This is a genomic window from Stenotrophomonas sp. NPDC077421, assembly GCF_049545505.1.
Lineage (GTDB): Bacteria > Pseudomonadota > Gammaproteobacteria > Xanthomonadales > Xanthomonadaceae > Stenotrophomonas > Stenotrophomonas nematodicola.
Genome location: NZ_JBMWDP010000023.1, coordinates 1 through 56,864, shown reverse-complemented (window position 1 = coordinate 56,864; position 56,864 = coordinate 1). Strand labels below are relative to the sequence as shown.

At 67.9% G+C, this 56,864-nt stretch carries 53 protein-coding genes (1 of these 53 running past the window's edge); 11 read left to right on the top strand and 42 right to left on the bottom strand.

Annotated elements, in window-relative coordinates; genetic code table 11:
- A protein-coding gene (locus tag ACPEH1_RS13305; protein WP_017356402.1) for an ATP-binding protein crosses the window boundary here: on the top strand, positions 1-1,275 show its 3' portion. The gene continues 897 nt to the left of window position 1, outside the view; only the last 1,275 of its 2,172 coding nucleotides appear in the window; its start codon lies beyond the left edge, outside the window; its stop codon occupies positions 1,273-1,275.
- 4 nt (positions 1,276-1,279) lie between these two features.
- On the opposite strand, the gene ACPEH1_RS13300 is transcribed toward ACPEH1_RS13305, so the two are convergent.
- The 3 genes from ACPEH1_RS13300 to ACPEH1_RS13290 all read right to left on the bottom strand — a co-directional run bounded on the left by ACPEH1_RS13300 (position 1,280) and on the right by ACPEH1_RS13290 (position 4,649).
- Positions 1,280-1,792, bottom strand: a complete 513-nt coding sequence (locus ACPEH1_RS13300) for a hypothetical protein (protein ID WP_136004025.1) — start codon at positions 1,790-1,792, stop codon at positions 1,280-1,282.
- Between the two features lie 149 nt (positions 1,793-1,941).
- The gene (locus ACPEH1_RS13295; RefSeq protein WP_017356400.1) at positions 1,942-2,811 is read right to left on the bottom strand and encodes a crotonase/enoyl-CoA hydratase family protein; all 870 of its coding nucleotides are present in this window, start codon (positions 2,809-2,811) and stop codon (positions 1,942-1,944) included.
- 161 nt (positions 2,812-2,972) lie between these two features.
- A complete protein-coding gene (locus tag ACPEH1_RS13290) occupies positions 2,973-4,649 on the bottom strand; it encodes a long-chain fatty acid--CoA ligase (protein WP_423715911.1) in 1,677 nt (558 codons plus the stop codon).
- 227 nt (positions 4,650-4,876) lie between these two features.
- Between ACPEH1_RS13290 and ACPEH1_RS13285 the strand changes: the two genes are divergently transcribed.
- Positions 4,877-5,356, top strand: coding sequence for a hypothetical protein (locus tag ACPEH1_RS13285; RefSeq protein WP_051008626.1), 480 nt, complete (start codon positions 4,877-4,879; stop codon positions 5,354-5,356).
- Positions 5,357-5,442: 86 nt separating this feature from the next.
- On the opposite strand, the gene acnA is transcribed toward ACPEH1_RS13285, so the two are convergent.
- A complete protein-coding gene (acnA, locus tag ACPEH1_RS13280; protein ID WP_423715910.1) occupies positions 5,443-8,196 on the bottom strand; it encodes an aconitate hydratase AcnA in 2,754 nt (917 codons plus the stop codon).
- A gap of 287 nt (positions 8,197-8,483) precedes the next feature.
- On the opposite strand from acnA, the gene ACPEH1_RS13275 reads away from it, so the two are divergent.
- Genes ACPEH1_RS13275 through acnB form a run of 3 tightly spaced genes read left to right on the top strand, consistent with a single transcriptional unit; the run spans position 8,484 to position 11,760 of the window.
- Entirely contained in the window at positions 8,484-8,708 is a 225-nt protein-coding gene (locus ACPEH1_RS13275) for an AbrB/MazE/SpoVT family DNA-binding domain-containing protein (protein ID WP_017356396.1), read from the top strand.
- A 7-nt stretch (positions 8,709-8,715) separates the two neighbouring features.
- Entirely contained in the window at positions 8,716-9,114 is a 399-nt protein-coding gene (locus tag ACPEH1_RS13270; RefSeq protein ID WP_136004029.1) for a type II toxin-antitoxin system VapC family toxin, read from the top strand.
- A 60-nt stretch (positions 9,115-9,174) separates the two neighbouring features.
- Positions 9,175-11,760 carry a bifunctional aconitate hydratase 2/2-methylisocitrate dehydratase gene (acnB, locus tag ACPEH1_RS13265; protein ID WP_017356394.1) on the top strand — a complete coding sequence of 862 codons (2,586 nt, stop codon included), beginning with the start codon at positions 9,175-9,177 and terminating at the stop codon, positions 11,758-11,760.
- A 95-nt stretch (positions 11,761-11,855) separates the two neighbouring features.
- On the opposite strand, the gene ACPEH1_RS13260 is transcribed toward acnB, so the two are convergent.
- From ACPEH1_RS13260 to flhB, 25 genes are all read right to left on the bottom strand, one after another.
- Positions 11,856-13,124 carry a hypothetical protein gene (locus ACPEH1_RS13260; protein ID WP_423715909.1) on the bottom strand — a complete coding sequence of 423 codons (1,269 nt, stop codon included), beginning with the start codon at positions 13,122-13,124 and terminating at the stop codon, positions 11,856-11,858.
- A 45-nt stretch (positions 13,125-13,169) separates the two neighbouring features.
- Entirely contained in the window at positions 13,170-14,237 is a 1,068-nt protein-coding gene (locus ACPEH1_RS13255) for a protein-glutamate methylesterase/protein-glutamine glutaminase (RefSeq protein ID WP_017356392.1), read from the bottom strand.
- Entirely contained in the window at positions 14,234-14,830 is a 597-nt protein-coding gene (gene cheD, locus ACPEH1_RS13250) for a chemoreceptor glutamine deamidase CheD (RefSeq protein WP_136004035.1), read from the bottom strand. The genes ACPEH1_RS13255 and cheD overlap by 4 nt, the downstream gene beginning before the upstream one ends.
- Positions 14,827-15,669, bottom strand: a complete 843-nt coding sequence (locus ACPEH1_RS13245; RefSeq protein WP_017356390.1) for a CheR family methyltransferase — start codon at positions 15,667-15,669, stop codon at positions 14,827-14,829. The genes cheD and ACPEH1_RS13245 overlap by 4 nt, the downstream gene beginning before the upstream one ends.
- Positions 15,670-15,693: 24 nt before the next feature.
- Positions 15,694-17,970 (bottom strand): methyl-accepting chemotaxis protein, encoded by a 2,277-nt coding sequence (locus tag ACPEH1_RS13240; RefSeq protein WP_136004037.1) that lies wholly within the window; start codon positions 17,968-17,970, stop codon positions 15,694-15,696.
- A 191-nt stretch (positions 17,971-18,161) separates the two neighbouring features.
- Entirely contained in the window at positions 18,162-20,531 is a 2,370-nt protein-coding gene (locus ACPEH1_RS13235; RefSeq protein WP_136004039.1) for a methyl-accepting chemotaxis protein, read from the bottom strand.
- A gap of 96 nt (positions 20,532-20,627) precedes the next feature.
- Positions 20,628-21,011: a hypothetical protein gene (locus tag ACPEH1_RS13230; RefSeq protein ID WP_017354387.1), complete on the bottom strand. Its 384-nt coding sequence runs from the start codon at positions 21,009-21,011 to the stop codon at positions 20,628-20,630.
- A 151-nt stretch (positions 21,012-21,162) separates the two neighbouring features.
- Entirely contained in the window at positions 21,163-21,654 is a 492-nt protein-coding gene (locus ACPEH1_RS13225) for a chemotaxis protein CheW (protein WP_017354388.1), read from the bottom strand.
- Between the two features lie 96 nt (positions 21,655-21,750).
- Entirely contained in the window at positions 21,751-22,533 is a 783-nt protein-coding gene (locus tag ACPEH1_RS13220; protein ID WP_423715908.1) for a flagellar brake protein, read from the bottom strand.
- A gap of 172 nt (positions 22,534-22,705) precedes the next feature.
- A complete protein-coding gene (locus ACPEH1_RS13215; protein ID WP_423715907.1) occupies positions 22,706-24,955 on the bottom strand; it encodes a methyl-accepting chemotaxis protein in 2,250 nt (749 codons plus the stop codon).
- A gap of 532 nt (positions 24,956-25,487) precedes the next feature.
- Positions 25,488-27,479 (bottom strand): chemotaxis protein CheA, encoded by a 1,992-nt coding sequence (locus ACPEH1_RS13210; protein WP_136004042.1) that lies wholly within the window; start codon positions 27,477-27,479, stop codon positions 25,488-25,490.
- A 56-nt stretch (positions 27,480-27,535) separates the two neighbouring features.
- Positions 27,536-27,901, bottom strand: a complete 366-nt coding sequence (locus tag ACPEH1_RS13205) for a response regulator (protein ID WP_136004044.1) — start codon at positions 27,899-27,901, stop codon at positions 27,536-27,538.
- On the bottom strand, positions 27,898-28,206 hold the full coding sequence (locus ACPEH1_RS13200; protein ID WP_136004046.1) for an STAS domain-containing protein: 309 nt from the start codon (positions 28,204-28,206) through the stop codon (positions 27,898-27,900). The genes ACPEH1_RS13205 and ACPEH1_RS13200 overlap by 4 nt, the downstream gene beginning before the upstream one ends.
- An 80-nt stretch (positions 28,207-28,286) precedes the next feature.
- The gene (locus ACPEH1_RS13195) at positions 28,287-29,588 is read right to left on the bottom strand and encodes a chemotaxis protein CheW (protein WP_423715906.1); all 1,302 of its coding nucleotides are present in this window, start codon (positions 29,586-29,588) and stop codon (positions 28,287-28,289) included.
- The gene (locus ACPEH1_RS13190; protein ID WP_136004050.1) at positions 29,585-30,367 is read right to left on the bottom strand and encodes a ParA family protein; all 783 of its coding nucleotides are present in this window, start codon (positions 30,365-30,367) and stop codon (positions 29,585-29,587) included. Before ACPEH1_RS13190 ends, ACPEH1_RS13195 begins: the two co-directional genes overlap by 4 nt.
- 5 nt (positions 30,368-30,372) lie before the next feature.
- Entirely contained in the window at positions 30,373-31,377 is a 1,005-nt protein-coding gene (gene motD, locus ACPEH1_RS13185) for a flagellar motor protein MotD (RefSeq protein WP_017357457.1), read from the bottom strand.
- Between the two features lies 1 nt (position 31,378).
- Complete coding sequence (locus tag ACPEH1_RS13180) at positions 31,379-32,119, bottom strand: flagellar motor protein (protein ID WP_017357458.1); 741 nt, start codon at positions 32,117-32,119, stop codon at positions 31,379-31,381.
- Positions 32,120-32,234: 115 nt separating this feature from the next.
- A complete protein-coding gene (locus ACPEH1_RS13175; RefSeq protein WP_017357459.1) occupies positions 32,235-34,046 on the bottom strand; it encodes a chemotaxis protein CheA in 1,812 nt (603 codons plus the stop codon).
- 4 nt (positions 34,047-34,050) lie between these two features.
- Positions 34,051-34,665, bottom strand: coding sequence for a protein phosphatase CheZ (locus ACPEH1_RS13170; protein WP_017357460.1), 615 nt, complete (start codon positions 34,663-34,665; stop codon positions 34,051-34,053).
- A complete protein-coding gene (gene cheY, locus ACPEH1_RS13165; protein ID WP_017357461.1) occupies positions 34,665-35,057 on the bottom strand; it encodes a chemotaxis response regulator CheY in 393 nt (130 codons plus the stop codon). Before cheY ends, ACPEH1_RS13170 begins: the two co-directional genes overlap by 1 nt.
- 16 nt (positions 35,058-35,073) lie before the next feature.
- Positions 35,074-35,820 (bottom strand): RNA polymerase sigma factor FliA, encoded by a 747-nt coding sequence (locus ACPEH1_RS13160; RefSeq protein ID WP_017357462.1) that lies wholly within the window; start codon positions 35,818-35,820, stop codon positions 35,074-35,076.
- Positions 35,817-36,704 (bottom strand): MinD/ParA family ATP-binding protein, encoded by an 888-nt coding sequence (locus tag ACPEH1_RS13155; protein ID WP_017357463.1) that lies wholly within the window; start codon positions 36,702-36,704, stop codon positions 35,817-35,819. Before ACPEH1_RS13155 ends, ACPEH1_RS13160 begins: the two co-directional genes overlap by 4 nt.
- A complete protein-coding gene (locus tag ACPEH1_RS13150) occupies positions 36,691-38,397 on the bottom strand; it encodes an AAA family ATPase (RefSeq protein ID WP_166472949.1) in 1,707 nt (568 codons plus the stop codon). The genes ACPEH1_RS13155 and ACPEH1_RS13150 overlap by 14 nt, the downstream gene beginning before the upstream one ends.
- A gap of 152 nt (positions 38,398-38,549) precedes the next feature.
- Entirely contained in the window at positions 38,550-40,631 is a 2,082-nt protein-coding gene (flhA, locus tag ACPEH1_RS13145) for a flagellar biosynthesis protein FlhA (protein ID WP_166473660.1), read from the bottom strand.
- A gap of 17 nt (positions 40,632-40,648) precedes the next feature.
- The gene (gene flhB / locus ACPEH1_RS13140; protein WP_017356089.1) at positions 40,649-41,779 is read right to left on the bottom strand and encodes a flagellar biosynthesis protein FlhB; all 1,131 of its coding nucleotides are present in this window, start codon (positions 41,777-41,779) and stop codon (positions 40,649-40,651) included.
- A gap of 252 nt (positions 41,780-42,031) precedes the next feature.
- Between flhB and ACPEH1_RS13135 the strand changes: the two genes are divergently transcribed.
- From ACPEH1_RS13135 to ACPEH1_RS13110, 6 genes are all read left to right on the top strand, one after another.
- Entirely contained in the window at positions 42,032-42,439 is a 408-nt protein-coding gene (locus tag ACPEH1_RS13135; protein WP_423715905.1) for a PAAR domain-containing protein, read from the top strand.
- On the top strand, positions 42,436-43,284 hold the full coding sequence (locus tag ACPEH1_RS13130) for a DUF4123 domain-containing protein (RefSeq protein ID WP_423715904.1): 849 nt from the start codon (positions 42,436-42,438) through the stop codon (positions 43,282-43,284). The genes ACPEH1_RS13135 and ACPEH1_RS13130 overlap by 4 nt, the downstream gene beginning before the upstream one ends.
- Positions 43,284-44,000: a Tox-REase-5 domain-containing protein gene (locus ACPEH1_RS13125; RefSeq protein WP_423715903.1), complete on the top strand. Its 717-nt coding sequence runs from the start codon at positions 43,284-43,286 to the stop codon at positions 43,998-44,000. The genes ACPEH1_RS13130 and ACPEH1_RS13125 overlap by 1 nt, the downstream gene beginning before the upstream one ends.
- Positions 43,997-44,755: a hypothetical protein gene (locus ACPEH1_RS13120; protein ID WP_423715902.1), complete on the top strand. Its 759-nt coding sequence runs from the start codon at positions 43,997-43,999 to the stop codon at positions 44,753-44,755. The genes ACPEH1_RS13125 and ACPEH1_RS13120 overlap by 4 nt, the downstream gene beginning before the upstream one ends.
- A gap of 83 nt (positions 44,756-44,838) precedes the next feature.
- Positions 44,839-45,219 (top strand): Tox-REase-5 domain-containing protein, encoded by a 381-nt coding sequence (locus ACPEH1_RS13115; RefSeq protein WP_423715901.1) that lies wholly within the window; start codon positions 44,839-44,841, stop codon positions 45,217-45,219.
- Positions 45,216-45,983 (top strand): hypothetical protein, encoded by a 768-nt coding sequence (locus ACPEH1_RS13110; protein ID WP_423715900.1) that lies wholly within the window; start codon positions 45,216-45,218, stop codon positions 45,981-45,983. The genes ACPEH1_RS13115 and ACPEH1_RS13110 overlap by 4 nt, the downstream gene beginning before the upstream one ends.
- A gap of 15 nt (positions 45,984-45,998) precedes the next feature.
- On the opposite strand, the gene ACPEH1_RS13105 is transcribed toward ACPEH1_RS13110, so the two are convergent.
- The 13 genes from ACPEH1_RS13105 to fliG form a co-directional block, all read right to left on the bottom strand.
- Positions 45,999-48,152, bottom strand: coding sequence for a putative bifunctional diguanylate cyclase/phosphodiesterase (locus ACPEH1_RS13105; RefSeq protein ID WP_423715899.1), 2,154 nt, complete (start codon positions 48,150-48,152; stop codon positions 45,999-46,001).
- Positions 48,153-48,355: 203 nt separating this feature from the next.
- Positions 48,356-49,147, bottom strand: a complete 792-nt coding sequence (gene fliR / locus ACPEH1_RS13100) for a flagellar biosynthetic protein FliR (protein WP_423715898.1) — start codon at positions 49,145-49,147, stop codon at positions 48,356-48,358.
- A gap of 13 nt (positions 49,148-49,160) precedes the next feature.
- Complete coding sequence (locus ACPEH1_RS13095; RefSeq protein WP_017356083.1) at positions 49,161-49,430, bottom strand: flagellar biosynthetic protein FliQ; 270 nt, start codon at positions 49,428-49,430, stop codon at positions 49,161-49,163.
- A 7-nt stretch (positions 49,431-49,437) separates the two neighbouring features.
- Positions 49,438-50,220: a flagellar type III secretion system pore protein FliP gene (gene fliP, locus ACPEH1_RS13090; protein WP_287255042.1), complete on the bottom strand. Its 783-nt coding sequence runs from the start codon at positions 50,218-50,220 to the stop codon at positions 49,438-49,440.
- A 1-nt stretch (position 50,221) separates the two neighbouring features.
- A complete protein-coding gene (fliO, locus tag ACPEH1_RS13085; RefSeq protein ID WP_026070776.1) occupies positions 50,222-50,608 on the bottom strand; it encodes a flagellar biosynthetic protein FliO in 387 nt (128 codons plus the stop codon).
- 11 nt (positions 50,609-50,619) lie between these two features.
- A complete protein-coding gene (gene fliN / locus ACPEH1_RS13080) occupies positions 50,620-50,958 on the bottom strand; it encodes a flagellar motor switch protein FliN (RefSeq protein ID WP_136004066.1) in 339 nt (112 codons plus the stop codon).
- Entirely contained in the window at positions 50,955-51,962 is a 1,008-nt protein-coding gene (gene fliM, locus ACPEH1_RS13075) for a flagellar motor switch protein FliM (RefSeq protein WP_017356079.1), read from the bottom strand. Before fliM ends, fliN begins: the two co-directional genes overlap by 4 nt.
- Positions 51,963-51,971: 9 nt before the next feature.
- A complete protein-coding gene (locus ACPEH1_RS13070; RefSeq protein ID WP_017356078.1) occupies positions 51,972-52,502 on the bottom strand; it encodes a flagellar basal body-associated FliL family protein in 531 nt (176 codons plus the stop codon).
- A gap of 108 nt (positions 52,503-52,610) precedes the next feature.
- Positions 52,611-53,738: a flagellar hook-length control protein FliK gene (locus ACPEH1_RS13065; RefSeq protein WP_287255035.1), complete on the bottom strand. Its 1,128-nt coding sequence runs from the start codon at positions 53,736-53,738 to the stop codon at positions 52,611-52,613.
- Positions 53,735-54,193: a flagellar export protein FliJ gene (gene fliJ / locus ACPEH1_RS13060; protein WP_136004070.1), complete on the bottom strand. Its 459-nt coding sequence runs from the start codon at positions 54,191-54,193 to the stop codon at positions 53,735-53,737. The genes ACPEH1_RS13065 and fliJ overlap by 4 nt, the downstream gene beginning before the upstream one ends.
- A gap of 3 nt (positions 54,194-54,196) precedes the next feature.
- Positions 54,197-55,579, bottom strand: a complete 1,383-nt coding sequence (locus ACPEH1_RS13055; protein WP_423715897.1) for a FliI/YscN family ATPase — start codon at positions 55,577-55,579, stop codon at positions 54,197-54,199.
- Complete coding sequence (locus ACPEH1_RS13050; protein WP_017354519.1) at positions 55,576-56,211, bottom strand: FliH/SctL family protein; 636 nt, start codon at positions 56,209-56,211, stop codon at positions 55,576-55,578. Before ACPEH1_RS13050 ends, ACPEH1_RS13055 begins: the two co-directional genes overlap by 4 nt.
- The coding region (fliG, locus tag ACPEH1_RS13045) for a flagellar motor switch protein FliG (RefSeq protein ID WP_423715896.1) at positions 56,208-56,864 on the bottom strand (657 nt) is incomplete at its 5' end. The genes fliG and ACPEH1_RS13050, both read right to left, overlap by 4 nt.

The following is a 56,864-nucleotide window of genomic DNA, read 5'->3' as shown; positions in this document are numbered from 1 at the left end:
CTGCGCGGCGACGTCGGCCACCTGCGCCAGATCCTGCTCAATCTGGCCGGCAACGCGGTCAAGTTCACCGACCACGGCAAGGTGGAGATCCGCGTGGCCGTGCTCAGCGCCGACGCCCACGGCGGCGTCCGCCTGCGCTTCGACATCCTGGATACCGGCATCGGCGTGGCGCCGGCGATGCGGCCGCGCCTGTTCGAAGCCTTCGAGCAGGCCGACGTCAGCATGGCGCGTCGCCACGAGGGCACCGGGCTTGGCACCACCATCGCCAAGGGTCTGGCCGAAGCGATGGGCGGGGATATCGGGTACGACGACAATCCGCCGCAGGGCAGCCGCTTCTGGGTCGAGCTGCCGTTCGCGCCGCCGCGGGTGCCGCTGGGGACCGTCACCCCGGCACTGGTGGGGGACGGCGAGCAGGACGGCAACGGCAATGTGATCGCCTTCGCCGACCCGTTCCTGCGCCACCGCGCCCGCGTGCGCAGCATGCAGATTCTGGTGGCCGACGACCACGAAGCCAACCGCATGGTCCTGCAGCGTCTGCTGCAGAAGGCCGGGCATAAAGTGCTGTGCGTCAATGGCGGTGAAGCGGTGCTGGATGCGATGGCCGAGAGCGACTTCGACGCGGCCATCGTGGACCTGCACATGCCCGGCATGAGCGGGCTGGACATGCTGAAGGAACTGCGCGTGATGCAGGCCGGGGGCGGGCCGCGGACGCCGGTGCTGGTGCTCAGTGCCGATGTCACCCCCGAGGCGATCCAGCGCTGCACGCAGGCCGGCGCGCACACGTTCCTGGCCAAGCCGGTGGTGGCCGTCCGCCTGCTGGACACGTTGGCCGACATTGCCTCCAACGGGCAGCTCAAGGCCAGCGCGCCGATCGTGCGCACCGCCACCCAGCTCGATGGCGTGCTCGACCCGGGCGTGCTCGACGAGCTGGCGTCGCTGGGCATGGGCGACGGCTTCGAACGGGAGTTCATCCGCCAGTGCCTGACCGATGCCGATCAGTGCGTGGCGGTGGCGACCGCCGACGGCGAGCGTGCCGACTGGGTCCATTTCCGCGAGCAGGCGCATGCCATCAAAGGCGTGGCCAGCAACCTGGGCCTGGTGCGCGTGGCCAACCGCGCCGGCGACCTGATGCGGATGGCCGACTGGCAGCTCAAGAGCGAATGGCGCCAGCGCCTGTCGGTGCTGCAGGGCGGCATCAAGGAAGGCCGCCAGGCGCTGGAGGCGCGTGCGCGCCAGCGCGCGCGGCCAGGCGACAACGACAGCGACGTGCGCTGAACCGTCAATCCGTCGGCCGTGCGCCGCTCGATTCAATGGCGCTCATGTCCAGACCTGCCGCCTGGAACCGCGCCACCACGGTCCGCAGACCGTCCGTGTCGTCGCGGGTCGGACCTGCACGGCGGATGGCCTCGGCGCAGGTGCGATGATCCGTCCGGCACTGCCCGGGCTGTTCAAGCCGCAAGGCGGTCATCGCAATCACCACCGCCATGTGGGGAATCGCACGGGCGGTCGTACGTTCGCCGCGGTAGAACGCCGCGAACTGGTGCCGCACCGTCGCCGCGGCGGCCGTGGCACCCGGGGCGGAGGCGTCGGCAGGCGCGAGGAGCACTGTCTGTCCCCCCTGTTCGAGCGTGCGCGCCTCATCGGCCAGCACGGTCTCGAGAATGAACGCCTCGACCGCGCTGGGCACGTAGCCGGCCGCGAGCGCGTCGGCAGCCGGGGCGATGACCAGCAGGGATGTGCACAGGAGCTTGCGCAGGCTGTGCCTCGCCGGATCATGTCGCTGCGGAGACATCAACGTCGGTCCTTGAGGATGATGGGGGAGGGCACCATACAGGCGTGCGTCCGATCGGGCCAGCCCAGGCGCGGCGGCAGGGGCGGGAGAACAGCCATAAAAAAGCCCGGCGGCGGCCGGGCTTGAACAACAGCAGGGGAGGGTGGAACTCAGGCGACATCAAGGGTGGCGCGGCGGGTCTGTGCTTTGATCAGGCGGTCCATCGTGCGCAGCGACTTGTCGCCGAGCGCCAGGGCAGAATCGACCCACACCTTGGTGATTTCCAGCAGTTCGTCGTAACGCACGGCCTGGGCGAGGTTGCGTGCCGCGTTCATGGCCAGATAGGAGTGCGGGATGCGCTGGTGCTGGCGGATCAGGTCCTCGACCGCTTTCACGCCCTGGCCTTTGGGCACCAGTACGTCCACCACGCCCATCGCGTGCATTTCCTCGGCGCTGTACACCCGGCCATCCAGAATGATCTTCTCGGCGAGCTGCGGTGCCACCCGCTTGCACAGGAACGAGTAGGCCCCCATGCCCGGGAACAGGCCGAACAGCACCTCCGGCAGTCCCATGCCACTGCCTTCTTCGGCCACGATGGTGTGGCAGGCCAACGCCATCTCCAGCCCGCCCCCCAGCGCGTCGCCCTGGATCAGTGCGATGGAGCGCACGTCGCCGCCGAAGCCGGTGTGCAGGTGGTGCACGCCTTCCACACAGCGCTGGGCGTAGGTGAGCAGACGGTCGCGGTTGCCTTCGCGGATCAGGCGCGTGAACAGGTCCAGGTCGCCGCCGAGGTTGTAGGCCGTGGCGTCGGAGGCCAGCACGAAATGACGCAGCTTGCCGCTGTTGCGCTCGGCGGGCGTGCGCGTGATGGCGCTCATGTAGTTCCACATTTCATCCAGCATGTCCTTGCGGCAGCAGGGACGGACACCACTGGTGGCGTCAGCATGCATGAACAGCCAATGTGCGGCATCGTCGCCGGTGGTTTCAGTGCGGATGGTGGCGTAGCGGTGGCTGACGGGCAGCTTTTCGATGGTGCTCATGGCGATTTCCTCAACGATGCGGGCCCGCAGGGAGGATGTTGTGGTCGGCGGGCCGGACGGGTCCACACGCGGCGATGCTACACCCCCCGGGCCGGTCGCCATGAAAAAGGCCTGCCCCGTCGCCGGTGCAGGCCCTGTCCGTTCACGATGGGCGCAAACCCTTACGGGGCGGGCGTATCGCGCAGTTCGCGGCGCAGAATCTTGCCGACATTGGTCTTCGGCAGCTCCTTTCGGAATTCGACGATTCTGGGGTGCTTGTAGCCGGTCAGGTTGGCCCGGGCGTGTTCCTTGACCTGTTCGGCGGTCAGGTTCGGGTCCTTCTTGACGATGACCACCTTGACCACTTCGCCGGACTTCTCATCCGGCACGCCGACCGCGGCCACTTCGAGCACGCCGGGCATCATCGCGATCACGTCCTCGACTTCGTTGGGGTACACGTTGAAGCCGGACACCAGGATCATGTCCTTCTTGCGGTCCACGATGTAGAAGAAGCCCTGTTCGTCCATGCGCGCCATGTCGCCGGTGTGCAGCCAGCCCTCGGGATCGACCGCCTTGGCGGTTTCCTCCGGACGCTGCCAGTAGCCCTTCATCACCTGCGGGCCCTTGATGCACAGCTCGCCGACGTCGCCGGCGGGCAGCGTGTTGCCGTTGTCGTCCTTCACGCAGGCGTCGGTGGACGGGATCGGCAGGCCGATGGCGCCGTTGTACTCGGCCAGATCCAGCGGATTGATGCACGCCGCCGGCGAGGTTTCGGTCAGGCCGTAGGCCTCGACCAGGGTCACGCCGGTGACCTTCTTCCAGCGCTCGGCCACGGCGCGCTGCACCGCCATGCCGCCGCCCAGGGTGACCTTCAGCGAGGAGAAGTCGATCTCGTCGAAGCCGGGGGTGTTGAGCAGGCCGTTGAACAGCGTATTGACACCGGTGATGGCGGTGAAGCGGGTCGACTTCAGCTCCTTGACGAAGCCCTTCATGTCGCGCGGGTTGGTGATCAGGTGGTTGCAGCCACCGAACTTCATGAAGACCAGGCCGTTCGCCGTCAACGCGAAGATGTGGTACAGCGGCAGGGCGGTGATGATCCACTCCTTGCCCATCTCGATGCCCGAGGCGGAGATCCACGCCGAGGCCTGCTGCATGTTGGCCACCAGATTGCGGTTGGTCAGCATGGCGCCCTTGGCCACGCCGGTGGTGCCGCCGGTGTACTGCAGGAACGCCACGTCGTCGTGGTCGATCTCGACCTTGGGCAGGCTGTGACCGCTGCCGATCTTCAGCGCCTGGTTGAAGCGGATCGCGCCGCGCAGGCTGTAGTTGGGGACCATCTTCTTGATGTACTTCAGGACGAAGTTCACCACCACGCCCTTGGCGCCGAGCATGTCGCCCAGGCCGGTGGTGATCACCTGCCGGATGGGCGTGTCGGCAATCACCTGCTGCACGGTGTCGCCGAAGTTGTCCACCACCACCAGGACCGCCGCGCCGGAGTCCACCAGCTGGTGCTTGAGCTCGCGCGCGGTGTACAGCGGGTTGACGTTGACCACGGTCAGGCCTGCACGCAGCACGCCGAAGGTGGCGACCGGGTACTGCAGGCAGTTGGGCATCATCAGGGCGACGCGATCGCCCTTCTTGAGCTGCAGTTCGCCCAGCAGATAGGCGGCGAACTGCTCGACCAGGGCGTCGGTTTCACCATAGGTGAGCACCTTGCCGAAACTGGAGTAGGCGGGGCGGTCACGGAACTTGGCCACCGAGGTGTCGAACACCGCCGACACCGAATGGAACTCGTTGACGTCGATCTCGGCGGGTACGCCTTTGGGATAACTCTGCAGCCAGGGACGTTCCAGACTCATATTCCCCCTCCAGGAAACGTGGATGAAATGGTGCGGTGACGGAGAGTATCCGTCAGTTCATGCCCCGGCAGCATACCGGGCCGAATGGAAAACGCGAAGGGCTGGTGAAAACCGCGTGCACGCCGCGTGGAAACGCGGGCCTCGGGGTCCCGTTTGCACGTATTCCTACAGACGCTGCCGCTGGACGCTGTGCAGACTCGAACGCCGGACCGAAGGAGACCCTCAACATGACGCAGTTCCATGCAAAGCGCCGGTGTCGTGCCTGGACGGTTGCGCTGATGCTGGCCGTTGCCCCCGCCGCGCAGGCGCAGGCGGCGCCGGAGCCGTTGCAGCAGTTGGACTTTCCGGTCCTGGCACGCGGTGAATCGGGGCAGTTCCGGGTCCAGGTACCGGCGCACGCCGGGGGCGAGGGCGTCTCGGCCTACTCGGTGCATGCGACGATTCCCGGCGCCGATCACGATACCGGGTACCGGTTCTTCGCGGTGGACTGCCCGGCGGGCTTCAAACAGAACGTGCATACCGGCGACCGCGGCGTGGTCTGCTACCTGAGCGGCGGTGTGCCGCATCCGCCCTTCACCATGACCGTGAGCGTGCGCAACATCGCAGCGGCCGATGGCGAGACCCGCCAGGAAGACGGGCTGCGCAGTGTCACCCTGTACGGGGAGGTCACCCGTGCGCCCTGGTTCCTGTACGGCGTGATGCCTTGACCGACCGGATGCCGGCGCGGCAGCGCCGGCATCGGTTGCCGTCCCCCTGATCGGGGACGGCAGGCGCCGACAGGGCAGGGCCGGCCTTATCGGGCGGCCAACTGGCGCAGCACGTACTGCAGCAGCCCGCCGTGCTTGAAGTACTCCACTTCCTTGGGCGTCAGCAGCATCACGTGCGCCTGGAAGCGCGTGGAGGTGCCATCGGCCCGGGTCGCGGTGACAGTGGCGGTCTTGCTGGCGCCGTCCTGCAGGTCGGTGATGTCGATCGTCTCCGAGCCGTCCAGGCCCAGGGTCTGTGCGTTCTCGCCGGCCTTGAACTGCAGCGGCAGCACGCCCATGCCGACCAGGTTGGAGCGGTGGATGCGCTCGAAGCTCTCGGCAATCACCGCCTTGACGCCAAGCAGGTTGGTGCCCTTGGCGGCCCAGTCGCGCGAGGAGCCGGTGCCGTATTCCTTGCCGGCGAACACCACCAGCGGCACGCCCTCGGCCTTGTACTTCATCGCCGCGTCGTAGATCGCCAGCTTCTGCGGCTCGCCGCCATCGGCCGGGAAGTACAGGGTGTTGCCACCTTCCTCGCCACCGAACATCAGGTTCTTGATCCGGATGTTGGCGAAGGTGCCGCGCACCATGACGTCATCGTTGCCGCGGCGGCTGCCGTAGCTGTTGAAGTCGGCCGGCTGCACGCCGCGCTCCTGCAGGAAGCGTCCTGCCGGCGAGTCCTTCTTGATGTTGCCGGCCGGGGAGATGTGGTCGGTGGTGATCGAATCGCCGAACAGGCCCATCACCCGCGCGCCGTGCACGTCCTCGATGTGGCCGACCTGCATGGTCATGCCCTCGAAGTACGGCGGGTTCTTGATGTAGGTCGAGCTGCCGTCCCAGTCGTACAGGTCGCCGTCGGGCGACTTGATGGTGTTCCAGCGGGTATCGCCCTTGAACACATCGGCGTAGTTCTGCTTGAACATCTCCGGCCCGATGGTCGCGGCGATCACGTCACCGATTTCCTTGTTGCTCGGCCAGATGTCGCGCAGGAACACCGGCTGGCCATCGCTGCCGGTACCCAGCGGTTCGGTGGTCAGGTCGATGTCGGTGGTGCCGGCGATCGCGTAGGCCACCACCAGCGGCGGACTGGCCAGGTAGTTCATTTTCACTTCGGGGTGCACGCGGCCCTCGAAGTTGCGGTTGCCCGACAGCACCGAGGTCACCACCAGGTCACCGGCGGCGATGCCGGCGCTGACTTCGGTCGGCAGCGGACCGGAGTTGCCGATGCAGGTGGTGCAGCCATAGCCGACCACGTAGAAGCCGATCTTCTCCAGCTCGGTCAGCACGCCGGCCTTTTCCAGGTAGTCGGTGACCACGCGCGAGCCCGGCCCGAGCGAGGTCTTGACCCAAGGCTTGCGGTCCAGGCCCTTGGCCGCCGCATTGCGGGCCAGCAGGCCGGCGCCGATCATCACCGCCGGGTTGGAGGTATTGGTGCAGGAAGTGATGGCGGCGATGACCACCGCGCCGTCCTTCAGGCGGAAGCGGCTGCCGTCCATCTCGACATCGGCGTAGCCCCTGGCCAGCTGTTCGTTGCCGACTGCCGCGCCACCGCCCTCGTTGACGAACGTGGACACGTCCTCATTGCGCTTGTCGCGGCTGGTGGTCAGCCCACCGAGGTTTTCGCGGTAGTTCTGCTTGACGTCTTCCAGCAGCACGCGGTCCTGCGGGCGCTTGGGACCGGCCAGGGACGGCTTGACCGTGCCCATGTCGAGCTCCAGCGTGGCGCTGTAGCTGGCGTGTGCGGTCTGCGCGTCGTGCCACAGCCCCTGTGCCTTCGCATACGCTTCGACCAGCGCGATCTGCTCCTCGCTGCGGCCGGACAGGCGCAGGTAGTTCAGCGATTCGTGATCGATCGGGAAGATGCCGCAGGTGGCACCGTATTCGGGGGCCATGTTGCCGATCGTCGCGCGGTCGGCCAGCGGCAGGTGCTGCAGGCCCTCGCCGAAGAACTCGACGAACTTGCCGACCACCCCGTGCTTGCGCAGCATCTGGGTCACGGTCAGCACCAGGTCGGTGGCGGTGGCGCCTTCGGGCAGTTTGCCGGTCAGCTTGAAGCCGACCACCTGCGGGATCAGCATCGAGGACGGCTGGCCGAGCATGGCCGCCTCCGCTTCGATGCCACCCACGCCCCAGCCCAGCACGCCGATGCCGTTGATCATGGTGGTGTGGCTGTCGGTGCCGAACACGGTGTCCGGGTAGGCGATGGCCGTGCCGTCCTTGTCAGCGGTCATGACCACGCGGGCCAGGTTCTCCAGGTTCACCTGGTGGACGATGCCGGTGTTGGGCGGCACTACCTTGAAGTTGTGGAAAGCCTTCTGGCCCCAGCGCAGGAAGCCGTAGCGCTCCTGGTTGCGCTGGAACTCGATCTTGCCGTTGAGGTCCAGTGCGTCCGGGGTGCCGAATACATCCACCTGCACCGAGTGGTCGATCACCAGCTCGGAGGGGATCTGCGGGTTGATCTGTTCCGGGCGGCCGCCGAGTTTGACCACGGCGTCGCGCATCGCGGCCAGGTCGACCACGCAGGGCACGCCGGTGAAGTCCTGCAGGACCACGCGCGCGGGCATGAAGGCGATCTCGATGTCCGGCTCTGCCTTCGGGTTCCAGCGGGCGACCGCTTCGATGTGGTCGCGGCCGACGGTCGCACCCCCGTCCTCGTGCCGGAGCAGGTTCTCCAGCAGGATCTTCATCGAGTAGGGCAGGTGGGAGATGTCGAACTGCTGTCCGAGCTTGGGCAGGCTGAAGTAGTCGTAGGTCTTGCCGGCGACATCCAGCTGACTGCGGGTGGAGAACGAATCGCTCATGCGGGGTGACTCCTCTTGCGGATGGCTTGCAGTGGCCCGCCCGAGGCAGGCCTGCTTGCGTTCGCCGATGGCCGTGGGCCCGGTGACCGTCCGAGTATGAACGATTCAGCCGGCCCGTGGCCTGCGGCATCGGGTCTCAGGCTACATGGAGATATGTATCGCTGATGTCATGGGTCGCTGCGTATCCTTATGCCCTGCAAGGCCCGGGGGCGGGACGAAGCGGGGTGAGGGTGGAAGTATGCCCCCTGGAGTATGTATAATTTGTGCATACTTTGGAGGGCGTACCGATGGAAGCCACCGTTGCAGAACGCGGACAGATCACCTTGCCCAAGGCGGTCCGCGATGCGCTGGGTCTGACCAAGGGCACTCAGCTGAAGGTCGAATTGGAGGGCAGCCGCATCATCCTGCGCAAGAGCGTGGACGATGCCATCTCGCGTGCCCGCGGCAAGTTCGCGCTGGATGGCTTCGACTCGGCGCAGGCCGCCGTGGATGCGGTCCGCGACGAGGAATGAGCCGCGCATGATTGCCGTCGATTCCCCGATCCTGATCGAACTGCTCAGCAACGGCCCGCAGGCCGATGCCGTGGAAGCCTGCCTGCGCCAGAGCCTGGTGGGTGGCCGCGTGGTGATCTGCGGGGTGGTGCTGGCCGAGATCTGCGCCGCGCTGCGCGGCGGCGCCGAAGTGCAGGAAGCGCTGGAGGAGATGGGTATCCATTTCAGCCCGCTGGAAGCCAAGTCCGCCCTGCGCGCCGGCGAAATGCACCGCCGCCACCGCCAGCGCGGCACCGGCAAGCGCGGCATCGATGACTTCATGGTCGGCGCGCACGCACTGCTGCAGTGCGACGGGTTGATCACCTGGAACGACACGTTTTACCGCGACTACTTCAAGGGCCTGAAGCTGATCGTGCCGCAAGCCTGAGCCCGCCCTTTTCACCGCTGTATTCAACCGCATTCTGCAAAGAATCACCCGGGAGTTGTCATGTTGGAAGCCTACCGCCACCACGTAGCCGAGCGCGCCGCGCTTGGCATCCCGCCGCTGCCGCTGAGCGCCCAGCAGACGGCCGACGTCATTGAACTGCTGAAGAACCCGCCCGCGGGCGAGGCCGAGTTCCTGCTCGACCTGCTGACCCACCGCGTGCCGGCCGGCGTCGACGATGCCGCCAAGGTCAAGGCCTCGTACCTGGCCGCGATCGCCCTCGGCAGCGAAACCAATCCGCTGATCAGCCGCGAGCGCGCCACCGAACTGCTGGGCACCATGCTCGGCGGTTACAACGTCGCCCCGCTGGTCCAGCTGCTCGACGACGCCGTGGTCGGCGCGATCGCCGCCGATGCGCTGAAGAACACCCTGCTGGTGTTCGATGCCTTCCACGATGTGCAGGAAAAGGCCAAGGCCGGCAATGCCAACGCCCAGGGCGTGCTGCAGAGCTGGGCCGATGCCGAATGGTTCACCAGCCGGCCGGAAGTGCCGCAGAGCCTGACCATCACCGTGCTCAAGGTCACCGGCGAAACCAACACCGACGACCTGTCGCCGGCACCGGACGCCACCACCCGCCCGGACATCCCGCTGCATGCCCTGGCGATGCTGAAGAACAAGCGCGATGGCATCGAGCCGGAAGAAGACGGCAAGCGCGGCCCGGTCAAGTTCATCGAATCGCTGAAGGACAAGGGCCACCTGGTCGCCTATGTGGGCGACGTGGTCGGTACCGGTTCGAGCCGCAAGTCGGCCACCAACTCGGTGCTGTGGTTCACCGGCGAAGACATTCCGTTCATTCCGAACAAGCGCTTCGGTGGCGTGTGCCTGGGCTCGAAGATCGCGCCGATCTTCTACAACACGATGGAAGACGCCGGCGCGCTGCCGATCGAACTCGACGTGTCGCAGATGAACATGGGCGATGTGATCGAACTGCGTCCGTACGACGGCAAGGCACTGAAAGACGGTGCGGTCATCGCCGAGTTCAAGGTCAAGTCCGACGTGCTGTTCGACGAAGTGCGCGCCGGTGGCCGCATTCCGCTGATCATCGGCCGCGGCCTGACCGCCAAGGCGCGTGAAGCGCTGGGCCTGGCCCCGACCGACCTGTTCCGTCTGCCGATGGACCCGCCGGATACCGGCAAGGGCTTCTCGCTGGCGCAGAAGATGGTGGGCCGCGCCTGTGGCCTGCCGGAAGGCAAGGGCATGCGCCCGGGCACCTACTGCGAACCGAAGATGACCTCGGTGGGCTCGCAGGACACCACCGGCCCGATGACCCGCGACGAGCTGAAGGACCTGGCCTGCCTGGGCTTCTCGGCCGACCTGGTGATGCAGTCGTTCTGCCACACCGCCGCCTACCCGAAGCCGGTGGACGTCAAGACCCACCACACCCTGCCGGAGTTCATCTCCACCCGTGGCGGCATCTCGCTGCGTCCGGGCGACGGTGTGATCCACAGCTGGCTCAACCGCATGCTGCTGCCTGACACCGTCGGCACCGGCGGCGACTCGCACACCCGTTTCCCGGTGGGCATTTCGTTCCCGGCCGGCTCGGGTCTGGTCGCCTTCGCCGCCGCCACCGGCGTCATGCCGCTGGACATGCCCGAATCGGTGCTGGTGCGTTTCAAGGGCACGATGCAGCCCGGCGTGACCCTGCGCGACCTGGTCAACGCGATTCCGCTGTACGCGATCAAGTCGGGCCTGCTGACGGTCGCCAAGGCCGGCAAGAAGAACATCTTCTCCGGCCGCATCCTGGAAATCGAAGGCCTGCCGGACCTGAAGGTCGAGCAGGCGTTCGAACTGTCCGATGCGTCGGCCGAACGTTCGGCCGCCGGCTGCTCGGTGCGCCTGAACAAGGAGCCGATCATCGAGTACCTCACCAGCAACATCACGCTGCTGAAGTGGATGATCGCCGAGGGTTACCAGGACGCCCGTTCGCTGGCGCGCCGCATCGAGAAGATGGAGGCCTGGCTGGCCAACCCGGCGCTGCTGGAGCCGGATGCCGACGCCGAGTACGCCGCCGTCATCGAGATCGACCTGGCCGATATCCACGAGCCGATCGTGGCCTGCCCGAACGATCCGGACGACGTCAAGACGCTGTCGGACGTGGCCGGTGCGGCCATCGATGAAGTGTTCATCGGGTCGTGCATGACCAACATCGGCCACTTCCGTGCGGCCGCCAAGCTGCTGGAAGGCAAGCGCGACATTCCGACCAAGCTGTGGGTGGCTCCGCCGACCAAGATGGACGCCTCGGAGCTGACCAAGGAAGGCCACTACGGCACCTTCGGCACCGCCGGCGCGCGCATGGAAATGCCGGGCTGCTCGCTGTGCATGGGCAACCAGGCGCAGGTGCGTGAGGGCGCGACGGTGTTCTCGACCTCGACCCGCAACTTCCCGAACCGCCTGGGCCGCAACTCCAACGTGTACCTGGGGTCGGCAGAGCTGGCCGCCATCTGCTCGCGTCTGGGTCGCATCCCGACCAGGGAAGAGTACATGGCCGATATCGGCGTGCTGGATGCCAGCAGCAAGGACATCTACCGCTACATGAACTTCGACCAGATCGAGGATTACCAGGACGTGGCCAAGACGGTTGCTGCCTGAGCCTGATCGGCTGATGTGTTGAACGAAAACCCCCGGTGATAACCGGGGGTTTTTTTGGTGTTGGCGATGCCGGCGGGCGCGGCGGCCGCGTCACCTCACTCGGGCGCGACCGCCGCGGGCGCCGCCAGGACGGGCGCGGTGACGGCCGGGAACAGCGACGGCAACTGCGTTGCAAACCGTGCCGCGCAGCGCTCGGCGAACGCGTGCGAGGCCGACCTGACCTTGGCGTAGTCATCCGCCTGCCAGTCCTCCAACGGGGCCAGGCGGCGCTCATTGCAGGTGACAGCGGTCTGCCTGGCGCCCTCGTCGGAGAGCCGGAATCCGACCGTGGCCGTGTGCCTGAGCTCGTATTGACTGGTGTCCCCGGAGTCTTCCACGTAAGCAAGCACCCAGTCGCCCGCCAGGCTCTGGACGGTCCGGGGCTCGACGGGGATGGCGTCGGGATGGGTGAGGAAGAAGTGCGCGAGATGCGTGCGCAGCAGCCCCGGCATGTCCGAGAGCGCCGGGCTTGGCAGGGTGTCGATACGGCTGCCGCGCGGCGTGGTCTTGGCGAACCGCTGCAGCTTTCCGTTTCCAAAGTACGCAAGCGCCAGTGCGCCCACCTGTGCGCCGGCGATCCTGCCTCGCGTCACCAGGCGCAGCGGGAGGGCGCCTTCGTCGCCGCCTTCCTGGCTGGGGTCCAGGCCCGCCACCACCTCCACGGTCCGCGTCCAGTCCCGCAGCGGGCCGCCGGCCGGCGCAGGGGACACCGTTTCGGCAGGGGTCTTGTCCACGGCGGCGGGCGCCGGCACGACGGCCTGGGCGGGTGCGGGTGCTTCACAGCGTTCCGGCGGCAATGTGAAGGCTTCCGGCTGCACGCTGCCGTCGGCAGCCACGCGCCTCACTCCGAACCGGCAGATCCGGTCGGCGGTGGTCATCTGGATCTCGTAATCGTTGCCCGGCTCGGGTGTGAACTGCAGCGTCAGCGGGCCTGAACAGCGGTAGTCGTTGGTGTTGGCGACCCGCGCGTCGAAGATCAGCGGCTGGCCACTGGCAACGCTGTACTCCTCATAGCTGGGCCGGGAGAACATGACGCTCTTCATGTTGCGCACGGCATCGGTCTGCGGCATGCCGAGCGACACGTTTGCCGGCGCACCGCTCATCATCGTGTTGAGGACCAGATGGGTCGACCGGGCGATATCCACCCGGTTGTCGTAGACCTCCCGGCAGGCCGCGTTGGTGTACATCGTGATGGCCTGGCCATTCTGGCCGAAGATGCGCACGCGCGCGTCGGCAGCGGGGGCCTTTCCCTGTGCGCCGGCAGGGCCTGTCATCAACAGGCCGCCCAGTAGCAGCCCACCCAGGATATGGCAGGGTCCATGCATGGTCTTGCTCCTTCAGTTTCCGCAGTCTACACCGGCCGATGGGGATCAGCCGCGCGCCAACGCCATCAGCCGTTCGGCGATGCGCTCCAGCGGCACCATTTCCTCTGCGGCGCCGAGCTTGTAGGCCGCGCCGGGCATGCCCCAGACCACGCTGGTGGCTTCGTCCTGGACCAGGGTTGGGGCGCCGGCATTGCGCAGCTCCAGCAGGCCGCGTGCACCGTCGTCGCCCATGCCGGTGAGGATGGCGCCGATGGCATTGGCACCGGCACTCTCGGCCACCGAACGGAACAGCACGTCCACCGCCGGTTTGTGGCGGTTGATGGGCGGGCCGTCGTCGATCCGGCAACGCCAGCGCGCACCGTCGCGGATCACGCGCAGGTGCCTGCCGCCCGGGGGCAGGTAGGCATGGCCGGGGAGCACGGCTTCACCGTCGCTGGCCTCGCGTACCGACATCGCCGAATGCCGGTCCAGACGCTCGGCGAACGCGCTGCTGAAGGTCGCGGGCAGATGCTGCGTCATCACCACGGCCGGTGCGTCGGCAGGCAGGCCTTCGAGCACCACGCGCAGCGCTTCGGTACCGCCAGCGGAGGCACCGATGGCGATCAGCCGATCGGTGGTGCGGAACTGGATCGAGCGCGGGGCAGGGGTGGCCGTGGTTTCCAGGGTGATGCGCGGCACGGTGGTGCGGGCAAGGCTGCGTACCCGCGAGCGGGCGGCCATCTTGACCTTGGCGATGATCTCATCGGCGTAGCCCTGCAGACCGCGCGCCACGTCCAGCTTCGGCTTGGACACGAAGTCCACCGCACCCAGCGCCAGTGCCTGCAGGGTGGTATCGGCGCCGCGCTCGGTCAGCGAGGAGATCATCACCACCGGCACCGGGTGCAGGCGCATGAGATTCTCCAGGAACGCCAGCCCGTCCATGCGCGGCATTTCCACGTCCAGCGTGATCACGTCCGGATGCAGGCGTTTGATTTTTTCGCGCGCCAGCAACGGGTCGGCCGCGGTGCCGACCACCTCGATGCCGGGATCGCTGGCCAGGATTTCGCTGAGCATCTGCCGGACGACGGCCGAGTCGTCGACAATCAGGACTTTGCAGGGCGGGCCAACGGTCATTCGAACAGCTCCACGCCGCCGGTGACGGGCGCACGCGACAGGCGTGCGCGTACGGCCGATTCGGTGGCGGCCACCTCCGCTTCGTGCGCGTGCGGCAGGCGCTGCACCACCACACGGCCGCTATCGGCGAAGAACCACACCTTGCGCGGATGGATGCCGCACAGGTCCTCGGCGATGATCGGGATGTGCTCGGCCTGCAGGTACTGGCGCACGAACTCCGCGTTGCGGGTGCCGACCGGGTTGCTGGTGAAGCCCTTGAGCACGTTCGCACCGCCGAACACCTTGGCTTCCAGACGCTTGCGGTGCGCGCCACGCTTGAGCAGGTCGTTGATCAGCAGTTCCATCGCGTAGCTGCCGTAGCGCGCAGGCGCGCCATCGCCGACGTTGCCCTCGGGCAGCAGGAAGTGGTTCATGCCGCCGATCTTGAGCACCGGGTCGCGCAGGCAGGCGGCCACGCACGAGCCAAGCGTGGTGGTCAGGGCGGTGGTGTCGTCCACGGCCAGATACTGGGTCGGCAGCAGCTTGGCCGCCGTGACCTGGAAGCGGCTGTCGAAGTAGCGCATCACTTCGTCGCTGCGTGCGGCCTGGTTCATACCGGGGCTCCGGGTGCGCGCTTGTACAGGGTGCGCCCGCAGGGCTGGATCAGGTCGGCGGCGTGGAGGTAGTTCTCCGAGTGGCCGGTGTAGAGCAGGCCGTCGTCGCCCATGTGCTGGATCAGGCGCGAGAGGATGCCGCGCTGGGTGGGCTTGTCGAAATAGATCATCACGTTGCGGCAGAACAGGGCGTCGAAGGGGCCGCCGACGTCGTAGCGGGGGGCGAGCAGGTTGAGCGGGCGGAAGTCGATCAGCTCGCGCAGCGCCGGCAGCACGCGGCAGTGGCCTTCATTGGGGCCGGTACCGCGCTGGAAATAGCGTTTGCGCACGGCCGGGTCCAGTCCGGAAACGCGGTCGATGGCATAGACGCCCCGGCTGGCGGTGGCCAGTACCTGGGTGTCCACGTCCGTGGCCAGGATGCGCACCGGCGGCTTGAGTGTGCCGAAGGTCTCGCAGGCGGTGATCGCCATCGAGTATGGCTCCTCGCCGGTGGAGGCCGCGCACGACCACAACTGCAGCGTGCCGTGGCCGCTGCGCGCACGCAGCTCGTCGGTGAGCTTCTCGAAGTGGTGCGGCTCGCGGAAGAAGGCGGTCAGGTTGGTGGTCAACGCATTGGTGAACGCCTGCCATTCGTCGCCGCCGTGGGCTTCGAGCTGGTCGAGGTAGTCGTGGAAGCTGCGCATGCCGAGTGCGCGCAGGCGGCGCGACAGGCGGCCATAGACCATGTCGCGCTTGGCCGGCGCCAGCGAGATGCCGACGCGCTGGTAGATCAGGTCGCAGATGCGGCGGAAGTCGCGGTCGGCGAACTCGAACTCGCGACCGGCCTGCGAGGTGGCCACAACGGGGGGAGGCGTGGACACGGCTCAGAACTCCTGCCAATGGCCGTCGTCGCGGGGCAGCGCGGCACGTGGCGCATGCGCTGCGGGCCCGGCGGCGGGGGCCACGGTGCGGGCCGGCGTGCTGCGTACCGGCTGCGGCGCGGCACGGCTGATGCGCGCGGTCACCGCGCTGACCGCCGCGGCCACCTGGTTGTCCAGACGGAAGATCGACACGGCATCGGCCAGCTGCGTGGCCTGCTCCTCCATCGCCCGCGCGGCGGCGGTGGCTTCTTCCACCAGCGCGGCGTTCTGCTGGGTGGTTTCGTCCATCTGCACCACGGTCTGGTTGACCTGCTCGATGCCGGCCGACTGTTCCTGCGAGGCCGCCGAAATCTCCGCCATGATGTCGGTCACGCGCTGCACCGAGGCGACGATCTCGCCCATCGTGGCACCGGCCTTGTGCACCAGTGCCGACCCGTCGTTGACCTTGCCGACCGAGTCGTCGATCAGGCCCTTGATCTCCTTCGCCGCGCCGGCCGAGCGCTGGGCCAGGGTGCGCACTTCGCTGGCGACCACGGCGAAACCGCGACCCTGCTCACCGGCACGCGCCGCTTCCACGGCCGCGTTCAGCGCGAGGATGTTGGTCTGGAAGGCGATGCCGTCGATGACCGAGATGATGTCGGCAATCTTCCGGGACGAGGCTTCGATCGCACTCATGGTGGTGACCACCTGGCTCACCACGTCACCGCCCTGCGAAGCCACGGTGTGCGCCCCGATGGCGAGCTGGTTGGCCTGGCGGGCATGTTCGGCATTCTGGCGCACGGTGGAGGTCAGTTCCTCCATCGACGCGGCGGTTTCTTCCAGGTTGGCCGCCTGCTGTTCGGTGCGGCGCGACAGGTCGCTGTTGCCGGTGGCGATTTCGCCGGCAGCCTGGTTGATGCTGCTGGCCGACTCCTGGATCTGGCCGACGATGCGGGTCAGTTGCGTGACGGTCGCGTTGGCGTCATCGCGCATGGTGGCGAACACGCCCTCGAACCGGCCCTGCATGCGCGCGGTGAGGTCCCCCTCGGCAATGGCCGACAGCAGCGCGGACAGCTTGCCCAGGTTCTCGTCGCTGACCTGCATCATGGCGTTGAGGTTGGTGATCATCAGGCGGAAATCGTGATCGAACCGCGTGCTGTCGCCGCGCTGGCTGAAGTCGCCGGCCGCCGCGGCCGTTGCCAGCCGCTTGATCTCGGCATTGATGCTGCCCAGATTCTGTTTGACCGTGTCCACGGTGGCGGTGATGGCTGCCTTCTCGCCAGGGTAGCGCGCGATGTCGGCGCGCAGATCGCCGACCGCGTACGCCTTGACCACTTCCAGCACCGCCTCCATCGTCTGCACGTGGGCGCCCACCAGGGTGTTGGTCTCATGCACCATCAGCCCGTACTCGCCGGGGAAGGCGCTCTCGTCGATGCGGTAGCTGACCTCGCCGGCGTCATGGCGGCGGGCCATGTCGCGCTGGGCGGTGATGACCCCGTGCAGCTGGCTCTGCATGCGCGACATGGCCTCGAGCAGGCGGCCGGGCTCATCGTGGGCCTGCTCGCCGATGCGGCTGTCCAGCCTGCCGCGCGCGATGCTCTCGGCAACGGTGGTGGCCTGGCGCAGGGGCAGGGTGATGCGGTTGCCGATCAGCCAGCTCAGGGCCAGGACGATCAGAACCAGCGCGCCGCCGGCGGCGGTCATGATGGCGGTGAACACCAGCGCCTGCTGCTGCACGTCTTCCATGTACACGCCACTGCTGATGACCCACTGCCACGGGGCGTACATCCCGGCATAGGAGGACTTGTCGAACAGCCCTTCTTCACCGGCCTTGGCCCACTTGTAGGAGACCACGCCGCCGCCCAGGCGGGCCATGCCGACCATGTCGTAGAACAGGCGCACGCCGTCCTCGGAACGGAAGTCCTTCATGTCCTTGCCGATCAGGTCCTTGCGGAACGGATGCATCAGCACGCGGTACTGCGTGTCGTAGACGCTGTAGTAGTAGGCGTCGTTGTCGGCGCGCATGCGGTCCAGCGCCAGCAGCGCGGCCTCCTTGGCCGCCGCGTCGGTCAGCTCGCCGGTTTCGGCGAGGTGATGGTAGTGGTCCAGGATGCCGTAGGTCAGTTCGACCTGGATTTTCAGGCTGTCCTTGCGGGTGTCGGTCAGGTCCAGGTACTGCATGCGGGCGGCGATCACCGCCAGGGCGATGACGCCCACGGCGATCAGCGCCGTCAGCAGGTTGAGCTTGCGACGGACGGACAGGTTGGAGAAGTACTGGTTCCAGCGGCTGATCAAGGTCATGGGCATGGCATCGTTGGTCGGCGAACGTGTCGCGGCAATGCAGTTATCGGCCGCGAACGGCTGCGGTTGAGGTGTGCAGGCTGAGCGTATTCAGGTTGCAGGCGGATGGCGCGGACGCCGCAAAGGAAAAAGGCTCCGGTGCCTTCGCACCGGAGCCTTTCGCGGTTCAGTCGTTGACCGGCGCGACGCGCTTAGAACTCCTGCCAGTCGCCGTCGGCCAGTTCGGTGGCGACCGGCCGGTTCGGCGCACGGCGAGCCGGTGCCGGCGCCGGCGTCGAACGGATCGGGCGCGGTGCGGCAGCGACCGGGGCGGCGACCGGTGCCGGTGCCAGGTCGCGCTCGTCCAGCGTGAAGATCGACACGGCATCGCTGAGGTGGCCAGCCTGTTCTTCCATCGCCCGCGCGGCGGCGGTGGCTTCTTCCACCAGCGCGGCGTTCTGCTGGGTGGTTTCGTCCATCTGCACCACGGTCTGGTTGACCTGCTCGATGCCGGCCGACTGTTCCTGCGAGGCGGCGGAGATCTCGGCCATGATGTCGGTCACGCGCTGGACCGAGGCGACGATCTCGCCCATCGTGGCACCGGCCTTGTGCACGAGCGCCGACCCGTCGTTGACCTTGCCGACCGAGTCGTCGATCAGGCCCTTGATTTCCTTCGCCGCGCCGGCCGAGCGCTGGGCCAGGGTGCGCACTTCACTGGCGACCACCGCGAAACCGCGACCCTGCTCACCGGCACGCGCCGCTTCCACGGCCGCGTTCAGCGCGAGGATGTTGGTCTGGAAGGCGATGCCGTCGATGACCGAGATGATCTCGGCGATCTTCCTGGACGAGGTCTGGATCGCACTCATGGTGGTGACCACCTGGCCGACCACCTCACCGCCCTGCGAGGCCACGGTGTGCGCGCCGATGGCGAGCTGGTTGGCCTGGCGGGCGTGCTCGGCGTTCTGGCGCACGGTGGAGGTCAGTTCCTCCATCGAGGCGGCGGTTTCTTCCAGGTTGGCCGCCTGCTGCTCGGTGCGGCGCGACAGGTCGCTGTTGCCGGTGGCGATTTCGCTCGCGGCCGAGCTGATGGCCTGGCTGGACTGTTTGATGCGGGTGACGATCCCGCTGAGCTGCTCGGCAGTGGCGTTGGCGTCGTCGCGCATGCGGGCGAACACGCCGTGGAAGTCGCCGTGCATGCGTGCGCTCAGGTCGCCCTGCGACAGGGCGGCAAGCAGGCCGGAGACCTGGTCGATGCTGCTCGCGTTGGCTTCGAGCAGGCCGTTGATCTGCTGGGCCAGCTGCAGGAAGAAGCCTTCCTTACCGGCGTCATCGATGCGGCCGGACAGGTCGCCGGCGGCGGCCTGGGCGATGACGCGGGCCACTTCGGCTTCGACGGCGGCTTCCGGGGTGCGGTCGCGCCATTCGACCACGTGGCCGACGGTGTCGCCCTGCTCGTTGGCGATGGAGGAGACCACCTGCGCGAACTGGGCGTCGCCGAACTGCATCGGACGGCGGCTGACGCCATGCTCCTTGAGCTGGCTCAAGGTGCGCTGGTCCATCTCGTTGCCGTGTTCGAGCACGGTCACCGGCTTGCCGATCAGCGAGGTGGCGGCATCGAAGTCCGGCAGGTCCTTGCGGATTTCGTCCTGGTACCGGGTGAGCGTGTGCTGCAGGGCGCGGTTGGTATAGACGATGTTGAGGCTGTCGTCGGTCAGGTACACGCCGGTGGAGCTGTAGTCCAGCGCAGTACGGATGCGCAGGTTCTCGCGGGCGATCGCCTGGTCGGTCTCGGTCCGCTCGCGCAGGTCGCGCTGCATGCGCTGCATGGCCTGCAGCAGGTCGCCCACTTCGTCCTTGCGGGTGACATCGATGTGGCCGTCGAGCTTGCCGCCGGCCACGTCGTTGGCCACCGAGACGGCGCCGCGGACACTGCCCACCAGCGAGCGGGCGAACAGCCACACCAGCACCAGGCCCAGCGCCGCGCCGCCGAGCAGGGCGATCACGGTCAGGGTGGCGGAGGCGGCGTAGGTGGATTCGGCTTCTTCACGCGAGGCGCGGGCGAGGCGGTTGTCCTCGGCGATCAGCGCTTCGAGCGCGGCGGAGGCCTTGCGGTGTCTGGTGCGGGTCTCACCGACGAAGGTGTCGACCGCATCGTCCGGCAGGTCCAGCTCGAGCATCTCGGTGACCGAGTCATAGGACGCCAAGGCGGCGTTCCAATCCTTGGCAAAGGTGTCGAACAGCTGCTTCTGCTGCGGGTTGTCGATCAGCGCCGGGTACTTCTTGATCGAGGCGTCGATCTTGCCGCGCAGATCGGTGGCACGCGTCTTGGCCTCGGCCTTGACGTCGTCGCTGGCGCGGATCAGACCCTGATAGGCGGAGTTGCGATACTCACCGACCATGCCACGGATTTCGCCAGCCATGCGGATGCTTTCCATCCGGTGACCCGCCAGCTCGGTGGTGACGTTGTTGAGCGAATACAAGCCACGATAGGCCACGATGCCCTGGAGCAGCATCACCAGCAGGATGACACCGAAGGTGAGCATCAGCTTGGGCATCAGTTTGAGGTTGTTGATCCACGGCATGGGCGGTGCGGTCTCCGGTGGCAAACGCGTCCGGGCATCGTGCCCGGTTGCAGCGACCACGCCGGCCAGCGCCGGCGTGGCATGGCGTACAGCGAATTACTTGATGTTGGCGAGCTTCAGGCCGGCCGGCGAGCTGACTTCGATTTCAGCGCGCGAGGCATCGCGGGCGATCTTGCCGATCACGCACACGGTCTTGCCTTCCAGGGTTTCCAGCGGGAAGCTGAACTTGCTGCGGTTGGCGCCGGCGATGCGGGCCGAGAAGGTGTGGCGCGGGAAGGCGCCGCCCATGTACAGGAAGGTCGGCTGGCCTTCGGAGCCTTCGGCGTAACGTGCCTTTTCCACCTTGCCGCAGACCATGCCGTCCTTGCCGACTGCACGCGGGGCCATTTCCGGCGGGATCATTTCGGCCGTCTGGGCGAAGGCGGACGAGGCGGTGGTGGCGAGCACGGCAGCAGAAAACAGCGCAAACAGGGACTTCATCGGATGGTTCTCCGGAGGATGTGGACAAGTTGGCCCGGCCTTGGGGTGTCCAGCACAGCCGGGTCCTGATTCCAGCTATCGGCCACGCGCGCGGGAACTGAAGGGTCAATGTCGACCTTCGTCGCAGTGCGCGGCGGCCGCGGGTCTGTCATCAGGCGGCGACGTCGTCCAGGGTGGTTGCCTGGCCCATGTCGGCGCTGTCCAGCAGGGTCTCGATGTCGAGCAGGATCAGCATGCGATCGTCCTGGGTACCGATCCCGGAGATGAAGCGGGTGTCCACGGCGGCGCCGAACTCCGGGGTCGGGCGGATCTGCTCGGCGCTCAGGGGGATGACGTCGGAGACGCTGTCCACGACGATGCCGACGACGCGGTCTTCGACGTTGAGCACGATCATCACGGTGAAGGCGTCATAGCGCGCGTTTTCCAGGCGCAGCTTGAGGCGCAGGTCGATGACCGGGACGATGGTGCCGCGCAGGTTGATCACGCCCTTGATGTAGTCCGGGGCATCCGGCACGCGGGTGACCGAGTCGTAGCCGCGGATTTCCTGCACCTTGAGGATGTCCACGCCGTAGTGCTCGGCGCCGAGGGTGAAGCTGAGGTACTCGCCACCGGAGCTGGCGGCGCTGCTGTTCTTGTCGTTCATGGAGGCAATCCTGGGTCGGGCGTGGCGGTCGAAAAACCGGGCGTCACGCTGGATATCGGCCTGGGACGGAACGACTTTAGCGGGGGCTGCCGCCGTTCAGCTTTCGCCGTTCCTGCGTGCCTTGCGCTGGCGGTCGATGCGGAAGATGTAGCGCTGGATCGCGCTGTCCGCGCCGCGCGGCAGTGCGTCGAAGCGCAGGCCGACGCGTTTCATCTCCACGCCGTTGGGCAGCTTCTGCGCGCGCATGTTGCAGGCCACCAGCGACACGTTGATGGGGCTGCTGTCGGGCAGCTCCAGGCGGCAGCCGTCGTAGCGCTTCTGCAGGCCGAACACCGGGCAGTCTTCGGTCACGGTGACGGCCAGGCCGCCACCGCTGATGTCCACCACGCGCATCGTCAGCGCTTCGCTGCGGTCGTCATCAACGGGCAGGACCAGCTTGGGCGAGTCGGTGATCGGCGTCTCCAGGCGGTACAGCTCGCGCCGCTGCAGGTGCACCAGTTCGGTCGGGAACGGGGCGCGGAAGCCGACGTGGCCTTCATTGTGGATGCGGACCAGGCCATCCAGGCGGAAGCGGACCATTACCCGTTCAAGCTGGCCGAAGCACAGCAGGTGATCGGCCGCCTCGGCGGCGCGGTTGGAGGTTTCCGAGGGACTGCCGTCGAGCAGCAGTTCGTCCTCGTCCTCGTCCAGTTCCAGTACCGCCGTGGGGAACGACTGGTCGCGGCCGTCGATGTGCGCATTGATCAGCGACCGCTGGTCGATGAGCGCCTGCAGCAGCTGGCGGATCTGCCGGGGGTTGCGGACCAGGTACTTGTCATCCGTACCCGGGTCGGGCGCGGCATGGGTTCCGTCGTGTGCGGGAAGGCTGCCTTCGGACATGGAATCTGCTGGGTTGGGCGGATGCCGGCATCACACGATCCCGGGGCTCAGTCCGTTTATCGGCATCAGATCACATTTATGTAGGGCGAATATCGACAGGGCTGGATCGGAACGACGACACCCCGCCGGGGCGGGGTGTCGGATCAGACGCGATGCGAGGATCGGTGCGGCGTCAGAACTCCTGCCACTCCGTGTCGTTGGCCAGTGCCGGCTCGCGGGCCGGCGCGCGGCGCGGTGGGGCAGCGGCCGGGCGCGGACGTGCGGCGCCGGCCGGGCGTGCCGGTGACGCAGCGACCACCGTCGGGCGTGCCACAGGCGCGGAGGCGGCCTGGCCGTCGAGCTTGAACAGCGCCACCGCATCGGTCAGATGGCCGGCCTGTTCTTCCATCGCCCGCGCGGCGGCGGTGGCTTCTTCCACCAGCGCGGCGTTCTGCTGGGTGGTTTCGTCCATCTGCACCACGGTCTGGTTGACCTGCTCGATGCCGGCGGACTGCTCCTGCGAGGCTGCCGAGATCTCCGCCATGATGTCGGTCACACGCTGCACCGAGGCGACGATTTCGCCCATCGTGGCGCCGGCCTGGTTGACCAGCTGCGAGCCCTCGGCGACCTTGCCGACCGACTCGTCGATCAGACCCTTGATCTCCTTGGCGGCGCTGGCCGAGCGTTGCGCCAGGGTGCGCACTTCGCTGGCGACCACGGCGAAACCGCGACCCTGCTCACCGGCACGCGCCGCTTCCACGGCCGCGTTGAGCGCCAGGATGTTGGTCTGGAAGGCGATGCCGTCGATGACCGTGATGATGTCGGCGATACGGCGCGAGGACGCGTCGATCTCGTGCATGGTACTGACCACCTGGCCGACCACGTCGCCGCCCTGCGAAGCCACGGTGTGCGCGCCGATGGCGAGCTGGTTGGCCTGGCGGGCGTGTTCGGCGTTCTGGCGCACGGTGGAGGTCAGTTCCTCCATCGAGGCGGCGGTTTCCTCCAGGTTGGCCGCCTGCTGCTCGGTACGGCGCGACAGGTCGTTGTTGCCCGACGCGATCTCGCCGGCTGCCGTGCTGATGCTGGACGAGGCCTGCTGGATGCGTCCGACGATCTGGGTCAGCTGGGCAACCGTGGCATTGGCATCGTCGCGCATGCTGGCGAAGACGCCGTGGAACTCGCCGTGCATGCGGGCGGTCAGGTCGCCGTTGGCGATGGACTGCAGCAGCTGCGACAACTGCGACAGATTGCCGTCGGCCACTTCCATCATCGTGTTCAGGTTTTCGATCATGACCCGGAAGTCGTGCTCGAAACGCAGGCTGTCGCCGCGCTGGCTGAAATCGCCGGCCGCCGCTGCCTGGGCCAGGGTCTGGATCTGGGTATTGATCGCCAGCAGGCTGGCCTTGGCCGCGTCCATCGATTCGTGCAGGATCGCGCGGCTGCCCGGCAGGCGGCGCGCATTCTGCGACAGGTCACCGGCGGCGTACTGGTTGAGGATGTCGATGGCGTCCTTGATGGCATCCAGGTGGTCGAACACCACGGTGTTGGTGCCGACGGCCAGCTCACCGTAGACGCCGGGGAAATCGACCGGCATGCGATGGGAGATGTCGGGACCGGCGTGCATCGCGGCCATCTGGCGGGTTTCGTCGGAGTAACGGCGCAGCATGGTGGTCATGTCGCTGGTGGCGGCCAGCATCTGGCCGGCTTCATCGGCACCGGTGGCGCGGATGGTGACGCTCAGGTCGCCGCGGGCCACCGACTTGATCGCATGCACCGCCTGCGACAGCGGACGGGTGATCGCCCGCGAGATCACCAGGGCCAGCGCGACGGCCACGAGCGACAGCAGCACCATGCAGGCAATGATGGCGATCACACTGGTGCGATGGACGGCATTGGCATTGGCGATCTTGCTTTCCATCAGGCTGTTGCTGAACGCACCCAGCTCCTTGAGGTCATCGAACAGGGTGCGTCGGGCGGGGCGCGACTTCTCGTCGGAGATCTGCCGCGCAAGCGCGCCGTCACCGGCGGCCACGGCGGCGCGGAGTTCGGCATTGGCGTGGAAGTAGGCGTCCACATCGGCGGACACTTTCCTGGACAGCGCCCGCTCACGGTCGCCGGCCGGCAGCGCGGCGTAGGCGGCGAGTTCATCGCGCACGATCTTGGCGGTGCTGTCCATCCGCGTGTTGTAGTCGGCGACCTTTTCGGGCTGGTCGAACATGCTGACCTGCGCCATTTCATAGGTGCGGAATTCGCCGAGCTGCGAGCGCACTTCACCCAGGTGCTGCACCGACGGGATGTCGTTGCCTGCCATTGCGGCCAACTGCGCATTGGCAGCGTTGAGGCGGACCAGGGCGAACACGCCGAGAACGACGGTCATCAGGGTGGTGAGGGTGAATCCCACCGCCAGCTTGCGGGCGATGGGCAGATCGTGGAACCACTTCATGGTCGGAACTCCGGGCAGGGCGGGGTGCACAGCCGTGGGGTGCTGGGCGCAAGGGGCGTGGCGGAACGTGGGGTGGGGCGCGGGCGGTGTGACGACGGTGTCAACGCTCTTCCGGGATAACGGCGCTGTGCCGCCGCAACTTGAGTGTTGGATGTCACATTTTTTCGGCGCGCTGTGGGTATCGCAGTCGGTGCAGGCGCCAGCAACGGCGGGGAATCGGCGGCGCGGCTGGCGACGGCGCGTCTGTACGCCAACGTATCGATGCCAATCAACGTCACACTTCCAGGCGAGCAGAGAACGACCTCCCGGAATGCGTTGTGCCGGCCAGCGGTCGCACCCCGCCCCGTCAGGACGCGGGCGGGCAACGTCGAGCGACGGACGCTGCCCGGCGCGTCAGAGAACGTGTGATGCCGGCCAGCGGCCGGCGCTCCGTGGGGCGATCGCGGGGCGCGTGATGCCGTCGCCCCGGGCGCGAAGAACAGAACGCCCCCGCGCGTGGCGGGGGCGTGCATTCACCGGTGATACGCGCGCGTTACGCCGCCTGCGGCATCCGCAGCGAGCGCACCAGGCCGCCGATATCCACGATCAGCGCGACGCGGCCGTCGCCCAGGATGGTGGCGCCGGAAACACCGCTGATCCGGCGGTAGTTGTTCTCGATGTTCTTGACCACCACCTGCTGCTGGCCGACCAGTTCGTCCACTTCCAGCGCGATCTTCTGGCCATCGCCTTCGACCACCACCACCAGCGAATCGTCCTTGGTGCGACCGCTGTAGCCGTAGTACTCGCTGAGCGAAAGGATCGGCAGGTACTCGCCGCGAACGCGCAGCACACGGCCTTCGCCGGCCATCGTGCGGACGTCCTCGGCCTGCGGCTGCAGGGCTTCGAGCACATAGGCCAGCGGCAGGATCAGGGTTTCGCCGGCCACCGACACGGTCATGCCGTCGAGGATGGCCAGGGTCAGCGGCAGGCGGATCAGCACGCGGGTGCCGTTGCCGGCCTGGCTTTCCAGCTGCACTTCGCCCCCCAGTGCCTGGATGTTGCGGCGGACCACGTCCATGCCCACGCCGCGCCCGGAAAGATCCGTGACGGCATCGGCGGTGGAGAAGCCGGGCTGGAAGATGAGGTCCCAGACCTGTGCGTCGGTGGGGTTGTCCGGCACGCTCAGGCCGCGTTCGACGGCCTTGGACAGAATCTTGTCGCGGTTCAGGCCGCGGCCGTCATCGCTGACTTCGATGACGATGTGCCCGCCCTGGTGCGAGGCGGCAAGGGTGATCGTACCGGTCTCGTCCTTGCCGGCGTCGCGGCGGACGTCGGGCATTTCCAGACCGTGATCGATCGAGTTGCGGACCAGGTGCACGAGCGGGTCGGCGATCTTTTCGATCAGGCCCTTGTCCAGTTCGGTGCCTTCGCCGATGGTGCGCAGGCGGACGTGCTTGCCCAGACGCGAGGACAGATCACGGACCAGGCGCGGGAAGCGGCGGAACACCGCGTCCACCGGCAGCATGCGCACCCCGATCACGGCTTCCTGCAGGTCACGGGTGTTGCGCTCGAGCAGGTCCAGACCGGCGAACAGCTGCTCGGCATGGACCGGGTCCAGGGCGTGCGAGACCTGCTTGAGCATGGCCTGGGTGATGACCAGTTCGCCGACCAGGTTGATCAGCGCGTCGACTTTTTCCACGGCGACGCGGATCGAGGTTTCCGCTTCGTGCGCGGCGGCGGCCGGCGCTGCGGCAGCGGCGGCCACAGGTGCGGCTGCCGCTGCGGGGGCGGTGGCCGCTGCCGGTGCCGTCGGGGCGCTGGTGGCCAGACTCGGCGGCGCAGCCGGACGGATGTCCAGTTCGCAGTCGTCCACCACCCATGCGAAGGTGTCTTCGATTTTGCTGCGCGGGACCTTGCCCACCAGCCCGAGGTCCCAGGCCAGGTGGGCTTCGAGCGGATCGAGCTGCGCAAACCCGGGCAGGCGCTCCATGCGCGCGGCGACCTGCAGCGAGCCCAGGTGCTCCAGCTCGCGGATGATGCGCAGCGGATCATTGCCGCTCATGAACAGCGACGGCGCCGGTACGAAGCCGATCTGCCAGGCTTCCGGCGTATCGTCCACCGGCGCGGCGGCAACCGGGGCGGCAGTGGCCACGGCCTGTCCGGACAGCACGGCTTCCAGGCGCGCCTTGACGTTGGCTACCGCCTGCGGATCGGCGGGCTGGCCATGTTCGGCTTCGCGCAGCAGGGCCCGCAGGACGTCCACCGAGGACAGCATGGCGTCCACGGCGGCCGGTTCAAGTGCGCGCTTGCCGGCGCGCAGTTCATCCAGCAGCGTTTCCAGCACGTGGGTCAACCCGGCAATCGCGTCGAAGCCGAAGGTGCCTGCGCCGCCCTTGATCGAATGCGCGGCGCGGAACACGGAGTTGATGATCTCCGGGTCCTGCTGGCCCGATTCGAGTGCCAGCAGTCCGGCCTCCATCGCATCCAGCCCTTCGCGGCTTTCTTCGAAGAACGTGGCGTGGAAACGTTGCAGATCCATGCTCATGGTGCGTTGGGTCCGGTTGCGGGAAGGGGGAGGGCGGAAGCGAAGCGGGCTGAGGCTCAGCCGAGCACTTTCTGTACGGTGGCGACCAGCTGTTCGGGATTGAACGGCTTGACCAGCCAGCCGGTGGCACCGGCGGCCTTGCCTTCGGACTTCTTGTCGGCGGCCGACTCGGTGGTCAGCATCAACATCGGCGTGAACTTGTAGTCGGCCAGCTGGCGCAGTTCGCGGATCAGCGAGATGCCGTCCATGTTGGGCATGTTGACGTCGGTGACCACCGCATTGAAGCGCTGACCCTTGGCCCGGCCGAGTGCGATCGCACCGTCTTCGGCTTCTTCGACGGTGAAGCCGGCCGAGGTGAGGGCGAATGAGACCATCTGGCGCATTGACGCCGAATCGTCCACCACCAAGATACGTGCGCTCATGCAGCGTTCTCCACAGATTTCAGGTTGTCATGGGGTGCATCCAGGCCCAGGGCCTGGGTGACGCCGAGCAGGCGCGCGGCGTCACGGAAGGTTGCAGTGCAACCGTCGAATCCGGTCGCATGGCCCGCCTGGCGGCGGGCGTCGACGAATGCGCACAGGACCTGCATTGCTGCGGTATGGATACGGCTGACTTCGCTGGCATCCAGCGTCAGTGCGCCAGCCTGGTCCACCAAAGGGGCCAGGCGGGATTTGAGCTCGGTGCTGGTCTCGATACCGAGATCACCACCCAGGGCCACAGTGCTCATCGTTGCTCCGGACAAACGGTTCCGAGGTTGATAACGGCCCCGTGAGGGGAACCTTTAGGCCCGGTGCGTCGGGCCTGCCGTCAGTTCAGCAGCTGCGTGGCATCGAGCAGGATCATCGGCTGGGCGGTGACGCGGGCGACGCCACGGAACAGGTCGTTGGAGATCTGGCAGATGCGGGCCGTGTCGGGGGGTTCGATCTGCGAGTCGGTGAGGTTGGCGACGTCTTCCACCGCCGAGACCCGCAGCCCCATCGTTTCGCCGTCTTCCTCGAGCACCACGATGCGGGTATTGGCATCGTTGGCGGCCGGGCCGCTGCCCAGGTGGATGCCCAGGTCCATCACGGGGACCACCTGGCCGCGCAGGTTCATGATGCCCAGCATCGCCGGCGCGGTGCCGCGCAACGGCAGCAGCGGCACGGGCAGCACCACTTCCTGCACCTTCAGCAGTTCCAGTGCATAGGCCTGGGTGCCGCAGCGAAGGCGCAGCCAGCGCGAGGTGCGTTCGCTGGCGCGGCGGTTCTCGCGCGGGCTGGAGGCGGGGTCGCGTGCCTGCGCCTGCAGTTCCTCCCAGCTGTTGGGGCGGCCGCCGCGCGGCGCCGGCGGCGCGGCCGGGCGTGGCAGGGGCGTTGGCGTCGCGCGTGCGACCGGGGCCGGTACCGCAGATGGCGGCGGTGGCGGTGGGGTCGGCGTGGGCGCGGGAGCCGGTTCGGCTGCACGCGCGACCACGGCCGGCGGCGCGCTGTCGTGCAGGACCTCGTCGGGCAGGTCGTCCCAGCCCGGACGCGCGGCTGACTCGGGTGCAGGCGACATCACCGGTCCGAGCGCGGGATCGTTCATCAGCTCGTCGAGCAGCGCCAGGTTGGCCGGTGCGCCGGGCGAGGTGGGGGTGTCATGCGCGGGCGCGGCCTGGACCGGTCCGAGCGCGGGGTCGTTCATCAGCTCGTCGAGCAGTGCGAGGTTGGCCGGTGCCCCGGGCGCGGTGGGGGTGTCATGCGCGGGCGCGGCCTGGACCGGTCCGAGCGCGGGATCGTTCATCAGCTCGTCGAGCAGTGCGAGGTTGGCCGGTGCCCCGGGCGCGGTGGGGGTGTCCTGCGCGGGTGCGGCCTGGACCGGTCCGAGCGCGGGATCGTTCATCAGCTCGTCGAGCAGTGCGAGGTTGGCCGGTGCGCCGGGCGCGGTGGGGGTCTCGAATGCGGCAGCGGTGGCCAGGACGTCGTCTTGCGCCTCGGGGCGTGCGAACTCGGCGCTGATCGCCTGCGCGACGCCGCCGGCATCATCCTCCTCCACGGCGGGCGGAGCCGCTGCCGCCACGACGGGCGCGGTGGGGACGGCGTCGCCGAGCAGCTGCTCCAGATAGTCGTCGAGCACGCCGGTGGTACTCATGCCGCGCGCTCCATCTGCTGGGCGTCGTCGGCCAGGATCCATTCCAGCGCGCGGCGATAGGCGGCCAGGCCGCGGCCGGGGTAGTCGTCCGACTGCGACGGCACGGTCAGGCTGGCGGCGTTGCAGATGCGGGTATCCACGGGGATCGCATCTTCCCAGACACGCTGGCCGTGGCGTTCCTGCATCAGCTTGACGGTCTCGTGGCCGGCGCGGGTGCGGCGGTCGAACAGCGTCGGCAGGATCGACATCGGCAGCGTGCGGCGACGCGAGCGCTCGACCATCTCACCGGTCCGCACCATGCCGTCCAGGCCGTGCAGCGCCAGCGGTTCGGCCTGGGTGGGGATGATCAGGCGGTCGGCGGCGGCCAGCGCGTTGATCATCAGCAGGCCCAGCGTCGGGGCGCAGTCGAGCAGGATGTAGTCGTGCTGGCCGTGGTGCCGGGTCAGCGCCTGTTGCAACGCCAGCCCGAGCCCGGGCTGATTGGCGCTGCGGCGCTCCAGGGTGGCCAGCGCCGCCTGGGCGCAGACATGGTCCAGCCCCGGAATGGCGGTGGCATGGGCGAGCGCGGACAGCTCGGCCGGCGGGGTGGCGAACAGTTCCAGCACGCCCTGCGGCGGCGGATCGAGCGCCACACCGAACGCGCGGGTCAGCGAGGCGTGCGGATCCAGGTCGATCAGCAGCACACGGTGGCCGAGCGCGGCCAGGCCGCGACCGAGCGCGAGGGTGGTGGTGGTCTTGCCCACGCCGCCCTTCTGATTGGCAATGGCCCAGATACGCATGCGGTTCACTCCTTCATTGCAGGGGGGGCGGCGGCGCCGACGCGGCTGCCAGCCGGCACCGGTGGCAACTGCACCGGCGCGATGGGGGAAACGGTGGAGCGGGAGGGCGCGGCAGCGGTGGCCGGTACGGCGCGTTCGGTATCGGCGGTGAGCTGCGGGCCGATCGGGTCCACGCCCTGGGAGGTGTCGGCCAGGATGATCACCATCACCCGGCGATTGCGGTTGCGCCCTTCGGCGCTGGCGTTGTCTTCGCGTGGACGGAACTGGCCATAGCCGACCATCGCCAGCCGCGAGGGCTGCAGGCCCTGGTCGGCAAACAGATGCACCACGCTGGCGGCGCGCGCGGCCGAGAGTTCCCAGTTGGACGGGAACAGCGCGGTGGCGATCGGCACATTGTCGGTGTGGCCTTCCACGCGCACCCCGTTGGGTGCGTCATGCAGCACCTTGGCCAGGCTGGACAGCGTGTCGCGTGCATGCACGTCCAGCGTGGCCGAGCCGGTGGTGAACAGGATGTCGCTGTTGATCTCCACTTCGATCCACAGTTCGGTGCGGCGCACGGTGATCATGCCGCGCTCGATCAGCGGCGCCAGCGTGGCGGTGAGACGGTCGGCGATGCCGTTGAGCTGGCGCTCGGCGCGCTTGAGCTGTTCCTGGTTGTGCACCGAGACCGGCATGCGCATCTGCGAGGCCATCGCCGGCAGCAGCGTGGGGTCGTTGGACGGCGCCGGTGCGGACGGGCCGATCCTGGTCCCCGATTTGATCACCGACGGGCTGTCCCAGCCGCCGCCCTGGACCTGCTGGTTGCCCACCTGCACCGGGTTGATGGTGCGCGGCGCGCCCCCGAAGGCGGTGGTCAGTGCATCGGCCATGACCCGGTACTTGCCCTCGTTGATCGAGGAGATGGCGTACATCACCACGAAGAAGGCCAGCAGCAGCGTCATCAGATCGGCATAGGGGATCGCCCAGGCCTCGTGGTTGGCATGCTCTTCGTGGTGCTTGCGACGGGCCATGTCAGTGCAGGAAGCCGGACAGGTTGGTTTCGATGTTGCGCGGGTTTTCGCCCTGCGCGATCGAGATCAGGCCTTCGATGATCATCTCGCGGTCGCGGCTGTTGTGGTGGATCACGCTCTTGAGCTTGGCCGACACCGGCAGGAACAGCAGGTTCGCCGAGGCGATGCCGTAGATGGTGGCGGTGAACGCCGCCGCGATGCCGTGGCCCAGCTTGCTGGGGTCGGCAAGATTCTTCATCACCGCGATCAGGCCCAGTACGGCGCCGATGATGCCCAGGGTGGGTGCGTAGATGCCCATGCCCTCGAACACCTTGGAGGCGGCCAGGTCCTGGCTCTCCTGGCTGCCCAGTTCGATTTCCATCATGTGGCGGATGGTTTCCGGCTCCACGCCGTCCACCAGCAGCTGCAGCCCCTTGCGCAGGAACGGATCGTCCTGGGCTTCAACCTGGGCTTCCAGGCCCAGCAGGCCCTGGCGGCGGGCAATGTTGCTCCACTCGACGATCTGCTGGATGAGCTCGCGGCGGTCGCTGCTCGGCGGGCGCACGACCCAGCGCACGATCTTGAAGGCATGCTTGAACACGGCCGGCGAGGTGTGCAGCAGGATCGCGGCGAGGGTGCCCACGATCACGATCACAAAGGCGGCCGGCGACCACAGCGAGGCCAGCCCCGCGCCTTTGAGGATGCTGCCGCCGACCAGTGAGGCCAGGGCGAGAAAAAGTCCAATGAGGCTGAGTCTATCCATGAGTCCGGTATCGGCTTGTGTGAATGGGACTTGAGACGCCGACGGAACAGGGTGATGCGGCGGTCACACTTTTGGAGGGGGAAAGCCGCCGGGCAGCGCCCGGCGCTACCGGTGGTCAGCGCAGGCCGTCCACGTCGAGGATTAGCGACATGCGGCCGTCACCGATCAGGGTGGCCCCGGCGTAGCCGCGCAGACCGCGCAATGCCTTGGGCAGCGGCTTGATCACCACTTCCTCGCGGCCCCGCACCTGGTCCACCACCAGCCCGAAGCGGGCTTCACCGGCCTGCAGCACAACGATGGTGAGCAGGGGCGAGGGCACCGGGTCGACCTCCAGCCAATGGCGCAGGTCCACCAGTGGCAGGGTATGCGACTTGCGGTCCAGCACCGCGCGGCCGTCGAACCAGCCCAGCGAGGTGTTCGGGGCGTGCAGCACTTCCATCACGCGTGCCAGTGGCAGCGCGTAGACGTCCTCGCCGGCCTGCACCAGCAGGGTGGGCAGGATCGCCAGGGTCAGCGGCACGCGGATCATGAAGCGGCTGCCGCGCCCAAGCTCGGACTGGATCTGGATCTGGCCGCTCAGCTCGCGGATGCGCGACTGGACCACGTCCATGCCGACGCCGCGGCCGGAGATGTCGGTGACTTGCTGCTTGGTGGAGAAGCCTGGCAGGAACACCAGGTGCAGGCATTCCTCGCTGGTCAGGCGGGCGGCCGCTTCGGGGTCGATCAGCCCCTTTTCACGGGCCTTGGCGCGCAGGCGCTCGGGATCGATACCGGCACCGTCGTCCTGCACTTCGATGCTGACGTAGTCGCCTTCCTGCTGGGCCGACAGCCGGACGTGGCCGCCGCGCGGCTTGCCCTGCGCTTCGCGCAGATCGGGCATTTCCACGCCGTGGTCGATCGCATTGCGTACCAGATGCACCAGCGGGTCGGCCAAGGCCTCCACCAGGTTGCGGTCCAGTTCGGTCTCGGCACCGATTAGTTCCAGGTCCACTTCCTTCTTGAGCGAGCGGGCAACGTCGCGGGCCACCTTGGGGAAGCGCGAGAACACCTTGCCCACCGGCTGCATGCGGGTGCGCATCACCGCCGACTGCAGGCGCGCGGTGGCGATGTCCAAGGTGGAGACGGCGCGGTCCAGCTCTTCATCGTGCAGGCGGGCGCGCAGGGTCTTGAGACGGTTGCGCGAGAGCACCAGTTCGCCGATCAGGTTGACGATGGCATCCAGGCGCTTGGTGTCCACGCGCACCGTATGCTCGGCTTCGGCGACCGGCTTGTTGGCGGCTGGCTTCGCGGCGGCGGGGGCCGGGGCGGCGGGTGCACGCGGGGCCGGTGCGGCGACGGCGGCCACGGGCTGGGCACCGGGGGCGGCGCCGCCATGCAGCTGGTCGAGCAGTGCTTCGAACTCGTCTTCGCCGATCAGGCCATCGGCGGCCTTGGCCACCGCCGTCGGCGCCGCGCCGCCATGCAGCTGGTCCAGCAGGGCCTCGAACTCGTCCTCGGTGATCAGCTCACCATTGGCCGCCGGGGCCGCCACCGGTGCGGGCGTGGCCGGGCCGTTGACATCGAACTGGGCGATCAGCTCCGGCGGGGCGTACCCCGGCTCGGTGCCGGCCGAGACCGAGTCCAGCATCGACTGCAGGTAGTCCAGCGACTGCTGGCCGGCGTCGAAGTGGTGCGCCTGCAGGGTGGCCTGGCCGGAACGGGCCATGCCGAGGGTCTCCTCGGCGGCGTGGCACAGCTCCACCATCGCCTGGATGCCGAGAAAGCCGGCACCGCCCTTGAGGGTGTGGAAGCCGCGGAACACGGCGTTGAGCTGATCCGTATCCTGGGGCGACTGCTCCAGCGACACCAGCTGTTCGCCGAGGCGATCCAGGATCTCCTGGGCCTCGAGAATGAAATCGGCGGCAATGTCGTCCGGAACAGCACTCATCGTCTTACAACCCCAAATCGGAGAGCAGGTCGTCAGCGTCGACCTGGGAAACCTGGTGGCGGTCCAGGCCCGTGACGGCCGGGCCGGCCAGGCCGGTGTCGCGCCGGCGCGCGTCGTCTTCCTGCGGCGGCAGGCCGAGCGCGCCGAAGCCTTCGTGCACGCGGCGCACGATGCCGACCACGCGGCGGATGATCTGCCCGGTCAGATCCTGGTAGCTCTGGGTCAGGGCGATCTCGGTGAGGTTGTGGCGGATGCGGTCCAGCTGCAGGTCCTGGTCCGGGCTGAGCCCGTTGGCGCGCAGTTGTTCGGTCAACGCGCGGCATTCTTCGGCCAGGTCCAGGGTGCGGTGGGTGGCCTGTTCGGTCATCGCCACCACGTGGTCCAGGCGCGCGCAGGCGTCGTCCAGTTCGCCGGCTTCGCTGGGCAGGCTGGGCAGTTCGCCCAGTGCCTGGCCGAGCTCGCGGGCGAGCCGGTTCAGGCCGGCCATCATCGGCTGCGTGCGCAGGGCCGCCAGCGCGTCGATTTCCCGGCGCCAGCCGGCCTCGTCGCCGCCTTCCAGCGCGGCCAGGGCGTCCTGCAGGCGCTGCACCAGCGCCGATTTGTCGCTGAGGGTTTCCATCAGGCGCTCGCTGCCAGGCGTTCGAAGATCTTGCCGAGCTTCTCTTCCAGCGTCTGTGCGGTGAACGGCTTGATGATGTAGCCGTTGACGCCGGACTGGGCCGCTTCGATGATCTGCTCGCGCTTGGCTTCAGCCGTCACCATCAGCACCGGCAGGGTTTTCAGCTTGGCGTCGGCACGGATCGCCTTGAGCAGGTCGATGCCGGTCATCACCGGCATGTTCCAGTCGGTGACCACGAAGTCGAACGGCTGGCTCTGCAACAGTGCCAGCGCGGCATGCCCGTCCTCGGCTTCGGCCGTATTGGTGAAGCCCAGATCGCCCAGCAGGTTCTTGACGATACGACGCATGGTCGAAAAATCGTCGACGATCAGGATACGCATGTTCTTGTTCAAAGCACTTTCCTCGATTTCAAGGGTTTTCGAGGCCGGCGTCGGCCGCCTCGAAGATCTTCAGTCGGCCGCGCAGGCGCAATACCGCCTGGCCGTGGATCTGGCACACCCGGGATTCACTCACCCCGAGCACCGCGCCGATTTCTTTCAGGTTCAATTCCTGTTCGTAGTACAGCGACAGCACCAGTTGTTCGCGCTCGGGGAGCAGGCCGATCGCATTGCCCAGCTCACGGCCGAACTCGCCGCGCTCCAGGACCTGCTGCGGGGTCGGGCCGCCCTGGGCGACGGTATCCAGCTCGCCCTGGTCCTCGATCCGCGATTCCAGGCTCAGTACCTGGCCGCGTGCGGCGTCTTCCATCAGTCGCAGGTATTCCGGCAGCGGCATGTCCATCGCGTTGGCCACTTCGGTGGCGCTGGCGGCACGGCCGGTGCTCTGCTCCAGGCGGCGGATGGTGGCGGCCGCATCGCGTGCACGGCGGTGCACCGATCGCGGCACCCAGTCGCCACGACGGATCTCATCGATCATCGACCCGCGGATGCGGATCGACGCGTAGGTCTCGAACGAGGCGCCCTGGTCGGCGTCGTAGCTGCGCGAGGCCTCGATCAGGCCCATCATGCCGGCCTGGATCAGGTCATCCACTTCCACGCTCGCCGGCAGGCGCGCGGCCAGGTGGTGGGCGATGCGCCGCACCAGGTCCGAATGCTGGGCGATGCACTCGTTGGCGGCGGTACGTTGGACCTCTTTGTACTGTGCGGCGCCTTTCATGCGGCCACCCCGCGTTGTTTGAGGATGCGTTCCAGGAAGAACTCGACGCCGCCGCGCGGCTCGGTCGGGGCCTGCCAGCGGGCGGTCCGGCGGGCGATCTCGGTGATCGCCAGCGCCGACGGACTGGACGGGTAGGCCTTGACCACCGGCTGCTGGCGCTGCACCGACAGGCGCAGCCAGTCGTCCTGCGGAACGCAGCCGAGGTAGTTGAGCGACACGTCGGCGAGGAACTTCTCGCAGACCCGGGTCAGCTTCTCGTAGAGCACGCGGCCTTCGTTGGGGTCGCGCACCATGTTGGCCACCACCTGGATGCGGTCCACGCCGCGCTCGCGGGAGAGCACCTTGATCAGTGCGTAGGCGTCGGTGATCGAGGCCGGCTCGTCACAGACCACCACCACGGTGTCCTGTGCGGCCTGGCAGAAGGTGAGCACGCCATCGGTGATGCCGGCGGCGGTGTCCACCACCATGATGTCCAGCTCGCGCTCCAGCTCGGAGAACACGTTGACCAGGCCCACGTGTTCGGCCGGCTGCAGTTCGGCCATGTGGCGGCGACCGGACGCGGCCGGCACCACCAGCACGCCGCCCGGGCCCTCCATGATCACTTCCTCCAGCGTGCAGCGCCCGGCGACGAGGTCGGCCAGGGTCACCTTCGGCTGCAGGCCGAGGATCACATCGATGTTGGCCAGGCCGAGGTCGGCGTCCAGCAGCAGCGTGCGTTTGCCCATGTCCGCGAGCGCTACGGCCAGGTTGGCCGAAACGTTCGTCTTGCCCACGCCGCCCTTGCCGCCGGTGACGGCGATGGTGCGGACAGGGCCCAGCGGTTGGCTGCGGGTAGCCGACAACGGGAAGGTCTTGGTCAGCTTGGCGTACTCACGCGACGGCATGGTTGAACTCCGGGTTGCAGGGCATATCGGCCGCGCGGCGCAAATCTTCAAGGCGAAGGACGAGATTGGCCGCACTGGCGCGGTGCAGGTCCTCCGGGACGTCCTGGCCGTCGGTCACCCAGGTGATCGGCAGGCAGTGGTCTACCGCCACGGACAGGGCGGTGCCGAAGCGGCCGGTCTCGTCCAGCTTGCTCAGCACCACGCCCTGCGGGTTGGCAGCGCTGAAGCGGCGGACCACTTCGTCCATGTCGCCGAAGCTGGTATTGGCCGGCAGCACCAGCAGGGTGCGGATGCGGTCGGCGGCCCGCAGCCACTGCAGCTGCGCGGCGAGGGCACGGTCGCGCGGACCAAGGCCGGCGGTGTCGATCAGAACCAGCTTGTAGTCCTGCAGGCGCTCCAGCAGCTGGCTCAGATCGGTGCCGCTGTTGGCTTCATGCACGGCGATGCCAAGCTGGCGGCCAAACCCGTAGAGCTGCTCGCGGGCGCCGATGCGGCCGGTGTCGGTGGTGACCAGGGCCACGTCGCGTGCGGCGTGCTTCTCGGCGAAGCGCGAGGCCAGCTTTGCAATGGTGGTGGTTTTGCCGGCACCGGTCGGGCCGACCAGGGCGATCACACCACCGGCGTCAAGCGGATCGACCGGGGCGATCGGCAGCTTCTTGGACAGCAGGCCCAGCATCAGCCCGCGGCCGCGATGGGCTTCGGTATCCAGCGGGATCTGCAGGGCCACGTCGCGGCTGATGCCGGCATCGAAGCCGTACTCCTCCATCAGGTCCAACGCGGCCGCTCGGACCGGCGAGCCACGCAGACGCTCGTCGGTGAAGCGATGCATTTCGCGCTCGATCACATGGCGCATGCCGGCCACTTCGTGACGCAGCTGGCGGATTTCCTCGTCGTCCCGGGGCACCACGGTCAGTTCCGGTGCGGGGCGCGCAACCGCATCGGCCGCGATGTCGGCTGCAGCAGCGGCGACCGCGACCGGCAGTGCCGGCGGTTGCGCCACCGGCACGGGGTCCAGGACCGCCGACACCGGCGCGGCCACGGCGGCGACCGGCAGCGGCGGCATCGTCACCGGCGCCTGGGCCGGCGGTGCATACATCTGGATGTGCGGGGCATCGTCCATCGGCGGGTCGATCACGAAGCGCGCGCGGTTGATCGGCGCGGCCGCCGGTGCGGCCGGGGCCGCGATCGGCGCGGGCGCAGCAGCCGCCGCCTGTTCGACATTGAACGGCGCGAAGATCTGCTCCGGCAGCGACGGTTCATTGACGGGGGTGGCCACACTGGCCCGCGACAGCGTGGCGGCAAAGCCGGCGCTGCCCGGCGGGGGCACGTTTTCGTTGGCGGTATCCAGCGTGCGGCCGGTGGCGCCAACGGCCGCGCGCGCCAGGGCGGCCACGGCCGAGGTGGTGGCCGCGACCGGTTCGGGGGCGACGACCGGGGCCTTGCGGCGCGTGACGGCGGCGATCACCGCATCGGCGGCGCTGCGCGGGCGCGGCACCGGCGGCGGCGCGACATCCTTGCGCGAGGCTTCCAGGGCGCGCTGCACGGCGCCTTCGTCATAGTTGGCCGCAGCCACGATCTCCACGCCTTCCTCGATCCGGCGGTTGGACAGGATCACCGCGTCAGGACCGTGTTCCTTGCGCACCAGGTTCATGGCCGAGCGCATATCGGAGGCGACGAAGCGTTTGATTTTCATGCTGTGGTACCGGGACTGGGGCGGCGGGGTGGTGGAAGGGAAGCGCTGGTTGTCGGTGGTCTGCACGGTCCGGGTTTCCCTCTGTGTCCTGCTGCGGTGATGTCAAAAGTGGGGGTGTCTGTTTTCTGGCGCGTTGCCGTCGGAGTACCGGCTCAACTGATCGTGCCGACCAGCTTCAACCGTTTATCCTCCGGCACCTCGCTGTAGGCCAGTACCGACAGCGAGGGGACGCTGTGGCGTACCAGCCGTGCCAGCGCGGCACGTACCGGGCCGGGTACCAGCACAACTGCGGGCTCGTTCTTCGCTTCCTGCTTGCCGACACAGTCGGCCAGGCTCTGGTGCAGTCGCTCGGCGAGTCCGGGTTCCAGCGCGGCGCCGTTGCCCTGCGTGGACTCCTGCAAGACGCGTTCCAGTTGCGGGTTGAGGGTGAACACCGGCAGCTCCGCCGACATGCCGGCGATCTCCTGCACAATGAAGCGGCCCAGCGCGTTGCGCACGGCGGCGGTCAGCACCGACGGGTCCTGGCTGTTGGGCGCGTTCTCCACCAGCGCTTCGACGATCTTGCGCAGCTGGCGGATCGGAATGCGCTCGATCAGCAGGTTCTGCAGCACCCGCACCACCGCCGACAGCGGCAGCGACTTGGGCGTGAGGTCCTCCACCAGCTTGGGGGCGCTCTTGCCGAGGTTGGCCAGCAGCTGCTGCACTTCCTCGTGGCCCAGCAGTTCCGGGGCGTGCTCGCGGATCAGGTGCGACAGGTGGGTCGCCACCACGGTGGCGGGGTCGACCACGGTGTAGCCCATCGACTCGGCATGGGCGCGCTGATGCGGCTGGATCCAGGTGGCGTCCAGGCCGAACGCGGGGTCCTTGCCGGCGATGCCGTCCAGCGCGCCGAGCGCGCTGCCCGGGTCCAGGGCGAGCTCGCGGTCCGGGTGGATTTCCGCCGTCGCTACCGGCACGCCGTGGATGAGCAGGCGGTAGCCGGTGGCCGGCAGCTCCAGGTTGTCGCGGATGTGGACCGAAGGGATCAGGAAGCCGATGTCATGGGTGAGTTTGCGGCGCACGCCCTTGATCCGTGCCATCAGCTCGCCGCCCTGGTTCTTGTCCACCAGCGGGATCAGCCGGTAGCCCACTTCCAGGCCCAGCGGATCGACCGGACGCAGTTCGTCCCAGGTCAGCTCGGCGGTGGGCGAGGGCGTGGCGCCGGGCAGGCCCGGTGCATCGGGGCGGCCGGCGCTTGCGGTTTCAGCGGCGCGGGCAGCCGCGGTGCTTTTCTTCCAGAGCTTCCAGGCGATGAAGCCGAGGATGGCGGCCAGCGTCAAGAAGGCGACGTTGGGCATTCCCGGGACCAGCCCGACCACGCCGAGGATGGCCGCGGCGATGGTGAGCGCGCGATGCTGGCCGAACACCTGGCCCATCATCGCCTGGCTCATGTCCTGCGACCGCGAGGCGCGGGTGACCAGCATCGCCACCGCCGAGGACACCAGCAGTGCCGGCAGCTGCGCCACCAGGCCGTCGCCGATGGACAGCAGCGTGTAGGTGGCCGCGGATTCGCCAAAGGGCATGCCGTGCTGCAACACGCCTACGGCCAGGCCGCCGAGCATGTTGATGAACAGGATCAGGATGCCGGCGATGGCGTCGCCGCGGATGAACTTGCTGGCGCCGTCCATCGCACCGTAGAAGTCGGCCTCCTCACGGACTTCCTCACGACGGGCCTTGGCCTCCTCACGCGTCAGCAAACCGGCGTTGAGGTCGGCGTCGATGGCCATCTGCTTGCCGGGCATGGCATCGAGGATGAAGCGCGCGGTCACTTCCGAGACGCGTCCGGCGCCCTTGGTGATCACCACGAAATTGATGATGGTCAGGATCGCGAACACCACGATGCCCACCGCGTAGTTGCCGCCGATCACGAACTCGCCGAACGCGGCGATCACCTTGCCGGCCGCCTCGTGGCCGTTCTGGCCATTGAGCAGGATCACGCGGGTGGAGGCCACGTTCAGCGCCAGGCGCAGCATGGTGGTGATCAGCAGCACGATCGGGAAGATGGTGAAGTCGAGCGGCCGCTTCACATAGACCACCGCCAGCAGCACCATCAGCGAGATGGCGATGTTGAAGGTGAACAGGGCATCCAGGACCGGCGGTGCCAGCGGCACCACCACCATTGCCAGCAACGCCAGCACGATCAGCGGGGCACCAAGCCCGTGGCGGATCATATCCAGCGCCTTGCGCACGTTCATTCCTGCAGGCTGGGCGCTCACGGGCGGGCTCCGTTGGTGAATTCTTCAATGTCGATGCGCGGCGAGGCCGGCATCGGGCCGGAACGCCAGCTGCGCAGCTGGTAGACGTAGGACAGGACCTGGGCGACGGCCGAATACAGTCTCACGGGGATTTCCTTGCCGAGTTGGCCTTCCCGATACAAGGCGCGTGCCAAAGGCGGCGCGGAGACAATGGCGACCTTGTTGCCGTCGGCCACTTCGCGGATGCGCAAGGCGGTTTCATCCACCCCCAGGGCCACCACGGTAGGGGCGCCCATCCTGCCGCCGTCGTACTTCAGGGCCACGGCGTAGTGGGTCGGGTTGACCACCACCACGTCAGCGGTAGGCACCGCTTCCATCATCCGTCGGTTGGACATCTGCTGCTGCAGCTGGCGGATGCGGCCCTTCACCTCGGGGCTGCCCTCGCTCTCCTTCATTTCCCGGCGCAGCTCTTCCCGGGTCATCTTCAGCTTGCGCATCCAGTTCCAGCGCTGGTACGGCGCATCGATCGCCGCGAGCAGCAGCATCGCGCCGCCGGTGGCCAGCATCAGCTTCAGGGTGAAGCCAAGCCCATGCACCATCGCCGCTTCCAGCGGCTGGTGGAGCAGGGCGCGCAACGGCTGGATACCCCCCCAGACCACCAGTCCGGCCGCCGTGCCGACAAACGCGATGCGCAGCAGCGACTTGGTGAACTCGGCGATCGCCTCGGGGCCGTACAGGCGCTTCATCCCGGCCATCGGGCTGAGCCGCTTCACATCGGGCATCAGGGATTTGTTGGACCAGCGCAGGCCGCCCATCACCACCGGTGACAGGAAGCTGGCCAGCAGGCACACCACCACCAGCGGCCACAGCGCCAGCAGCAGCTGGGCCAGGCTCTCGCCGAAATGGCCGAACAGGGCCATCGGGTTCTGGCGGAGACCGGGTTCGGGGCTCAGCGCCTGCTTCATCCAGGCCTGCGCGTTGCGTGAAATGCCGCCGGAGAAGGCCATCAGCGCCAGTACACCGGCGCCGAACACCGCGGCCGTGGCCAGCTCGCGCGAGCGCGGGATGTTGCCCTGCTCGCGGGCGTCGCGCAGCCGTTTCTCGGTCGGTTGTTCGGTTTTTTCGCCGGCTTGTTCGTTCTCGGACATCGGGGCACGACACGGGGGAGGATTCTTCCAAGTGCGTGCAAGATCCGTTCCGTTTCGTTTCGACGCCGGCCAGGGCGGGGGCAGGCCGCGGGGCAGGGCAGTCGCGACATCCGGCGGGGCAGGCCGCCTGCCCGCCATCGCCCGTGTCACAGGGGAGCATCGGGCGCGCCGGCAGATTCGGTCGATTCCGATGGCGACGCCGGCGCTGAGCGGGGGACAGTCCTGGCCCCAGGGAAGGCACAGGAGAGGGCCATGCGCAGCTACTGGATCGTTGTTGGTGACACCACCAGCAGGTGCGGCCGGGTGATCACCGGCTCGCCGTTCACCGATATCGAGGGCGCTGCAGTGGCGCGCGTGGGCGACTACGCCACCTGTCCGCTGCACGGGGGCGCGTTCGCCATCGTCGGTGGAGATCCGACCCTGCGCGTGGATGGCCAGACTGTCGCGCTGGACGGGGATCTGCTTGCGTGTGGCTGCCAACTGCGCTCGACCGTGCAGCGTTTGGTGTACGTGGAGGCGGCGCCCGCGCCGGCGAAGGAAGACGTCGCGGGACCGGCAGTTATCTGCGCGCCGGCAGCCGCGTCCAGTGCGCCGCCGGTCTGTCTGGAGAGCCTGATGGACGCCGCACGGTCCGGCACGCCGATGGTGCGCCTGGAATGAGTGCGTTGCAGGACTACGCCCTGGTTGACTGTGCCGCGTCACCGGGGCGCATCGGCGACCTGCGCCACTACGTCGCCAGTGCGGGGGTGGTCGCGCGATGCCTGTTCACCGACCGTCCCGAGGCCACGCATGCCGACGCGGCCCCTTGGCTGATCGCGCTGCCGCGGGGCGCGCTCCAGCAGCCGGTGGAACGCTGGCGGGTGACGCTGGGCGGCACGGCGGCCGGCGTCACCCGGGTCTGGGCGGCGGGCGGGTTCGAGGCGTTGTTCGATCACCTGCAGGCACGCCTCGAACTGCGCCTCCCGGATGGCCAGCGTGCGTTGATGCGCTTCTACTGCCCGCGTGCTTGGCGGCGCTATGGAGACGTGTTGACCCCGGCTCAGCAGCGCGACCTGCTCGGCCCCGTGCGAGTGTGGGAGACGACCCTGCAGGGGCGCCCCGTCACGGTGCGGGCGGACCCGGAAACCGAACCGTCGGGCACCGGCCCGCTGCAGCTCTCTGCAGGACAGTACGCCGCGCTGAGCCTGCCCGATGCAGCGGACTGGGCGCCCGCGATGGCGGCCGAAGTCCGCCACGATTACCCTGACGCCACGTTCGCTGTCGCCGACGATGCATTGCGGGCGACCGTGCACGACAGCTACCGGCACGCGGTGCGTGCACTGCGCATCACCCATCTGCCCACGCTGGTGCGCTGGGTGAAAGCGGACGTGGCCTGGGCACGCACGCTGCGCGACCACGCCGTGACCGGCGTGTGGTTCAACAGCACCGACCAGCCCAACGTGACGGCTGCCGACCTGCTCGCGTTGCTTGCCTCGCCACACCTGTCCCACCGAAAGGAGCGTTGATGGGTGCACTTCCCTTGCCCCTGCCACTTCCGCCGCCGCCCCCGGCTCATCCCGGCGGCTGGGACCCGACCCGCGAGGTGCCCACCGGGCCGAGCATCGGCCAGGTCTGGGCGGACATCCAGCGCGCCGTGGGTATCGGTACCGATACCGTAGTGGAGCCGTCGGTGCAGGCGCGCGATACCGACTGCGCGCAGACCAGCAATCAGAACGCCTGCACGACGTGCAAGCTGGCGCAGGGCTATCTGACGCCGGCCAACTACATCATTCCGTACAGGCAGTTCCGTGATTTCGACTACCAGTGCCGCCTCGCCAACCGTTACGCGGCACCGGAACGCTTCGACTACACGTACGGCGGAACGACGATGGACCGGCTACTGGCCAGGATGCCTAAGTCCAAGAACGAAATCACGATCACCGAATGGCTGCACGGCGCGATCCGGTTTGATGGATTCTGGCGTTCGCGGTGCACGGTGGTTGAGGCGAAGGGGCACTACCAGCAGTTCTTTGAGAGTGACGGAGAACTGCAAGGCTGGGCCAGATTCAGGTCGCCGAATGTAGTTGAAAGCTGGATGCGTCAATTGAGCGCCCAGTCGCTGCATGTCCATCGACAAGGTGCTCCCGCAAAGCTGGAGTGGCATTTTCTGCAGCGCCTTTGCTATGAAGCAGCCTCCAAGGCATTTGGGCCGTTGTCATCCGCTTGCCGGTACTCCCCATGACGATGAGAAGTGTGCTCGTCGAGGCCATTCTCCCCGAACGTTCGATGACGTCCGAGGCTGTGCATGATTGCCTCGTGCGCATGCTCGAAAAGCTGCAGGGCGTGTTTCCGCCCCCGTCAGCGTGGGTCTCCCTGCCTCGAGCGCCGGATCGCGGTCTGATGCCACTTTCCAATCCGCGCGGGTTCATGGAGAGGATGCAGCGCTACGCAGACGCCGATCGCGTTGACTACGGCACATTGCCCAGCACGGTCGAGGGTGTCATCACGACAGCACACACCCCCGCTGCATGGTTGTCCCCCGGCCGTGTGGAGATTGCGCTCAGGCCCTGGTTTGGCGTCTGTACGATCTCCCTGTATCAGCCTGTGGAAGCGTTCGGACGTGATGGCACGCTGCAGATGGTGCGCAGCGTCGTGGCGGCCCTTGCAGAGGTGTTGGGTGTCCTTCACATTGCTACCGACGTGACATGCGCTCTCCCTGATGGAGAGGGTTTCGACACTTACGTCCAGCACCACCGCCTGTTTCCCCATCGCCGCTGGCTAGGCTGGATGGGGTTCGTCCCCGAACTGGTTCCGCACCGGTACATCCCTGAAGCTGCCTCGGTCCACGTGGTGAAAGGCTGCCGCACGATCATCGTGTCCGTAGAAGGCTGCCTGGACCTGCGCAACAAGGCGCACCTGCGCCAGGTGCACGAGGTGGAAGCGCGGATGGCGCAGCTGGGGCTGCTGGATCTCACCGACGCGACACTGCTCGAGTGACCCGGCCGGGTGGGGAGAGGTCTGCGTCCGCGCTCCACTCCGGTGCTACTTCCACCCGTGGCCGCGGATGGACATGGAGCTGCATGAAGCGCTGCGCGTCCAACGGGACGATGGACCGGGTGCTGGCCAGGATGCCGACGTCCAGGACCGCAATCACGATCACCGAATGGCGGCACGGCGCGATCCGCTTCGACGGGTTCTGGCGATCGCGCTGTACGGTGATCGAGGCGAAGGGGCATTACCAGCAGTTTTTCGACGGAGAAGGACAGCTTCATGCATGGGCGGCGCGTCGTACGCCCTCGATCCTCGACAGCTGGCTCAGACAGTCCAGAACCCAGTACGCGCAAGTTGTCGCGTTGGGTCCTCCCGGCAGACTGGAATGGCACTTTCTGGAACCAGGGTGTTTCAAGACGGCGCAGAAAGCGTTCGACGCATTGGCAGCCATCTGCAGATACTCACCATGAGCGCAATGTTCAGAAGCACAATCAATGCCGTGATACGGGAGGAGGCGCTGAGCGCGACCGAGGTGTACGAGCGCATGAGCGCTCTCGCCGATAGCCTCTCCTCTGTCCACCCGCTTCTTCGGGCGTGGGTGGAGCCTCCACGCCGGGGCGACCCTGGTGCAGTCGAGCTTGCCGATGCAAGCAGGTTCAAGAGACGAATCGAGCGGAACGCGGCTGAGGATGCGCATTCCTACCCAACGCTGCCCACGGCTGGGGGTGCCGAAGCGAGTCTGAGAAATGCCCGTACCGATGCGGACTGGGCGAAGGCCGGTCGCACGATCATCAGCTATACGCCGTGGTGCGGTCGCCTGGAGCTGGACATCAAGGATCCCGTGGGAGCATTCGGCGAACGTCTGGCGCCCGTCGTCGTCCGCGGCTGTATCGCGGCCCTGGCCGAGACGCTGGGTACGTCGTTCATCGCGGCGGATGTGTACGCGTGGCGTAAGAATGAAGAGGGATACGACACGTACGCGCTCGACCATCGCCTGTTCCCCCATCGCCGCTGGCTCGGCTGGATGGGGTTTGTCCCCGAACTGGTTCCGCATCGTTACCTCCCCGAAGCTGCCGCCGTCCATGTGGTCACGGGCTGCGGCACGATCATCGTGGCCGTGGACGGCTGCCTGGACCTGCGCAACAGGGCGCACCTGCGGCAGATCCACGAGGTGGAAGCGCGGATGGCGCAGCTGGGGCTGCTGGATGTCACCGACGCGACGCTGCTGGAGTGACCCGGCCGGGCCCGCTCAGCCGGCCGGGTGGCCCGGAGGCGAGAGGCCCTCGTCCGTGCTCCAGTCCGGAGCCACCTCGACCCGCGGCCGCGGATGGTCATGCAGCTGCATGAAGCGCTGGGCATCCACCGGCCGGCCGAGCAGATAGCCCTGCAGGTAATCGCAGCCCAGCCGTTCCAGATACGCGCGCTGGCCGGTGGTCTCCACGCCTTCGGCGACAATGTCCATGTCCAGCGCATGGCCCAGGGCGACGATCGCCGAGACGATCACCACATCCTCCGAACTGTTCTCCAGGTCGCGCACGAACGCATGGTCGATCTTGATCTCGCTGGCCGGCAGCCGCTTGAGGTACAGCAGGCTGGAATAGCCGGTACCGAAATCGTCGATGGAGATGCCGACCCCCAGCGTGGCCAGTGACTGCAGCAGGCGCAGGCTGGCTTCCGTGTCGCGCATGACGGTGTTCTCGGTGATCTCCAGGATCAGCCGGCGCGGGTCCATGCGATGGGTCTGCAGCACGCGCCGCACGTCGTGCAGCAGGTCCGGCGAGCTGAACTGGACCGGCGACAGGTTGACCGACACGGTCCAGCTGTCGTGGCCGGCGTCGTGCCACTCGCGCAGCTGCCGGCAGGCTTCGTCCAGCGCCCAGCGGCCGATCTCGTTGATCACGCCGCTGCGTTCGGCGAGCCGGATGAAACGTTCGGTGGGCACCAGTCCGTGCTGCGGGTGGCGCCAGCGGATCAGGGCCTCGGCGCCACAGACGGTGTGGGCCGCCACGCGGGTCTTGGGCTGGTAATGCAGGAACAGCTGGTCGGTGCCGATCGCCCGGCGCAGATCGGCGAGCAGCTGGAACTGCTGCTCGGCGCTGTCGTTCATCCAGTCAGAAAACAGCACCTGCGCATTGCGGCCGGCTTCCTTGGCCTGGTACATCGCCGCGTCGGCGAAGGCCATCAGCTGCCGCTCGCTGGCGGCATGATCGGGGCAGATGGCGATGCCGATGCTGGCGGTGACCTGCAGCTCGTGGTCGGGCAGCAGCGGCTCGCGGCCGATGGTCTGGATGATGCGGCTGGCCAGGGCGGCGATGTCCTCGCCGTTGTCGATGCCGACCACCAGCACGAACTCGTCGCCGCCCAACCGTGCGAGCACGTCATCGGGGCGCAGCAGCTGGCGGGTGCGCTCGGCCACGGCGACCAGCAGGGCGTCGCCGGTCTGGTGGCCATACGCATCGTTCACCTGCTTGAATCCGTCCAGATCCATGAACATCACGGCAAACCGGGTGCCGTTGCGCTCGGCCCGGCTCAGCGACTGCTCGATGTGCTGCTGGAGCAGCAGCCGGTTGGGCAGGCGGGTGAGCGGATCGTGGAGGGCGGCCTGGGTCAGTTCGGCCTGGGCGTCGTAAAGGGAGGTGCGCAGGTCCGAGTTGCGCACCCGCAGCAGGTGCGACTGCATGCGCTGGTCCAGCCAGGACACCACCAGCACGATGGTCAGGATCGAGATGGTGAGTACCAGCACGATCGCCGCCAGCCACTGCGTCTGCAGCCCGTCCCGACCGGCCGCGCCGCAGATGCTGCCGGCGGGAAATCGCGCGGCTGCCATGCCGGTGTAATGCATGCCCACGATGGCGGTGCCGAGCAGAACCGCCGGCGCCAGCCGGTCGCGCAGGCGGCGTTGGCTGCCGCGCAGGCGGAAGGCCACGAACAGGGCGGTCCAGGAGGCGGCCACGGCGATCAGCACCGAGGCCACGAACCAGGCCGGGTCGTACACGATCCCCGGCTGCATGCGCATCGCGGCCATGCCCAGGTAGTGCATCGAGGCAATGCCGATGCCCATCAGCAGGGCCCCCAGTGCCAGCCGCGTGTGCGGCAGGGTGGGCAGCGAGACCAGCCACAGGGCGAATACGGAAGAGGCGATCGCGGCCAGCAGCGACGTCCCGGTGATGGCGATGTCATAGCCCAGCGGGATGGGCAGGCGGAAGGCCAGCATGCCGATGAAGTGCATCGACCAGATGCCGAGCCCCATCGCACATCCCCCGCCGGCGAGCCAGAGCGCGGTCTGGCGCCGGCTCGGCGCGGTGGTGACCCGTGCGGCCATGTCCAGCGCGGTGAAGGACGCCATCACGGCGACCAGGAGCGAGATCAGTACGAGGGACGGGGCGTAGCTGCCGACGAGCATGGGTGACTCTCCCTGGCCTGCACGAATGCGATGGCATGGCGTACACCGCCGTGATCACCGAGGATGCGCAATGGCACCCTCACCGGCAGTCTCCCCATGACTCCGATGAAACGAACGCTACCCGTGAAGACTACCGCGATGCCCGGGGGGTCTCGCAAGAGCCGCAGCACGAATCCGTGACGGAACGTGCATCGCGACCCGGCTCAGCGCGTCACGCCGTCGGCAGCCTGGAACGCGGCGTCGAACAGGCGCTGCACCGGCGGGCCCATTTCACCGGCCAGCACGGTCAGCAGGAACAGGCCGAGCAGCAGGGCCACCGGCAGGCCAAGCTGGATCGGGTTGAGCGCCGGCGCCGCCCGGGCCAGCACACCGAAGGCCAGGTTGACCGCCAGCATCGCCACGGTGAGCGGCAGGGCCAGGGTCAGCGCGCCGCGGAACACCTGCAGCAGAAAGGTCGGGGCAGCACTGAGAAACGCATCGACATTGGGCAGCTCGGCACCGATCGGCACGGCTTTGTAACTGTCCATCAGCAGCGAGATCAGCGCGAGGTGCCCGTTGGAGGTGAAGAACAGCAGGCCGAACAGCAGGTAGAACCATTGTCCGATCACGCCGGAGCTGCCGCCGCGCAGCGGATCGCTCATCTGCGCGAACGCCAGGCCGGTGCCTTGGGCGACCAGTTCGCCGGCCATCGCCCCGGCCTCGAACACCAGCCGCAGCAGGAAGCCGATCGACACGCCGATGGCCAGTTCGCGCGCGATGCTCAATACGGTGGCGGCGTCGAACCCGGTCCAGGCTGGCACGGGCGGCAGCATCGGCGACAGGGCGATGGCCAGCGCACCGGCCAGCATCACCCGCACCCGTTGCGGCACCGCGCGGGTACCGATCAATGGCATCGCCATGACCATCGCGCCGATGCGCAGCATGGTCCACAGGATGGTGCCGATCATGCCGAAGGCCTGCAGGCCATCGGCAGCCATCTGAGTGGCCGAATCCATCGTGCGTGCCTGCCTAGCCGATGAGGTGGGGAATGCGCTGGAACAGCAGCGTGGTGTATTCCACCAGGTGGCCGATCAGCAGGCTGCCGAGCGCGAACAGGACGGCGGTCAGCGCGGCGGCCTTGGCCACGAAGGCGATAGTGGGCTCGTTGAGCTGGGTGGCGGCCTGCACCACGCCGACCACCACGCCGACGATCAGCACGGTGAGCAGCAGCGGGCCGGCAACCCACAGCACGGTGATCAGGCCACCGCGCAGTTCGGTAAGGGCAAGTTCGGGCGTCATGGCGACCTCAGACCGCGTTGAAGCTGGCGGCAAGCGTGCCGACCACCAGGACCCAGCCGTCGACCAGCACGAACAGCAGGATCTTGAACGGGGCCGAGACCAGCATGGGCGACAGCATCATCATGCCCATCGACATCAGCACGCTGGCCACGACCAGATCGATGATCACGAACGGAATGAAAATCAGGAAGCCGATCTCGAAGGCGGTCTTCAGCTCGCTGGTGACGAACGAGGCCACCAGCACCGGGAACGGAATCGCATCCGGGCTGGCGTAGGTGCCGTGGCCGGCCATGCCGGCGAAGGTCATCAGGTCGGTCTCGCGGATCTGCGCCAGCATGAAGGCGCGCAGCGGCTGGGTGGTCAGCGTCCAGGCGGTCTGGAAGTCGATCTCACCGTTGAGGTAGGGCGCCATGCCACTGCCCCAGGCCTTCTGCCACACCGGCAGCATCACCATTGCAGTCAGGAACAGGGCCAGGCCGAGCAGCACCTGGTTCGACGGGGTCTGCCCGGTGCCCAGTGCCTGGCGCAGCAGACCCAGCACGATGATGATGCGGGTGAAAGCGGTCAACACCAGCAGCATCGACGGAATCAGCGTGATCGCCGTCATCAGCAGCAGCGTCTGCAGCGGCAGGCTCACCGGCTGGCCGCCGATCTTGCCGACGTTCACGTCCGGCAGCGACGGCGTGCCGGGCAGGCCGGGGGCGGCCCAGGCCAGTGCCGGCAGCGCGCACAGCGCCAGCAGCATCAGCAGGGGCAGGTAATGGGTCCAGGGGTTACGAGGGCCACGCATGTCAGGAGTCCTTGCGCAGCCGCTGTTGCAGCATCTGCGCGAAATTCGGCAAGTGTTTGAAGTCCGGCAGCCGCGCCGGGGCAGGCGTCGGCAACGGTTCGGGCAGGCGGTGCAGGGCGTTGATGCCACCGGCGGTGACGCCGAGCAGCAACTGCTCGCCGTTGACCTCCACGACCACCACGCGCTCCTTGGCGCCGACGGTCAGGCTGGCCACCACGCGCAGGCCTTCGGCAGGGCGGAAGCCGCTGCCCGGCATGCGCCTGAGCACCCAGCCCAGGCCGACGATCAGGGCCAACACCGCCAGCAGCGCCAGCACGGCACCGAACATGCTCGGTGCGGCAGCGGCGTGCTGGCCCACCTTGGCGGTGGTGGTGCCGGCGGCGATCAGCGCCCAGGCGCTCAACGCAGTCTCCGGATCCGTTCGCTCGGGCTGACCACGTCGGTCAGGCGCACGCCGAAGCGATCGTTGATGACCACCACTTCGCCGTGGGCGATCAGGGTGCCGTTGACGAAGACGTCCAGCGACTCGCCGGCACCACGCTCCAGTTCCACCACCGAGCCCTGGTTGAGCTGCAGGAGGTTGCGGATCGGCAGGCGCGCGCGACCCACTTCCAATGACAGCGTGACCGGCACATCGAGGATCACATCCAGGTTGAGGTCGGTGCTGCCGGGGATCTCGTCGGACTGCAGGTTGGTGAACTGGGCCGGTGCCGGCGCGTTGGTGTCGATGTCGTTCATTGCGGGTCTTCCTGGATTACGGGAACGCGCGGGCGGACGCCCGGGGGGTGGGTGGCGGTGATCTTCACTGCGTTGCTGCCGTTGGCGATGCCGAACTCGCCGGTGAACACCGGGATGTTCTCCACGCACACCGGCACCTGCGCCGGCAGCTCGATCGGGAGGATGTCGCCGATCTTCAGGCGGGTCAGTTCGCGCAGGCTCATGCGCTTGCTGGCCAGCACGCTGGACAGGGTGACTTCGGCGATGTTGAGCTGTTCGCGCAGCATCACGCCCCAGCTGGCATCGCGGTCGTTGCGGTCGCTCTGGATGCCGGCGTCGAGCAGCTCGCGGATCGGTTCGAGCATCGAGTAGGGCAGGGTGACGTGGATGTCGCCGCCGCCGCCATCGAGTTCGACGTGCAGCCGGCAGACCACCACGTACTCGCGCGGCGTCACGATGTTGGCGAAGTGCGGGTTGATCTCGGAGTTGATGTACTCCAGCTCGACGTCCATCACCGGCGCCCATGCTTCCTGCAGGTCGGCGAAGGTCTGCTTGAGCAGCAGGTGGATGACCCGCATTTCCGTGGCAGTGAATTCGCGGCCTTCGATACGGGTCGGGTAACGCCCGTCGCCGCCGAAGAAGTTGTCGACGATGGCGAACACCAGGGTCGGCTCGAACACGATCAGCCCGGTACCACGCAGGGGTTTGAAGCGGATCAGGTTCAGATTGGTCGGCACGTAGAGCGAGTGCATGTAATCGTTGAATTTGATCAGCTCGATGCCGCGCACCGACAGCTCGGCGGAACGCCGGATCAGGTTGAACAGGCCGATCCGCCACAGGCGGGCGAAGCGCTCGTTGACCATCTCCAGGGTCGGCATGCGACCGCGGATGATGCGGTCCTGGCTGGCGAAATCGTAGGAGCGCGCCTCGCCGGGGGGCGCTGCGTCGATATCGGTTTCCACCGCACCGGAGTCCACGCCGTGCAGCAGGGCATCGATCTCGTCCTGGGAAAGCAGGTCATTCATGGCATGCCCTTACTGGGTCACGAAACTGGTGAACAGCAGTTCGTCCACGCCCTTGGTCCCGGTCTCGGCCTTGAGCAGCTTTTGCACTTCGGCCAGCGAGTCGGCCTGCAGGCGCTCCTTGCCGGCGCGGTCGGCGATCTGCGCCGGCTCGACCTGCGAGAACAGCATCAGCAGCTTGGCGCGGATGGCCGGGGCGTGAACCTTGATCGCTTCCATCGCGGCCGGATCGCGGGTCATCAGCTGCACCTCCACCTGCAGGTAGCGCGGACCGTCGAACGACCCGTTGAGGTTGACCACGAACGGCGGCTCCAGGCCGAAGTACTGCGCCGGGGCCGGCACGCCCTTGCTGGCGGTGGCCTTGGCCGGCTTTTCGTCGTGCTTGGACTGGGTGAAGTACCACACACCACCGCCGGCGGCACCGGCGGCGAGCACCGCAACCAGGGCGGTGATCAGAAGCGGACTGCGCGGCTTGGCGGCCTTGTCCTTTTCGGCGGATTTCTTGGTTTTGTCGGCGGCTGCGGCCACGGGGGGAAGCTCCATTGGATTGCTTCCTGGCTACATGCAAACGCTGTGCCTGAATGGCTCCGGCTGCGGTTGCCGGAAAATTGACGGGGGTGCGCACCGGCCGTTGGCCGGTACGCATACGCCTCACGCGTAGGCGTCGACCAGCCCACGCTGGCGCATCAGCTGCGCCGGGGAAACGGTGGCGTCCGCCAGTGACGGTTCGCCGTCGTCGCCAGCGAGGCCGGAGCGACCGTCGCCCGCCTTGCCGTCCTGGGCGGTCTGCTGCTGGCCCACGTCGGCGTTGCCCAGCTGGAAGCCCTGCTCGTTGAGCATCTCGCGCAGGCGCGGCAGGCTGCTTTCCAGCGCGTGGCGGACGTCGGCGTGCGCACTGGTGAAGGACGCATGCACCTTGTCGCCGTCCAGGTGCAGACGTACGTCGATCGGGCCCAGGTCGTCCGGGGTGATCCTGATGTGCGCGTGACCGATCTTCTGGTCGGCCAGCCAGCCGATGCGTGCGCTGACAGCGTCTTCGAAGTCGTCGCCGCCCAGGTGGGGGGTGGCCGTCGGCGCCCCGGTGAAGGGGGCCGCGGGGGCTGAGGTCTTCAGCTCGGCCGCAGCGTTCAGCGCGTGCAGGAGGGGCGTCGGCGGCGCATCGGCTCCGTCGCCAGCGGCGGTGATCGCATCGGTAACGGTCTTCAACAGTTCCGCGTCGGGGGTCGGCTCGGCATCAACCGGGAGCAGCAGCGCGGCTGGACCGGTGCCGGCATCGGCGGGCACGGCGAGAGGGCCGGTCGGGGCCCCCGTTGCCGCTGCAGGTGCCACCACGGCGCCGGGCAGGGTGGTTGTGGCCGTCGTGGTCGGCGGCGGGACGCTGGGCTGCGGCTCGACGCCGGCCAGCGCCAGGCCGGCCAGCCCGAGCGGTGGCCACGGTGCGGTGTCAGCCGGGTCGGTGCTGTCCTGCGCATCAGGCGTCGACGGGGTGCTGGCGGTCGCCTCGCTGGCGGTGTCGCCGTCGGTCGGGGGAGTCGTCTCGCGGCTGCCGCGTGTGGGGCGGTCGGCGCCGGTGCCGCGTCCGTCGTCGGCCGTCGGCGTGGCTGGCGCGGGCTTGCCGTCGCTGGCGCCGACGCGCTTGGCGCTGCCCGCGTCGTTCTTGAGCAGGGTGTCAAAGTCCCGGCGCGCGTCACCGTCACCGGTCCCGCTGCGCGGGGTGCCACCGCTCTTGCCGGCGGTGGCGGTGGCGGGGCTTCCGCCGAGCACGGAGGCGGGCGTCACGGCGTGCCTCCGTTGTCGCCGTCGCCGCGCTGCGCCTGGCGGCTGCGGCGCGCGCCGATGTCATCCATCTCGCGCTGGTCGCGGCGGTCGGTCAGCACTTTTTCCTGCGCCCGGTAGCTGGCGGCCAGCTGTTCCAGCACCTGCTTGTCGCGGCTGGCCAGGACCAGGCGTGCGCGCTCGGCCTCGACCTTCTCGCGGTTGGTGTCCACGGTCTGGCGCTGCTGCGCGACGGCGCTGTCCAGGCGGTCCAGGAAGGCGCGGCGGTTCATCAGCTGGGCCGGACTGGTGGCCGCCATCTGGGCGCTGGCGTATTCCTCGGCGTAGCGACGCAGTTCGTCCAGGCGCGACAGATGGGTGTCGAGCATGCGCTGGCGCTCGGCCAGATCACGGGCGACCTCGTCTTCGTGGTCCTGGGCGCGCTTGAGCAGGGGGTCGATTCGCTTGGACTGGATCATGGCTTAAGTCTCTGGTTCCACCAGCCGCTTCAGTGCGGCCTGGCTGTGCGGCAGGTCGGCTGCCTTGCCGACGTCCTGGCCGAGGAATTCAACGATGTCCGACCAGCGTTCCAGTGCTTCGTCGGTAGCGGGGTCGTTGCCGCGCTGATAGGCGCCGATGGCGATCAGGTCGCGGTTGGTCGAGTACGCCGAGATCAGACGCTTGAGCTTGCGGATGCGCAGGCGCCACGGTTCATCGGCGATTTCCGTGACCACGCGGCTGACCGAGGACTCCACGTCGATGGCCGGGTACAGACCGCTGTCGGCGACGCGGCGCGAGAGCAGGATGTGGCCGTCGAGAATGGCACGCGCCGCATCGGCGATCGGGTCCTGCGGATCATCGCCTTCGGTCAGCACGGTGTAGAACGCGGTGATCGAGCCGCGCCCCTTGGCACCATTGCCGGCGCGCTCGACCAGGGCCGGCAGCTTGGCGAACACCGACGGCGGGTAGCCGCGCGTGGTCGGCGGCTCACCGACCGACAGGCCGATCTCACGCTGGGCCTGCGCGAAGCGGGTCAGTGAATCCATCAGCAGCAGGACATTCAGGCCCTGGTCGCGGAACCACTCGGCAATGGCGGTGGCGCGGTAGGCACCGTGCAGACGGGCGAGCGGAGGCCGGTCGGCCGGGCTGGCCACGACCACGGCGCGGCGCAGCCCCTCTTCGCCAAGCGTGGTTTCGACAAAGTCGCGCACTTCGCGGCCACGCTCGCCGATCAGGCCAACCACGATCACGTCAGCGGCGGTGTAGCGGGTCATCATGCCCAGCAGGGTGGATTTGCCCACGCCGGAGCCGGCGAACAGACCCACGCGCTGGCCACGGCCGATCGGCAGCAGCGCGTTGATGGCGCGGACGCCGACGTCCAGCGGCTGGGTGATCGGCTCGCGCGCCAGCGGGTTGATCGAGACGCCGGCCATGCCCACGGTACCTTCGGCACGGATCGGGCCCTTGCCGTCCAGCGGCACGCCGTCGCTGTCGATGACGCGTCCGAGCAGGCCTTCGCCCACTTCCACGCCACCCCGTCCCAGTGCAGGGATCACGCGGGCATTCGGCAGCAGGCCGTGCAGCTCGGCGCTGGGCATCAGATAGGTACGTTCGCCGGCGAAGCCGACCACTTCGGCATCCACCCAGCCGCCGTCCATGACTTCGACCTTGCAGCTGGCGCCCAGCGGCGATTCGCAGCCCACCGCTTCCAGGGTCAGGCCCACCGCGCGGCGCAGCACGCCTTCGCGGATGAGGCCGCGCCCGTGCGCGGTATCGGGCTGGATGCCGTCCAGCCGAGCGGCCAGCCGCAGGTTGCGCGCGGCGGCCCACTCGGCGGCGGGCGCGGGAACGGTGTCGGTACTCATGCGCTGGCTCCAGCCTTGCGGATCACCGCATCGAGCGCGCCGCGCAGGCGGGCTTCCAGGGTGCCGTCGATGCGCACGGCCTCGGCATGGACGCGCAGATCGCCGCGGCTCAGGCTGAGGTCCGGGCTGAGGCGCTGGTGCGGGGCCAGCTGCAGCAGCGGGGTCAAGGCGGCGATATCGTCCGGGTGCAGGCGCACTTCCACCTCGCGCGTGGCCCCGCCGACCGCATCGATGGCTTCGCCGACCAGTTGCGCGAGCAGCGCCGGGTCGGCCTCGTAGGCACGCCCGACGAGCGTGCCGGCAATGCGGACCGCAAGTTCGCCGAGCGCGGCCACCACTTCATTCTCCAGCCGCACCAGCGGCCGGCTGAAGTTGTCGAGGATGCCTTCGATCTGCGCCGCCAGGCGGCGCACTTCGGCCTGGCCCTGGGCCTGCCCGTCGGCGTGGCCGCGCTCGAAGCCGTCCTTCTCGGCCTCGTCCTGGATCTGTTGGATCTCCTCCAGCGTCGGCAGCTGCAGGACCGGCTCCGGTTCGTGCTCCGGATCGGGCCCGGTGAGTTCGACGGTCTCCTCCACCGGCGGTTCGGGAACCGCCAGCAGGTCCGGGGCGAGCCAGCGCACGGCGTTGTTCACAGCATCGCCTCCGCGTTGCCGCCGATGGTGACGGTGCCTTCATCGGCCATGCGCTTGACGATCGCCAGGATCTCGCGCTGCGCGGTTTCCACATCCGACAGGCGCACCGGGCCACGGGCCTCCATGTCTTCGAGCAGGATCTCGGCGGCACGCTGGGACATGTTGCGGGTGATCTTGTCGCGCACCTTGATGTCGGCGCCGCGCAGGGCCAGGCCCAGGCGCTCGCCGCTGACTTCACGCAGCACCAGCTGCAGTTCGCGGTCTTCCAGGTCCACCAGGTCGTCGAACACGAACATCAGGTCCTGGATGCGCCCGGACAGCGGCGCGTCGATGCGCGCGATCTCGCCGAGAATCGCCTGGTCCTGGCCGCTGTCCATGAAGTTGAGGATGTTGGCGGCGCACTGGACGCCGCCGATGTTGGACGACTTCAGGTTCTGGTTGCCGGCGAACTGGCGCTCCATGATCTCGTTGAGTTCGTTGAGCGCGTTCGGCGGAATGCCGTCCAGGGTGGCGATGCGCAGCAGCACATCCACCCGGGTACGGTCGGGCAGCAGCTTGAGCGCGTCGGCGGCCTGGTCGGTTTCCAGGTGCGCCATCACGATCGCGATGATCTGCGGGTGCTCGTTGCGCACCAGGTCGGCCACGGCACGCGG

Coding starts and splice junctions, on each gene's coding strand:
- fliM (WP_017356079.1), bottom strand. CDS start 51,962: ATGAATGACCTGCTTTCCCAGGACGAGATCGATGCCCTGCTGCACGGC.
- fliN (WP_136004066.1), bottom strand. CDS start 50,958: ATGAACGACATCGACACCAACGCGCCGGCACCGGCCCAGTTCACCAAC.
- ACPEH1_RS13170 (WP_017357460.1), bottom strand. CDS start 34,665: ATGGAAACCCTCAGCGACAAATCGGCGCTGGTGCAGCGCCTGCAGGAC.
- ACPEH1_RS13190 (WP_136004050.1), bottom strand. CDS start 30,367: ATGCGTATCTGGGCCATTGCCAATCAGAAGGGCGGCGTGGGCAAGACC.
- ACPEH1_RS13195 (WP_423715906.1), bottom strand. CDS start 29,588: ATGAGTACCACCGGCGTGCTCGACGACTATCTGGAGCAGCTGCTCGGC.
- ACPEH1_RS13300 (WP_136004025.1), bottom strand. CDS start 1,792: ATGTCTCCGCAGCGACATGATCCGGCGAGGCACAGCCTGCGCAAGCTC.
- ACPEH1_RS13105 (WP_423715899.1), bottom strand. CDS start 48,152: ATGCTCGTCGGCAGCTACGCCCCGTCCCTCGTACTGATCTCGCTCCTG.
- ACPEH1_RS13175 (WP_017357459.1), bottom strand. CDS start 34,046: ATGAGTGCTGTTCCGGACGACATTGCCGCCGATTTCATTCTCGAGGCC.
- ACPEH1_RS13200 (WP_136004046.1), bottom strand. CDS start 28,206: ATGAGCACTGTGGCCCTGGGTGGTGATCTCGGTATCGAGACCAGCACC.
- ACPEH1_RS13150 (WP_166472949.1), bottom strand. CDS start 38,397: ATGAAAATCAAACGCTTCGTCGCCTCCGATATGCGCTCGGCCATGAAC.
- fliP (WP_287255042.1), bottom strand. CDS start 50,220: ATGCGTGGCCCTCGTAACCCCTGGACCCATTACCTGCCCCTGCTGATG.
- ACPEH1_RS13230 (WP_017354387.1), bottom strand. CDS start 21,011: ATGAAGTCCCTGTTTGCGCTGTTTTCTGCTGCCGTGCTCGCCACCACC.
- ACPEH1_RS13180 (WP_017357458.1), bottom strand. CDS start 32,119: ATGGATAGACTCAGCCTCATTGGACTTTTTCTCGCCCTGGCCTCACTG.
- ACPEH1_RS13215 (WP_423715907.1), bottom strand. CDS start 24,955: ATGAAGTGGTTCCACGATCTGCCCATCGCCCGCAAGCTGGCGGTGGGA.
- ACPEH1_RS13235 (WP_136004039.1), bottom strand. CDS start 20,531: ATGCCGTGGATCAACAACCTCAAACTGATGCCCAAGCTGATGCTCACC.
- ACPEH1_RS13130 (WP_423715904.1), top strand. CDS start 42,436: ATGAGTGCGTTGCAGGACTACGCCCTGGTTGACTGTGCCGCGTCACCG.
- motD (WP_017357457.1), bottom strand. CDS start 31,377: ATGGCCCGTCGCAAGCACCACGAAGAGCATGCCAACCACGAGGCCTGG.
- ACPEH1_RS13095 (WP_017356083.1), bottom strand. CDS start 49,430: ATGACGCCCGAACTTGCCCTTACCGAACTGCGCGGTGGCCTGATCACC.
- cheD (WP_136004035.1), bottom strand. CDS start 14,830: ATGAACCAGGCCGCACGCAGCGACGAAGTGATGCGCTACTTCGACAGC.
- ACPEH1_RS13055 (WP_423715897.1), bottom strand. CDS start 55,579: ATGAGTACCGACACCGTTCCCGCGCCCGCCGCCGAGTGGGCCGCCGCG.
- fliJ (WP_136004070.1), bottom strand. CDS start 54,193: ATGATCCAGTCCAAGCGAATCGACCCCCTGCTCAAGCGCGCCCAGGAC.
- ACPEH1_RS13070 (WP_017356078.1), bottom strand. CDS start 52,502: ATGGAGCTTCCCCCCGTGGCCGCAGCCGCCGACAAAACCAAGAAATCC.
- ACPEH1_RS13255 (WP_017356392.1), bottom strand. CDS start 14,237: ATGACCGTTGGCCCGCCCTGCAAAGTCCTGATTGTCGACGACTCGGCC.
- ACPEH1_RS13135 (WP_423715905.1), top strand. CDS start 42,032: ATGCGCAGCTACTGGATCGTTGTTGGTGACACCACCAGCAGGTGCGGC.
- flhA (WP_166473660.1), bottom strand. CDS start 40,631: ATGAACGTGCGCAAGGCGCTGGATATGATCCGCCACGGGCTTGGTGCC.
- ACPEH1_RS13110 (WP_423715900.1), top strand. CDS start 45,216: ATGAGCGCAATGTTCAGAAGCACAATCAATGCCGTGATACGGGAGGAG.
- ACPEH1_RS13275 (WP_017356396.1), top strand. CDS start 8,484: ATGGAAGCCACCGTTGCAGAACGCGGACAGATCACCTTGCCCAAGGCG.
- ACPEH1_RS13155 (WP_017357463.1), bottom strand. CDS start 36,704: ATGCCGTCGCGTGAGTACGCCAAGCTGACCAAGACCTTCCCGTTGTCG.
- ACPEH1_RS13270 (WP_136004029.1), top strand. CDS start 8,716: ATGATTGCCGTCGATTCCCCGATCCTGATCGAACTGCTCAGCAACGGC.
- ACPEH1_RS13125 (WP_423715903.1), top strand. CDS start 43,284: ATGGGTGCACTTCCCTTGCCCCTGCCACTTCCGCCGCCGCCCCCGGCT.
- ACPEH1_RS13120 (WP_423715902.1), top strand. CDS start 43,997: ATGACGATGAGAAGTGTGCTCGTCGAGGCCATTCTCCCCGAACGTTCG.
- ACPEH1_RS13220 (WP_423715908.1), bottom strand. CDS start 22,533: ATGTCCGAAGGCAGCCTTCCCGCACACGACGGAACCCATGCCGCGCCC.
- ACPEH1_RS13225 (WP_017354388.1), bottom strand. CDS start 21,654: ATGAACGACAAGAACAGCAGCGCCGCCAGCTCCGGTGGCGAGTACCTC.
- ACPEH1_RS13115 (WP_423715901.1), top strand. CDS start 44,839: ATGAAGCGCTGCGCGTCCAACGGGACGATGGACCGGGTGCTGGCCAGG.
- ACPEH1_RS13240 (WP_136004037.1), bottom strand. CDS start 17,970: ATGACCTTGATCAGCCGCTGGAACCAGTACTTCTCCAACCTGTCCGTC.
- ACPEH1_RS13160 (WP_017357462.1), bottom strand. CDS start 35,820: ATGAAAGGCGCCGCACAGTACAAAGAGGTCCAACGTACCGCCGCCAAC.
- acnB (WP_017356394.1), top strand. CDS start 9,175: ATGTTGGAAGCCTACCGCCACCACGTAGCCGAGCGCGCCGCGCTTGGC.
- ACPEH1_RS13285 (WP_051008626.1), top strand. CDS start 4,877: ATGACGCAGTTCCATGCAAAGCGCCGGTGTCGTGCCTGGACGGTTGCG.
- ACPEH1_RS13260 (WP_423715909.1), bottom strand. CDS start 13,124: ATGCATGGACCCTGCCATATCCTGGGTGGGCTGCTACTGGGCGGCCTG.
- flhB (WP_017356089.1), bottom strand. CDS start 41,779: ATGTCCGAGAACGAACAAGCCGGCGAAAAAACCGAACAACCGACCGAG.
- ACPEH1_RS13205 (WP_136004044.1), bottom strand. CDS start 27,901: ATGAGCGCACGTATCTTGGTGGTGGACGATTCGGCGTCAATGCGCCAG.
- acnA (WP_423715910.1), bottom strand. CDS start 8,196: ATGAGCGATTCGTTCTCCACCCGCAGTCAGCTGGATGTCGCCGGCAAG.
- fliR (WP_423715898.1), bottom strand. CDS start 49,147: ATGGATTCGGCCACTCAGATGGCTGCCGATGGCCTGCAGGCCTTCGGC.
- ACPEH1_RS13290 (WP_423715911.1), bottom strand. CDS start 4,649: ATGAGTCTGGAACGTCCCTGGCTGCAGAGTTATCCCAAAGGCGTACCC.
- ACPEH1_RS13295 (WP_017356400.1), bottom strand. CDS start 2,811: ATGAGCACCATCGAAAAGCTGCCCGTCAGCCACCGCTACGCCACCATC.
- ACPEH1_RS13210 (WP_136004042.1), bottom strand. CDS start 27,479: ATGAGCATGGATCTGCAACGTTTCCACGCCACGTTCTTCGAAGAAAGC.